The 57,671-nt window shown below is 38.5% G+C and carries 52 protein-coding genes and 1 other RNA gene (2 of these 53 running past the window's edge); 34 read left to right on the top strand and 19 right to left on the bottom strand.

What is annotated here, in order from left to right; genetic code table 11:
• Positions 1-136, top strand: the end of a protein-coding gene (hfq, locus tag AC07WY_RS15050; protein WP_262085433.1) for an RNA chaperone Hfq. Its footprint begins 242 nt before the window's first position; only the last 136 of its 378 coding nucleotides appear in the window; its start codon lies beyond the left edge, outside the window; its stop codon occupies positions 134-136.
• A gap of 693 nt (positions 137-829) precedes the next feature.
• On the opposite strand, the gene AC07WY_RS15045 is transcribed toward hfq, so the two are convergent.
• On the bottom strand, positions 830-1,630 hold the full coding sequence (locus tag AC07WY_RS15045) for an undecaprenyl-diphosphate phosphatase (protein WP_056516247.1): 801 nt from the start codon (positions 1,628-1,630) through the stop codon (positions 830-832).
• Positions 1,631-1,936: 306 nt separating this feature from the next.
• Here AC07WY_RS15045 and kdpA point away from each other — a divergent pair, with 306 nt between their 5' ends.
• From kdpA to AC07WY_RS15020, 5 genes are all read left to right on the top strand, one after another.
• A complete protein-coding gene (gene kdpA / locus AC07WY_RS15040; protein WP_419334562.1) occupies positions 1,937-3,661 on the top strand; it encodes a potassium-transporting ATPase subunit KdpA in 1,725 nt (574 codons plus the stop codon).
• A gap of 10 nt (positions 3,662-3,671) precedes the next feature.
• Positions 3,672-5,702 carry a potassium-transporting ATPase subunit KdpB gene (gene kdpB, locus AC07WY_RS15035; RefSeq protein ID WP_494736625.1) on the top strand — a complete coding sequence of 677 codons (2,031 nt, stop codon included), beginning with the start codon at positions 3,672-3,674 and terminating at the stop codon, positions 5,700-5,702.
• A 20-nt stretch (positions 5,703-5,722) separates the two neighbouring features.
• Entirely contained in the window at positions 5,723-6,328 is a 606-nt protein-coding gene (kdpC, locus tag AC07WY_RS15030) for a potassium-transporting ATPase subunit KdpC (RefSeq protein WP_419334558.1), read from the top strand.
• Between the two features lie 219 nt (positions 6,329-6,547).
• Positions 6,548-9,187 carry an ATP-binding protein gene (locus tag AC07WY_RS15025; RefSeq protein ID WP_494736624.1) on the top strand — a complete coding sequence of 880 codons (2,640 nt, stop codon included), beginning with the start codon at positions 6,548-6,550 and terminating at the stop codon, positions 9,185-9,187.
• 27 nt (positions 9,188-9,214) lie between these two features.
• Positions 9,215-9,922: a response regulator gene (locus AC07WY_RS15020; RefSeq protein WP_034618127.1), complete on the top strand. Its 708-nt coding sequence runs from the start codon at positions 9,215-9,217 to the stop codon at positions 9,920-9,922.
• A gap of 912 nt (positions 9,923-10,834) precedes the next feature.
• On the opposite strand, the gene AC07WY_RS15015 is transcribed toward AC07WY_RS15020, so the two are convergent.
• Positions 10,835-11,005, bottom strand: coding sequence for a hypothetical protein (locus AC07WY_RS15015; RefSeq protein WP_494736623.1), 171 nt, complete (start codon positions 11,003-11,005; stop codon positions 10,835-10,837).
• A gap of 505 nt (positions 11,006-11,510) precedes the next feature.
• On the opposite strand from AC07WY_RS15015, the gene AC07WY_RS15010 reads away from it, so the two are divergent.
• Positions 11,511-11,732, top strand: a complete 222-nt coding sequence (locus AC07WY_RS15010; RefSeq protein ID WP_004722098.1) for a hypothetical protein — start codon at positions 11,511-11,513, stop codon at positions 11,730-11,732.
• A gap of 365 nt (positions 11,733-12,097) precedes the next feature.
• Positions 12,098-12,250, top strand: coding sequence for a hypothetical protein (locus AC07WY_RS15005; RefSeq protein WP_004819938.1), 153 nt, complete (start codon positions 12,098-12,100; stop codon positions 12,248-12,250).
• Between the two features lie 59 nt (positions 12,251-12,309).
• Here AC07WY_RS15005 and AC07WY_RS15000 read toward each other — a convergent pair whose 3' ends face one another.
• Positions 12,310-13,080, bottom strand: a complete 771-nt coding sequence (locus AC07WY_RS15000) for an AraC family transcriptional regulator (RefSeq protein ID WP_494736631.1) — start codon at positions 13,078-13,080, stop codon at positions 12,310-12,312.
• A gap of 138 nt (positions 13,081-13,218) precedes the next feature.
• Between AC07WY_RS15000 and AC07WY_RS14995 the strand changes: the two genes are divergently transcribed.
• The 4 genes from AC07WY_RS14995 to AC07WY_RS14980 all read left to right on the top strand — a co-directional run bounded on the left by AC07WY_RS14995 (position 13,219) and on the right by AC07WY_RS14980 (position 16,642).
• Positions 13,219-14,409 carry an MFS transporter gene (locus AC07WY_RS14995; protein WP_494736622.1) on the top strand — a complete coding sequence of 397 codons (1,191 nt, stop codon included), beginning with the start codon at positions 13,219-13,221 and terminating at the stop codon, positions 14,407-14,409.
• Positions 14,410-14,865: 456 nt separating this feature from the next.
• Positions 14,866-15,081, top strand: coding sequence for a hypothetical protein (locus tag AC07WY_RS14990; protein WP_419308907.1), 216 nt, complete (start codon positions 14,866-14,868; stop codon positions 15,079-15,081).
• Positions 15,082-15,310: 229 nt separating this feature from the next.
• On the top strand, positions 15,311-15,775 hold the full coding sequence (locus AC07WY_RS14985) for a hypothetical protein (protein ID WP_494736621.1): 465 nt from the start codon (positions 15,311-15,313) through the stop codon (positions 15,773-15,775).
• Between the two features lie 540 nt (positions 15,776-16,315).
• Complete coding sequence (locus AC07WY_RS14980; protein ID WP_494736620.1) at positions 16,316-16,642, top strand: hypothetical protein; 327 nt, start codon at positions 16,316-16,318, stop codon at positions 16,640-16,642.
• Between the two features lie 128 nt (positions 16,643-16,770).
• Here the strand turns inward: AC07WY_RS14980 and ssrS are convergent.
• The 3 genes from ssrS to AC07WY_RS14965 form a co-directional block, all read right to left on the bottom strand.
• Positions 16,771-16,952: non-coding RNA, 6S RNA (gene ssrS / locus AC07WY_RS14975), on the bottom strand.
• Positions 16,953-17,052: 100 nt separating this feature from the next.
• The gene (locus AC07WY_RS14970; protein WP_004819948.1) at positions 17,053-17,337 is read right to left on the bottom strand and encodes a cell division protein ZapA; all 285 of its coding nucleotides are present in this window, start codon (positions 17,335-17,337) and stop codon (positions 17,053-17,055) included.
• Positions 17,338-17,339: 2 nt separating this feature from the next.
• Positions 17,340-17,891 carry a hypothetical protein gene (locus AC07WY_RS14965; protein WP_004722081.1) on the bottom strand — a complete coding sequence of 184 codons (552 nt, stop codon included), beginning with the start codon at positions 17,889-17,891 and terminating at the stop codon, positions 17,340-17,342.
• 64 nt (positions 17,892-17,955) lie between these two features.
• Here AC07WY_RS14965 and AC07WY_RS14960 point away from each other — a divergent pair, with 64 nt between their 5' ends.
• From AC07WY_RS14960 to AC07WY_RS14935, 6 genes are all read left to right on the top strand, one after another.
• Positions 17,956-18,588: a UPF0149 family protein gene (locus AC07WY_RS14960; protein ID WP_004819950.1), complete on the top strand. Its 633-nt coding sequence runs from the start codon at positions 17,956-17,958 to the stop codon at positions 18,586-18,588.
• A gap of 323 nt (positions 18,589-18,911) precedes the next feature.
• Positions 18,912-20,234, top strand: coding sequence for a Xaa-Pro aminopeptidase (gene pepP / locus AC07WY_RS14955; RefSeq protein WP_262085447.1), 1,323 nt, complete (start codon positions 18,912-18,914; stop codon positions 20,232-20,234).
• 27 nt (positions 20,235-20,261) lie between these two features.
• Entirely contained in the window at positions 20,262-20,816 is a 555-nt protein-coding gene (locus AC07WY_RS14950; RefSeq protein ID WP_419334550.1) for a GNAT family N-acetyltransferase, read from the top strand.
• Between the two features lie 308 nt (positions 20,817-21,124).
• The gene (gene ubiH, locus AC07WY_RS14945) at positions 21,125-22,336 is read left to right on the top strand and encodes a 2-octaprenyl-6-methoxyphenyl hydroxylase (protein ID WP_034614245.1); all 1,212 of its coding nucleotides are present in this window, start codon (positions 21,125-21,127) and stop codon (positions 22,334-22,336) included.
• Positions 22,333-23,571, top strand: a complete 1,239-nt coding sequence (locus AC07WY_RS14940) for an FAD-dependent monooxygenase (protein WP_494736619.1) — start codon at positions 22,333-22,335, stop codon at positions 23,569-23,571. Before ubiH ends, AC07WY_RS14940 begins: the two co-directional genes overlap by 4 nt.
• Positions 23,572-23,746: 175 nt before the next feature.
• Positions 23,747-23,998 (top strand): hypothetical protein, encoded by a 252-nt coding sequence (locus AC07WY_RS14935; RefSeq protein WP_004722066.1) that lies wholly within the window; start codon positions 23,747-23,749, stop codon positions 23,996-23,998.
• A gap of 374 nt (positions 23,999-24,372) precedes the next feature.
• Here the strand turns inward: AC07WY_RS14935 and rsmI are convergent, their stop codons facing one another.
• On the bottom strand, positions 24,373-25,218 hold the full coding sequence (rsmI, locus tag AC07WY_RS14930) for a 16S rRNA (cytidine(1402)-2'-O)-methyltransferase (RefSeq protein ID WP_494736618.1): 846 nt from the start codon (positions 25,216-25,218) through the stop codon (positions 24,373-24,375).
• Positions 25,219-25,228: 10 nt separating this feature from the next.
• Here rsmI and AC07WY_RS14925 point away from each other — a divergent pair, with 10 nt between their 5' ends.
• The 4 genes from AC07WY_RS14925 to AC07WY_RS14910 all read left to right on the top strand — a co-directional run bounded on the left by AC07WY_RS14925 (position 25,229) and on the right by AC07WY_RS14910 (position 28,308).
• The gene (locus tag AC07WY_RS14925; protein ID WP_096733564.1) at positions 25,229-26,179 is read left to right on the top strand and encodes a penicillin-binding protein activator; all 951 of its coding nucleotides are present in this window, start codon (positions 25,229-25,231) and stop codon (positions 26,177-26,179) included.
• A 13-nt stretch (positions 26,180-26,192) separates the two neighbouring features.
• Positions 26,193-26,609, top strand: coding sequence for a YraN family protein (locus AC07WY_RS14920; protein ID WP_494736617.1), 417 nt, complete (start codon positions 26,193-26,195; stop codon positions 26,607-26,609).
• Positions 26,610-26,714: 105 nt separating this feature from the next.
• Entirely contained in the window at positions 26,715-27,422 is a 708-nt protein-coding gene (locus tag AC07WY_RS14915; RefSeq protein WP_004819975.1) for a BON domain-containing protein, read from the top strand.
• Positions 27,406-28,308: an alpha/beta hydrolase gene (locus AC07WY_RS14910; protein ID WP_034614258.1), complete on the top strand. Its 903-nt coding sequence runs from the start codon at positions 27,406-27,408 to the stop codon at positions 28,306-28,308. The genes AC07WY_RS14915 and AC07WY_RS14910 overlap by 17 nt, the downstream gene beginning before the upstream one ends.
• Positions 28,309-28,350: 42 nt before the next feature.
• Here the strand turns inward: AC07WY_RS14910 and nudC are convergent, their stop codons facing one another.
• The 3 genes from nudC to dnaQ form a co-directional block, all read right to left on the bottom strand.
• Positions 28,351-29,109: an NAD(+) diphosphatase gene (nudC, locus tag AC07WY_RS14905; RefSeq protein WP_434277902.1), complete on the bottom strand. Its 759-nt coding sequence runs from the start codon at positions 29,107-29,109 to the stop codon at positions 28,351-28,353.
• Positions 29,109-30,752: a chemotaxis protein gene (locus AC07WY_RS14900; RefSeq protein WP_494736616.1), complete on the bottom strand. Its 1,644-nt coding sequence runs from the start codon at positions 30,750-30,752 to the stop codon at positions 29,109-29,111. The genes nudC and AC07WY_RS14900 overlap by 1 nt, the downstream gene beginning before the upstream one ends.
• A gap of 127 nt (positions 30,753-30,879) precedes the next feature.
• The gene (dnaQ, locus tag AC07WY_RS14895; RefSeq protein ID WP_494736615.1) at positions 30,880-32,301 is read right to left on the bottom strand and encodes a DNA polymerase III subunit epsilon; all 1,422 of its coding nucleotides are present in this window, start codon (positions 32,299-32,301) and stop codon (positions 30,880-30,882) included.
• A 215-nt stretch (positions 32,302-32,516) separates the two neighbouring features.
• Between dnaQ and AC07WY_RS14890 the strand changes: the two genes are divergently transcribed.
• The 6 genes from AC07WY_RS14890 to AC07WY_RS14865 all read left to right on the top strand — a co-directional run bounded on the left by AC07WY_RS14890 (position 32,517) and on the right by AC07WY_RS14865 (position 42,853).
• A complete protein-coding gene (locus tag AC07WY_RS14890; protein ID WP_494736614.1) occupies positions 32,517-35,795 on the top strand; it encodes a LysM peptidoglycan-binding domain-containing protein in 3,279 nt (1,092 codons plus the stop codon).
• 72 nt (positions 35,796-35,867) lie between these two features.
• On the top strand, positions 35,868-37,709 hold the full coding sequence (locus tag AC07WY_RS14885) for an extracellular solute-binding protein (RefSeq protein WP_494736613.1): 1,842 nt from the start codon (positions 35,868-35,870) through the stop codon (positions 37,707-37,709).
• 113 nt (positions 37,710-37,822) lie between these two features.
• The gene (locus tag AC07WY_RS14880) at positions 37,823-38,893 is read left to right on the top strand and encodes a microcin C ABC transporter permease YejB (RefSeq protein ID WP_494736612.1); all 1,071 of its coding nucleotides are present in this window, start codon (positions 37,823-37,825) and stop codon (positions 38,891-38,893) included.
• Entirely contained in the window at positions 38,893-39,909 is a 1,017-nt protein-coding gene (locus AC07WY_RS14875) for an ABC transporter permease (protein WP_494736611.1), read from the top strand. Before AC07WY_RS14880 ends, AC07WY_RS14875 begins: the two co-directional genes overlap by 1 nt.
• On the top strand, positions 39,881-41,476 hold the full coding sequence (locus AC07WY_RS14870) for a dipeptide ABC transporter ATP-binding protein (RefSeq protein WP_494736610.1): 1,596 nt from the start codon (positions 39,881-39,883) through the stop codon (positions 41,474-41,476). The genes AC07WY_RS14875 and AC07WY_RS14870 overlap by 29 nt, the downstream gene beginning before the upstream one ends.
• Before the next feature lie 132 nt (positions 41,477-41,608).
• Positions 41,609-42,853 carry an NADH:flavin oxidoreductase/NADH oxidase family protein gene (locus AC07WY_RS14865; RefSeq protein WP_494736609.1) on the top strand — a complete coding sequence of 415 codons (1,245 nt, stop codon included), beginning with the start codon at positions 41,609-41,611 and terminating at the stop codon, positions 42,851-42,853.
• Between the two features lie 332 nt (positions 42,854-43,185).
• Here the strand turns inward: AC07WY_RS14865 and AC07WY_RS14860 are convergent, their stop codons facing one another.
• The 3 genes from AC07WY_RS14860 to map all read right to left on the bottom strand — a co-directional run bounded on the left by AC07WY_RS14860 (position 43,186) and on the right by map (position 46,835).
• Positions 43,186-44,412, bottom strand: coding sequence for an MFS transporter (locus tag AC07WY_RS14860; RefSeq protein WP_034614286.1), 1,227 nt, complete (start codon positions 44,410-44,412; stop codon positions 43,186-43,188).
• A 129-nt stretch (positions 44,413-44,541) separates the two neighbouring features.
• Positions 44,542-45,678 carry an OmpW family outer membrane protein gene (locus AC07WY_RS14855; protein WP_004820002.1) on the bottom strand — a complete coding sequence of 379 codons (1,137 nt, stop codon included), beginning with the start codon at positions 45,676-45,678 and terminating at the stop codon, positions 44,542-44,544.
• A gap of 329 nt (positions 45,679-46,007) precedes the next feature.
• Positions 46,008-46,835, bottom strand: a complete 828-nt coding sequence (gene map / locus AC07WY_RS14850; protein ID WP_004722029.1) for a type I methionyl aminopeptidase — start codon at positions 46,833-46,835, stop codon at positions 46,008-46,010.
• A gap of 219 nt (positions 46,836-47,054) precedes the next feature.
• Between map and rpsB the strand changes: the two genes are divergently transcribed.
• The 6 genes from rpsB (at position 47,055) to AC07WY_RS14820 (ending at position 51,670) form a co-directional block, all read left to right on the top strand.
• The gene (gene rpsB, locus AC07WY_RS14845; RefSeq protein ID WP_004722027.1) at positions 47,055-47,807 is read left to right on the top strand and encodes a 30S ribosomal protein S2; all 753 of its coding nucleotides are present in this window, start codon (positions 47,055-47,057) and stop codon (positions 47,805-47,807) included.
• Positions 47,808-47,946: 139 nt separating this feature from the next.
• Positions 47,947-48,822, top strand: coding sequence for a translation elongation factor Ts (gene tsf, locus AC07WY_RS14840; RefSeq protein ID WP_494736608.1), 876 nt, complete (start codon positions 47,947-47,949; stop codon positions 48,820-48,822).
• A gap of 157 nt (positions 48,823-48,979) precedes the next feature.
• On the top strand, positions 48,980-49,540 hold the full coding sequence (locus AC07WY_RS14835) for a DUF3465 domain-containing protein (RefSeq protein WP_494736607.1): 561 nt from the start codon (positions 48,980-48,982) through the stop codon (positions 49,538-49,540).
• 129 nt (positions 49,541-49,669) lie between these two features.
• Positions 49,670-50,491: an AraC family transcriptional regulator gene (locus AC07WY_RS14830; protein WP_494736606.1), complete on the top strand. Its 822-nt coding sequence runs from the start codon at positions 49,670-49,672 to the stop codon at positions 50,489-50,491.
• A 121-nt stretch (positions 50,492-50,612) separates the two neighbouring features.
• Entirely contained in the window at positions 50,613-51,359 is a 747-nt protein-coding gene (locus AC07WY_RS14825) for an AzlC family ABC transporter permease (RefSeq protein WP_494736605.1), read from the top strand.
• Positions 51,356-51,670, top strand: a complete 315-nt coding sequence (locus tag AC07WY_RS14820) for an AzlD domain-containing protein (RefSeq protein WP_239046120.1) — start codon at positions 51,356-51,358, stop codon at positions 51,668-51,670. The genes AC07WY_RS14825 and AC07WY_RS14820 overlap by 4 nt, the downstream gene beginning before the upstream one ends.
• A gap of 50 nt (positions 51,671-51,720) precedes the next feature.
• On the opposite strand, the gene AC07WY_RS14815 is transcribed toward AC07WY_RS14820, so the two are convergent.
• The 6 genes from AC07WY_RS14815 to mltB form a co-directional block, all read right to left on the bottom strand.
• Positions 51,721-52,167 carry an Mpo1 family 2-hydroxy fatty acid dioxygenase gene (locus AC07WY_RS14815; protein WP_004722016.1) on the bottom strand — a complete coding sequence of 149 codons (447 nt, stop codon included), beginning with the start codon at positions 52,165-52,167 and terminating at the stop codon, positions 51,721-51,723.
• Positions 52,168-52,285: 118 nt separating this feature from the next.
• Positions 52,286-53,056 (bottom strand): DUF4850 domain-containing protein, encoded by a 771-nt coding sequence (locus AC07WY_RS14810; protein WP_419334518.1) that lies wholly within the window; start codon positions 53,054-53,056, stop codon positions 52,286-52,288.
• Between the two features lie 29 nt (positions 53,057-53,085).
• Positions 53,086-54,873, bottom strand: coding sequence for an amidohydrolase (locus AC07WY_RS14805; RefSeq protein WP_494736604.1), 1,788 nt, complete (start codon positions 54,871-54,873; stop codon positions 53,086-53,088).
• 163 nt (positions 54,874-55,036) lie between these two features.
• The gene (locus AC07WY_RS14800; RefSeq protein ID WP_494736603.1) at positions 55,037-56,200 is read right to left on the bottom strand and encodes an MFS transporter; all 1,164 of its coding nucleotides are present in this window, start codon (positions 56,198-56,200) and stop codon (positions 55,037-55,039) included.
• A 218-nt stretch (positions 56,201-56,418) separates the two neighbouring features.
• Positions 56,419-57,030, bottom strand: coding sequence for a septal ring lytic transglycosylase RlpA family protein (locus AC07WY_RS14795; RefSeq protein WP_004722011.1), 612 nt, complete (start codon positions 57,028-57,030; stop codon positions 56,419-56,421).
• A 285-nt stretch (positions 57,031-57,315) separates the two neighbouring features.
• A protein-coding gene (gene mltB, locus AC07WY_RS14790; protein ID WP_004820018.1) for a lytic murein transglycosylase B crosses the window boundary here: on the bottom strand, positions 57,316-57,671 show its final stretch. Its footprint extends 646 nt past the window's final position; the window shows 356 of its 1,002 coding nt (coding positions 647-1,002); its start codon lies off the right edge, out of view; its stop codon occupies positions 57,316-57,318.

The raw sequence follows: 57,671 nt of genomic DNA, 5'->3' as shown, positions 1-57,671 counted from the left end.
TGATCAGCAAAGTTATAACAACACCTATGATGATAGTGGTCAATATGGTTTGAATAACCAAAATGATTTTGGTTATCAAGTTGGCCCTAATGATGAAATACAATTTGACGATATTCCCGAAGATGAAAGTATCTAAAAACTAGGTCGTTATTGGTTCAGTCAAAAATATGCAGAATTTAGTGGTTTTAGCTCAGTGATCCTTTGTCTATATAGACAGTATGAGGATTTTAGTCTGGTTTTTCAGTCTTTAACATTTCCTGTTAAATATTAGGCTTCTTTATATAAGGCCTTTTAAAATCCATAGAGCAAGATGAAATCGCCCTCATCTTATAGTCAAACCACTTAATTATTCATACAAGTGATTTATATCAAATCACTGATCATAAATGAAGCTCATGTTTTTGTATGAATTTTTAGAAACTATTGATTATTCCTTCGGTTTTTGTACTTTTGAATCCTAGATGGTTATCCTATCGTGGGGCGACAGGGATGTTGCCGTTAGGCGGGGGTACAGGACGTACCCCTCGCCTAACAGAAGATTTTTGTCACTTTTCATCTCTGAAAAATGAGGCATCGCCTACGCAAAGCTATTTAAACTTTGAACGTAATGTGTGGCATTGCAAGCTTTTTTATAATTAAATAATTTAATTTTCTATGTAATTAATTTAATTGAAAAATATTGATTAAGAGAAATTATATTCTTGTTTTTGAGTTTTTTGATAGGTTGACTATATTTAAGAGATAAAAAAAGACCCACAAGATAAGTGGGTCAATACGATAAAACGAACAAAGAGCAAACTTAAAATTTATCTTCCATCAATTCACATGATTATAAAAACACAAACAGTAAAATTATACCCAATACCACGCGGTACCAAGCAAACACTCTCAATGTATGTTTTTCAACAAATTTTACCAAAGCTTTGACCACCAATAGCGCAGCAATAAATGCAGCCACAAAACCCACTGAAATATTAATCAGGTTATCTGAGGTCAAAACATCTGCATTTCGAATTAAATCATAAGTTGCTGCGCCTAACATGGTTGGCATTGCAAGGAAAAAAGAGAATTCGGTTGCCGCTTTACGTGATAAACCAGACAACATCCCGCCAATAATGGTGGCGCCTGAACGTGATGTTCCTGGAATCATGGCAAGACATTGGGCAAATCCAACCAGAATTGCCTGCTTTAAGGTAATGTCAGTTGCCTCAATGGTTTTAGGTTCAAACTTTCTGGCTTCTACTGCAAAAATAATGAAACCTCCGATGATTAAAGCAAAAGCCACAACCAAAGGACTAAACAGCACTTGTTTAATAAAATCTACTGCTAAGACACCGATCACCACCGCAGGAATAAATGCAACTAAAACATTAATCGCAAAACGTCTGGCTGCAACATCGCCTGAGAAAAAGCCGCGAATTAATTCGATGATTTTTTGTCGATACAGCCAACATACGGCCAAGATTGCACCCAATTGGATCACGACTTCAAATACACGTCCCGAATCTGAGTGAAAATCAATGAGATGGCCAAATAAGATCAAATGTCCTGTACTTGAAATGGGTAAAAATTCAGTTAAACCTTCGATTAACCCCAAAAACAATGCTTTAAGCAGTTCAAAATTTTCCATAAATAAAATAAACAAGCGTTCTAAAATTTGAACCTTTGTAATGTATTTAACGCTGTTTATAAATCAAAAAAGACAAAATTTTACGAAATTTTTACGCGGCTGATCTGACTGTAAATAGAGAGTTTACGGGATATTTTCGGATACTGAGTTGTGGAATATCCCAGCGTTTAGGATGAAAAAGATGAGTGCTAAATATATAGCGCATCAACAAGTACAGCATCCAAAATTATGCGTACTTCAAAAACATATAAATCATTGCAATATCGACATTTTTAATTTGAGCCAATCAAGTTGGGGGGGAATGTCATGTTAGAGTTTATCTTAGTCTTGGTGATTGTGGTGCTTTTGGCTTTTCCTTTAGGGAAGTATCTTGCCTGTATTATGCAAAACCGAGAAATGAAAATTGATCCAATTTTTAACTGGATTGAAAAACCGATTTATCGTGTTTTGGGTACACATCCTGATCAAGGGATGAATGCAAAAACCTATTCACTCAGCTTTGTCGCGAGTTGTATCGTCATTGGATTGGTCACTTGGCTGTTGTTTATGTGCCAAGCAAGTTTGCCACTCAATCCAAATAATGCACCGAATATGTCATGGGATTTAGCCCTGCATACTATGATTTCATTTCTGACCAATACCAACCAACAGCACTATTCAGGTCAAGCGCAACTGTCATATTTATCACAGATGGTTGGTATTGTTGGATTGCAAATCATTACGCCAATGATGGGATTGGCAATGGTGGTCGCAACCGTACGTGCATTGTTTTATCCGCAATCGAATGCTTTGTCAGAAGCAGACCAAAACCTAAGCTTTCAAAATAAAGTTGAAAAAATCAATGTAGGCAACTATTGGGCCGATGTGATTCGTCCAACCTTTCGGTTTTTAATTCCGTTATGCATGATTTGGTCATTATTACTCAATAGCCAAGGTGTGCCATCAACCTTTCAAGGTGGCCCCGAAGTTCAGGTCGTTGACCAAACTGCTGAATTAAAAACTCAAAAAATTCCACTCGGTCCTGTTGCACCCATGGTTGCGATTAAGCAATTGGGTAGTAATGGTGGGGGGTGGTATGGACCTAACAGTAGTGTGCCATTGGAAAATCCAACCCCATTTTCAAATTTCTTAGAAATGATCGCGATTCTACTTATCCCTGTCGCAGTGATTTTTATGTTGGGTTTTTTAACTAAACGCGCAAAATTTGCTGGTTTTGTTTTTGGCTCAATGTTGCTGATGTCAATTGTTTCAGCTACGGCAGCAATTTGGTCTGAAAGTCTGTCATCTACAGCGATGCAAATTTATGCCATGGAAGGAAAGGAAGTGCGTTTTGGTGAGGCATCTTCTGCACTTTGGGCCGCCATAACCACACAGGTCAACAATGGTTCCGTCAATATGATGCATGATTCCGCATCGCCATTAACCGGCTTGGTGGCGCTGGCGAATATGCTGATTAACGCGATTTGGGGCGGGATTGGCTGTGGCTTACAACAATTTATGATCTATTTGTTTTTGGCTGTATTTATTGCTGGTCTGATGACAGGGCGTACACCTGAATTATTTGGCCGCAAAATCGAAGCAGGGGAAATCAAATTACTTGCTGTGGTGATTTTGATTCAGCCGATTACGATTCTCGGTTTAAGCTCAATTGCTTTATTTTTCCCAGAACTTACAGGCAATAGCAATCCGCAATACCATGCTATTTCGCAAGTGTTGTATGAGTATGTTTCGGCCTTTGCCAATAATGGTTCTGGTTTTGAAGGTTTAGCAGACAATACCGTGTGGTGGAACGTGAGCTGTGTCATCGCTTTACTGCTTGGGCGTTTTCCAACATTGATCATTCCTTTAATGATTGCTGCGCGTTTAGCTGCAAAGCGTCAAGCTCCTGAAAGCAGTGGTAGTTTAAAAGTGGAAACACCAACCTTTGCTTTCACCTTGATTGCTATTGTGGTGATGTTGACCTTATTACAATTTATGCCAGTCCTTGTTTTAGGACCGATCGCTGATCAGCTGTTATTGGTACAAGGCTAGGGTGAATAACATGAATCATTCAAAACAATCTACTCAAAATAAATCATCAACTTTATTCCAAGGTGAAGCTTGGAAAAATGCCTTGATTAAGTTGTTACCGCAACATGCGATTAAAAATCCAGTGATGGCGATCGTATGGCTGGGTACCAATATCACATTGGTCAGTACTTTAACGGGCCAAGCCGATACTGTATTTGGTTTAGCGGTGACCTTGATTTTATTCATCACCGTATTATTTGCCAATTATGCTGAAGCCATTGCCGAAGCTAAAGGTCGAGGTCAAGCCTCCTCCTTAAGACAAGCACGTCAAAACTTAATCGCACGTCGACTCAGTTCTAAGGATGATCTAGAGGGTGTGCAAGTCGCTGCAACTTTATTAAAAATGAATGATCTGATTGAAGTCCGTGCAGGGGAACTTGTTCCTGCGGATGGTGAGATTATTTATGGTTTTGCGACCATTAATGAAGCTGCGGTAACAGGTGAGTCAGCGCCAGTTTTACGTGAAGCAGGTACCGATAAGTCTGGTGTGATTGGGGGAACGAAGGTTTTAACGGATCGTATCGTGGTACAGGTGACTGCTGAAGCGGGGAACAGCTTTCTTGACCGAATGATTGCTTTGGTTGAGGGCTCCAACCGTCAAAAAACACCAAACGAAATTGCACTGGGGATTTTACTGACTGTGATGACCGTGACTTTTATCGCGGTAGTGGTGAGTTTACCTTTTATTGGGCATTTCTTAAAAATTGAAATTAACCCGATTTTATTGGTGGCTTTGTTGGTGTGTTTGATTCCAACCACCATTGGTGGCTTGTTGCCTGCAATCGGTATCGCGGGGATGAATCGGGCATTAAAAGCCAATGTGATTGCCAAATCAGGTAAAGCCGTCGAAGTGGCGGGTGATGTAGATGTATTGTTACTCGATAAAACAGGAACCATCACCTATGGTGATCGTCAGGCAACAGCATTTTTCCCACTGACGGGTGTGACTGAGTCGGAACTGCGTCAAGCTGCGATTTTGACTTCACTTGCTGACCCAACGCCAGAAGGTAAATCCATTGTGGTTTTGGCAAAAGAGCAGGGTGAACATATTGTTGAACCTGAACAGGCCGAGTTTATAGCCTTTAATGCCGCAACTCGGATCTCTGGTATAAATTTATCAAATGGACAGCAAATTCGTAAAGGGGCGCTGGATGCGATTGTTAAATTCGCTTCACAGAATATTGAACATCATAGTGAGCTTAAAACGCGGGTAGAACAAGTTGCTTCAAAAGGTGCAACACCGTTAGTGGTGGCAAAAGATCAAAATATTCTGGGGGTGATTGAACTTTCAGATGTGATCAAACAAGGCATCAAGGAAAAATTTGCCCGTTTACGTGAAATGGGCATTAAAACAGTCATGGTCACAGGGGATAACCCACTGACTGCTGCTGCCATAGCTGCTGAAGCAGGTGTTGATGACTACATCGCTGAAGCGAAACCTGAAGATAAGTTAAATTGTATTCGTCTAGAACAGAATAAAGGTCATTTGGTTGCCATGGTTGGCGATGGAACCAATGATGCACCTGCTTTGGCACAAGCAGATATTGGTTTGGCAATGAACTCAGGGACACAGGCTGCAAAAGAAGCGGGCAATATGGTGGACTTGGATTCAGATCCAACCAAATTATTGTCTGTCGTTGAGATTGGTAAACAACAGTTAATTACCCGTGGTGCATTGACCACCTTTTCATTGGCCAATGACGTTTCCAAATACTTTGCAATTTTACCTGCTTTATTTGTCGCAGCCATTCCTCAAATGCAAGCTTTAAATGTGATGCGCTTGGGAAGTTCAGAAAGTGCAATTCTCTCAGCATTGATTTTCAATGCCATCATTATTCCATTATTGATTCCAATTGCTTTACGTGGGGTGAAGTTTAAGCCTTCAACATCAACGCAATTGTTACGTCGAAATATGCTGATTTACGGTGTAGGTGGTGTGTTGTTGCCATTTATTGCGATCAAGCTGATTGATCTGATGATCAGCCCTTTATTGGCGCTTTAGAAATTTTGAGGATGATTAAAATGAATACTGAAAATAATCGATTGGTTGAGTCATCATTCGTTGGACTAACACGAGCATCGCTTGGATTAACCATTGTCGCATTGGGTCTCTGTGGCTTTGTCTACAGTGCTGCGGCAACAGGGCTGGGACAAGTTTTTTTTGATCAACAAGCTAATGGCAGTTTGATCGTAGAAAATGACCGAGTTGTCGGTTCTAAACTGGTTGCACAGCCTTTTGTACAAGCGCAATATTTCCATCCACGACCTTCTGCTGCCAATTATGATCCAATGGCCATGGCGGGAAGTAATATGGCACGAACCAATCCTGATTTACATAAAGCAGTAGAGGAGCGTTTAAACAAAATTGCGATACAGGATCACATTGAAAAAAGCGCGATTCCTGCGGATTTGGTCACAGCTTCAGGCAGCGGAATTGATCCTGAAATCAGTGTGCAATCTGCAATGATTCAAGTAAAACGCATTGCCAAAGCAAGACATTTGCCAGAACAGGATGTGCTAAGGTTGCTGCAAGAAAATAGTATACAACCGACATTTGGAATTTTAGGGCAAGCCAGAGTCAATGTACTTGAATTAAATTTGGCTTTGGATCAAATTGGAACTCAATAAGTTGATGTAATTGATTCTCTCTGATTGTTGAAAAGCGGGCATTATTGGGATTTTATTTTGGTATAAATTTACAATATTCCCTCTTTTCGATTGTAGATGATTCAAGCTGAATCAAACGACGGGTTTTTCTGTGTTTCTTTGTTGGCCTGTGTTTTTTGCTGTATTGAATGGTCGCAAAGAAACACCACAGTGATGTAATTTTTAAACAAGCAGACGGCGATGAGCGATTATAGAAATAATAAAGCAGATGTTTTACTGCAACACACTCAGCGTTATCAATCTGGGCGCCTCACTATATTTTTAGGTGCTGCACCTGGTGTGGGGAAGACTTTTGCAATGTTAGTGCGTGCGCATGAACTGGCCTTGCAAGGGATCAATATTGTGATTGGCTATGTTGAAACCCATGGCCGCATTGAAACTGAAAACCTCATCTCAGGTTTGGTGATTATTCCAAGAAAGACGATTGAGTATCAAGGGCATTCGCTTGAAGAAATGGATCTTGATGCTGTGCTGGCAAGCAAACCCAGTATTGTTTTAGTGGATGAATTTGCGCATAGCAATATGCCAAATAGTCGTCATGAAAAACGCTGGCAAGATATTAATGAATTGTTGGATGCGGGTATTGATGTATTTACCACGATGAATATTCAGCATCTCGAAAGTTTAAATGATGTGGTCTATCAAATTACGGGTATTCGGGTGACTGAAACTGTACCTGATCGGGTCTTTGAGCGGATCCGTGATATTCGATTAATTGATTTACCAGTCAATGAATTACTTGAACGTTTAAATCAGGGCAAAGTCTATGTACCTGAGCAAGCTGAACAGGCATTACAACGATTCTTTAATAGTTCAAATCTGACCGCATTACGTGAATTGGCAATGCAAACGGTTGCCAGTCATGTCGATACCGATGTTCGAGAAAATTTTGCTATACAAGGACTTGCCCCCATTCCTTTAAAAAATCATATTTTAATTATGATTGAGGGCAATGGGCAGGCAGAGGCTTTGGTCCGCGCAGGTTGTCGTATTGCCGAAAATCGGCAGGCAAATTGGACGGTGGTGGTCTTTTCTAAAGATTCAAAAATAACCGAAAAACAAGACAATTTATCCAGTCGAGAAATTGAAAGCGCTTTAAACCTCACCCGTCAATTGGGCGGAATGACGGAAATCCTTTATGGTCAACAACATGCAAAAACGTTGTTTGATTATGTGATGGATCGAGGGATTTCAACCTTGGTGTTGACACAATCGCATCGTAAAGCCTTGGTATGGGGGGAAAATTTTGCCGATCAATTACTTAAGTACCAGCCAAGTTTTGAATTGAGTATCGTCCCGATTCTTGCAGAACATCGTCAGCAATCTTTTTTTCAGGATACGCATTCATTTCTAAATCTTAGAGAAATATTATTCGTTATATCGACCACGGTGGTCAGTATTGTGATTGCCAGCTTAGGTGAAAAGTATTTAGGAATCGAAGAGCTTTCGGTAATTTTTATCACCGCTGTGGTTTTTGTGGCATCTAAGACACGGATGCTGGCTGCGGTATTTTCGGCACTGTTGTTCTTTTTGGCTTATAACTTTTTCTTTATTTCACCCAAATTCACTTTGCAAATTTCTGCACATCAAGGCGTGATAACCGTGGTTGCCTTTTTAGGCGCAGCGTTGATTTCAAGCCGTTTGGCATCAAGACTGAGAGAACAAGTAACAGCTTTAAAGGCTGCCAATAGCTATAACAGTATTATGCAGGATTTAGGTCAAAAGCTGTCTATCGCAATTGATTTAAAGCAAGTGCAGGAGATTGCAGAAAACAGTTTAAGTAAAAACTTAAATGCCGAAATCTGGTTTTATTTCCCAGAATCGTCAACGTCATCACTTGAGGTGATTAACAGTAAAGAAAAAATTTCAGCAGATTGGACATTTAAGAACCATCAACCATCGGGACGGTTTACTCAAACCTTGACTGAAAATGATTGGTGGTTTTTACCATTATTGGCGTCTAAACAGTGTTTTGGGGTGGTCGGGGTTAAGTTTATTAAAAGCGTATCAGTTTTAAACACAGAACAGAAACAACTGACTGAAACCATGGTCGAATATATTGCTCAAGCGATTTCTCGAACCCAACTTACTAAAGCACTGGAAATCGCCAATGTCAGTTCAGAAACCGAGAGATTACGTTCGGCCTTGTTATCCTCCGTTTCTCATGATTTACGTTCACCTTTAGCTTCTATGATTGGAGCAGCTGATACTTTGAGCAATTATCGGCATTCTATGGATGAACAAGATCAAGACAGTTTGTTGGAGGCGATTCATTTAGAAGGCGAACGACTGGATCGCTATATTCAGAATTTATTGGATATGACGCGTTTAGGCCATGAAGGTTTAAGTCTTAAACGAGATTGGATTGGTGTCGATGAGTTGATTGGTTCAGCGGTACGCCGTTTAAAACGTTATATGCCGCAAAGTCTTGTTGAGGTTGATTTACCTGAGCAAACTTTGAGCCTATTTGTGCATGCAGCTTTGATCGAACAAGCGATTTTTAATGTATTGGAAAATGCAGCCAAGTTTTCTCCAGAAAATAAAGCGGTAACGATTAAAGTTTTACAACTCAATGAAAATGAACTTGAAATCTCAATTAGCGATCAAGGTTTAGGCATTCCAGAAGATGAGCGAGAGCGAATTTTTGATATGTTCTATACTATGGAACGTGGTGATCGCGGGCAGTATGGTACGGGATTGGGCTTAACCATTGTTAAAGCCATTATTGGTGCACATATGGGTAAAATTTCGGCATCATCAGCCAAGAATAATCAAGGCACCTGCATCCGTATGCAATTGCCGATTCAGCAGATTGGATAAGCGCACATATTGATTTTAGGAAATAGCATGCCAGAACATAATGTATCGACAAGTTCCATGACCAATGTATTGATTATTGATGACGAAACTCAAATTCGTAAGTTTCTTGATATTGCGCTTAGAGCACAAGGGTATAAAACCCTACTGGCTGAAAATGGTCAAAAGGGCTTAGAGCTTTTGGCTTTGCAAGGTGCTGATTTAATTATTTTAGATTTAGGGCTACCTGATTTAGATGGTTTAGAAGTTTTGTCTGAATTGCGAGCGTGGTCACATGTCCCTGTAATTGTTTTGTCGGTTCGTTCTAATGAGGAGGAAAAAGTTAAATTACTGGATGCTGGCGCCAATGATTATGTGACGAAACCTTTTAGTGTTCAGGAGCTTATGGCACGGATCCGTGTATTGCTCAGACAATTTCAAAATATCGCTGTAGAGTCCGCTTTTTTTGATGATGGATTTTTAAAAATTGATTTTGCCCAAAGACAGGTATTTCTTAACCAACAACTGATTTCATTGACACGTAAGGAATATCAATTGCTGACTTTATTGGCGCAACATAAAGGGCAGTTGATTACTCAACCACAAATTCTCAGTGATTTATGGGGGCCTACTCATCAGGAAGATACCCACTATTTAAGAATTTTAGTGGCCAAATTGCGTGGAAAACTGAATGATAATGCGGTACAACCCAAATATATTGTGACTGAACCGGGTGTGGGCTTACGCTTTGTAGGCTAAGCATCTAAATCTTTTTTGAGATCATTGGTCTCTTACCGTATTTACAGTAGATGGTTAAAATTAAACTAAACGATTCTTTGTAAAGTGCAGAGTAAGGGGCTTTTTATAGTCAACCTGTCAAAAAACTCAGACACAATAATATAATTATCATTAATCAATATTTTTAATTAAATCAATAGTATGTAAAAGTTATTTGATTAAAAAGTTAGCAATGCCACACTTTACATTTAAAGTTTAAATACCTTTGCGTAGGCGATACCTTACTTTTGAAAGATCAAAAGTAACAAAAATCTTTCGTTTAACAGGGCTCTTGCGCTGCAAACAAAGCAGTGCTTTATTTTTGCTCATATACCCCCCGCCCAACGGCGACATCCATGTCGCCCCACGGTAGGATACCCATCTATGATTCAAAAGCACAAAAAACGAAATACTGACAATAAATATAGTTTATTTATTAAATCAAACAATTAAGTGGTTTATTCAGACTTGAACGAGTACCTGTATTTTAAATTTCACTAAGAATTTTGGCCTTATATGGATAAGACTTTATGATTTGAATTTAGAATTATGAGGATTGAATAAATAAAGCGTAATCAAATATATTTTATCCGCTTTCATCTGTTGATCTGTGTTAACTTAGCTTTGATCGAATCCGTAAGCGAAACGGAAGTGTTTAGGTTGTTACAGGAATTGCGTATTCCCTCTAAATAGATTTAAAACCTAAGCAGTTAACGCTGAGCATGAGATCGCAGCATGCCGATCTAAAAAGCCCGCACTATTGTGGGCTTTTTTACATCATTAAAAACTGAGTATTTTAGTAGATAACATCTAAATTTATATGACACACAATAAAAAACTTACCAAGTAGCGGTAAGTTTTTTTAGATAAAGCTGTATAAATCAAACTTTAATATTATTTAGCTTTATTTTCTTCAGCTGGTTTAACTTCATTATTGTCCTGATTTGGATTCGGCGGTGTCGCACCAGGAGTTGCTTGTGGCGCATCTTTAGCAGGAGTTTGCTCAGCATTTTTAGTATCAGAATTTGCTTGAGTTGAATTTTGCGAAAAACTTTTAAATGACATTATAATCTTCTTAACTGTGAAGTGAGTCTGGATAATAGCCTTTTAATCCACTTACACTAAGGTAGTTGTGAGAGCCATATGTGGAGATATGTTGGCTAAACTGAGTTTATATCGACAAAATATATTTATAAAAATATCAAATATTTGTATGGTATTGTTTTAAATGGTGATATAGGAAATCTTTAAATCTAGGCCTGTACATAAACATCACAAAGCCATTATATAAAGAAGAACTTTTAATTTAAAATAATCAAATGTTATTTAAGTTGCATAATCTGCTGAATGAGCGTATTATGAAAAATACTAAAGCAGATGTGCTTAATATATAAGCAAGACTTGAAGGTTGGCTTCAACTCTGACTTCTGCAATATCAAGCTGATGTAAATATCAAAAGTTTAAATTAAGGTTAGATGCCTTCTTATCGTTAGTTCCAAAAATATATCTGTTGGTCTTAATAGTTAAATACTTCTCTGTTTGCAAAAGCTCAAAACAATTGAGTGAAAAAATGAATATTTTAAATGGCTGGACAATAGCCTCTGCAGTAAATGGCGATGAAATTCGCGTAAAGATCGTTCCTTTAAAAAGACAACAAAGCAACCGTACTGGTATGAGTTGGGTCGAAGTAGGGAAAAAGATTGAATTAGAATCTGGTGACGATCGTCAATTTAATATTGATGGTTCATCTTTCTATCTTAATCAAAATCAACTTTATCGTATTGCGATATAAATCGTAATCAATGTTTTAGAAAAGCTCATCGTAAGATGGGCTTTTTATATGGGTGAACGAATATAAAAGGTATCGAAAGTTAAAGAATGATTTCTGATCTGTGTTGATTGATCAATACTCGATAATTTAAAATGATTAAATGGAATTAAAATCTCATAATAAAAACTTACCATGTGACTGTTTGGTTAAATAGCGAAATAGATTAAATCAGCCATAAGACTGAAATTTCGATGATTTATCTGAATCTTTGAAATCAAATGTAATAAAGTTTCACATAAACTTGCATAACTCACATATCGAAATACTTTATTAGAAATTTGATGTTATTCCTAATAGACGTTATTCAATTCAGTATGAGGTATATCATGTTAAAGACCGTAGCATTATTAGGGACTGGGATCGCAATTGCTTGCTACTATCAGTCACATAAAAATAATCCTCAGAAAACCAAGGGTAAAAATTTAGCCAAAACCAAAGATGATGATCATAAAGAGTCCTCAGCAGAAGCAGTACATTAAATTTTAATGAAAAACCACCGATTCGGTGGTTTTTTAATATGAATAGAACAATAAAAAAATTATTTAAAACTTTGAGGTGAATGCCCTAAGTGCCGTTTAAACATCGCACTAAATGCACTCTGGCTGGTATAACCTAATGAAGCAGATATATGAGATATACTTTTGCCTTGAGCCAGTTGGCTTAAGGCCAAGACAATGTGCATTTGTTGAATCCACCCACGATAGGACAAACCTGTTTCTTTTTTAAATAATCGAATTAAGGTTCTTGGGCTTGTACCAATTTCATCAGCCCAGATATTTAATTCCTTAGCGTTGTTCGGATTATTAATTAAATAGTCACAAATTAAGATAAGACGTTTATCTTTAGGTTTGGGAATTTCTATTGGACATGTAGGTGCCTTTTTTATTTCATCAAAAATTAGCAGTTGTAAGGATCTCTCTAAATCTTCGCTGTATGGCGTTTCGTGATCTTTCATTGTATCTAGTTGATTAAGCCTAAGAACTAATTCACGTAAAAGGCTGCTCATTCTCACTAAAAAACATTTTTCTCCTAAAATATCTGCAGCATTTTTTTCAACTAAAGCCGTACTTAATCTGACCTCGCTTAATGAAATCACACTGTGTTCAACAAATGCAGGGATCCACAGCGCACATTGCGGAGGGATAAGCCAGATATGATCAGCCGTTTGAACACGTATTGCACCTTGAGACGCATAGAGCAACTGCGCACGGCTATGCATATGTGGTGCGATAACACTTCCATATTTATGCTTGGAGCCTTTAGAAATAACCAATGTGGTTACCGAGTCTGAGTTTACTGGCATCGATATACACTCTTAAAACTTGTCACTTAGGCGATAATTTTTGGAATATACAAGTCAATATGACAATTTATACTAAACTATAAAGTTTCATGTAATAAAGGTTTGTTTATGCAATCTACTTCACCAACACATCTAGATCATCGGATGGATGCTCCAAACGTTCCTAAGATGGTACATCACATTATTTTCGCAGTTGCTTTCGCTCACTTATTAAATGATTTAATTCAAGCGTCACTTCCCGCAATTTACCCATTACTTAAAGATAGTTTTTCATTAAATTTCACTCAAATCGGAATAATTTCACTTGTTTATCAAGTTACCGCTTCATTATTACAACCATGGATTGGATTGCATACCGATAAATATCCTAAACCTTATCTTTTGCCATTGGGGATGGTAATTACACTGATTGGCATATTCATGCTGGCTTTTTCTAATAGTTTCTATATGTTGCTGTTATCAGCATCTTTAATTGGAGTTGGATCTTCAACATTTCATCCTGAAGCCTCACGTGTTGCGAGAATGGCCTCTGGAGGAAAGTTTGGTACAGCTCAGTCAACTTTTCAAGTGGGTGGAAATACAGGATCAGCGATAGGTCCTTTACTTGCTGCAATCATTATTGTTCCAAATGGTCAGGCTTCAACAGCATGGCTGATGTTATTTGCCTTAATCGCAATTTGGATTTTATTTAAAGTAAGTAAATGGACAATAAATAATGCACAAAAACAACTCAGCAAAAGTATAGCTTTACCAAGTTTTAAATTACATGGGCGTACTTTATTTCGCGCACTTAGTATTATTGCTATATTGATGTTTGCTAAGTTTACTTATATTGCAAGCATAAGTAATTATTATACTTTTTACTTAATTGAAAAGTTCCATCTTTCCATTCAAAGTGCTCAGTTATATCTCTTTGCTTTTTTAGCTACTGTTGCAATAGGAACTTATTTTGGTGGGCCTATTGGCGATCGAATTGGGCGTAGAGCAGTGATTTGGATATCTTTCTTGGGAATGATACCGTTTGCACTGGCTTTACCTTATGTAAATTTATTCTGGACTTGTACTTTCGCAATGATAGCTGGATTAATTATGTCGTCAGCATTTTCTGCGATGGTTGTTTATGCACAAGAAGCTGTGCCTGGTCGTGTAGGAATGATTGCGGGACTGATGTTTGGTCTCATGTTTGGAGTAAGTGGTATAGCAGCAGCGGGGTTAGGCTATCTCGCAGATAAAAATAGCATAGATTGGGTATTTCAATTATGTTCATTTTTACCACTTTTAGGTTTTGTGACCTTGTTCCTACCAAATACTCAAGTTAAACATCAATCAAGCTAAAAAGTAATTATGTTTTTTAAGAATATCAAATGTTTAAAGCATACGTTCGATATTAAATTTCATGCTCACAACTGATTTTAGTGAACTGAGTGTGTTGTCTAAATTTTTAAACCAAAGTGACGGTGGATGAAGTTGGTGAATCTGTGGATTGCGTAAATCTCACCGACTTTGGTTTTAAATGATGGATAAAGCGCGGAGATGAGCAAATGTGAAATATGTTTGATCTGTCTCACATTTTAGATATGGCTTTATTGGGTTTTAGGCATAAGAATAAAGTTAAAAAATTAAATAAAAATGTCAGCTTTTATAGAAATCCATATATTTTTTAAGGTTTTTGTAAATATACCTCAAAATAGAGGCTGTTTTACCTCAAAGTGCTTTGCTTAATTTCTAAAAATAGGACATAACTATGAGAGTAAATACAGTAAAAATTTTTAATTACAAGGGGAATAAAAAATGCTTTTAAAATTTGCCACTCGATTCGCAAGTATTTTGTTTGGAATATTGGCTTTAATCGCGATCGTGATTCATTTTGTTTTTTCCAATAAGCTATCCATTGATCTATGGATTGTGTTTTTCCCAGTGATTTTAGCGGTTCCAATTTTAACAGCAGTTTTGATCACTGGTGATGATGAGTTAGGTGTTCAATCTGGTGAGTGGAACAACTCATAACTTTAAATCTAAGCTCATCGAAAGATGGGCTTTTTAGTATATGAAAGAATTAATTTTGAACCTATGTCATTATCTCACTTTTTCTTTTAATGGATAAAGGAGAGATATAGGCAGTAAGTACCGACAAATTTGTGGTTATATAGCGAGTCTAGTTATCGTTATGCCTCGCTTAAACTTGTATTTGCAGTGTTTTGTTTCAACAGCTGGATCGTTGATGAGGAGAACCAAGTTGCGATATTTATTTTTTATACTCAGTTTTTTACTATGTGCTGAATTGAAAGCGCAAAGCCCATTAGACGAACCTTTTTTGCAAGTTGGTGCGGTTGATGATCAATTCAATATCATTAATCTCGAATTGTACAATGGCTTAGTTAAAGTGATTAATCACAACTTTTCGAACATTAAGCCGAATCAATCAGATGACTTAACAAACATTTCTAGAATTAGATTGACCAGCAATGGATTGTTGCTTGTATCTGATTTAAAGGGGATTGAGTCTGCAGAAGATCTAAGAGAAAGATTTGATGAAAACAAATATAAAAATCTGACCAAAAACAACATCTGTAGTAAAAGTGATTTGTTTGAGTCTGAAGTATTTAAAAAAACAACACGAGGCAATATTGTTTATCAATTAAATAACGCTAAAGGTGAGTTTTTGAAAAGCTTTACAATGAACTATAAAGAATGTCTATAGATATTAGGTGTTTAAATGAATATCTTGGGATAATTACTATATATTTAAATACTTGTTGTACAGTCAAATTTTTTGTAGCTCAGACTAATTTATAATTTTTAAATTAAACTCAAAAAAGTAGAATTCCTTAGCCATTTCTAAGGGATAGCAAAATGTGGAATTTCATCAAAAGCTTTAATTGTATAAATGTATGGCTAATCATATCTTTGATTACGCTTGGATTGGTATTGTTTCTATATTTTTCTTAGGCTTAGATGATTTATAGCAATTCAGAGGTAGTAACATAAGTTTGAAGTATCGAGCTTGTATAGGGCATAGCGATATTTTAGCTCTAGTGGACGGGAAATTGGATGATGCAGATTTATGGGGTTTAATAGAATAATGAAAAGAAATTATGCTCTTCAATAAAAATAAATATCTAATTCATATCGTGCATAAACGATGATGTTTGTGATTTTAGTAGATCGTTTGGAAGCATGGCACTAGATGATCTCTATGCATATAATCAATGTAATTAGAAAAATTCTAAGGACTATAAAAATGAAATTGAGAATTTTATTGCTTTTATCATTTAGCCCGAAAATTTATGCAAATCAAATAGATCACTGCAAAATTATTGCAGAAAATGCTGGAATGATCATGCAGTTAAGACAGTTTGGTGTTGATTTAAATACAGCATTTAATTTAAAAGGCGAACTAAGTAATAATGCAAAAAATTTAGAAGTCATCATTGCTGATGCAGAATCAAAACCCGTGTACGACACAAATTTAGGTAAACAAAAAGCGGAACAAGAATTTGCAGCTGAATGGAAAAAATTGTGTTTGGAATCAGTTCAGTTTTTGAATGATGGTGCAGGTCCGACTTAATCAGTTTATCGCGTGGATCAAAGAGAATAATATTGTTGTTTCGCTATAACCTATAGGGCTATATTTTTGAAAATGGAATTAAAGGTATATTCAACATATATTTATAATTTTATAAGAATTTGAAAATAAAACACTCCAGAGATGCCGCTGCATGGTCGTTACCCTGAACCCGATGAGTTCAAGGTGGACGCGACGTACACTTAATGGGTTTCCCACTCAAGGTGGGCATACACTCAAAATATACAGAACACATCCATAAGTTTAAGTATCGGCAGGGGAATAGACGTACTGGCGAACACCCTAGAGTTGTATTAAGTATACATAATTTGGAGATTGTGGCAAATCACCAACGCTCATAATTTATAAATACAGCATAAAAAAACCAATCAATTGCACGAAAAAAAAGCGGTTTATCCCGCTTTTTCAACATCTTCTAACATGGTCGCTAATAAACGTTCGCATTGTGCATATTCTTGTAACGATTTATTCATGCCTAAAACTTCTTGCATCAGTTCTAAAGCCACCATGATCACCAATTTATTGTGTTCAACATTGGGGGCTTTACGGCGGAATTCTTGAAACTTTTCATTTAAGAGTCGACCAGCACGTTCGAGTTCTGGTTGCTTATCTGTTGTGGTGCCTAAACGAAAACTTTGCTCGATTAAGCGTAATTCTACAGTCACATGTTCAGTCATACTCATACTTCCTCATTCGACTCTGATGGATGAGCAAGCTGTTGGATTTCTTGCGCATGATGATCTTGTTCAGTCCCTAAAATCGAAAGGCGTTGAATAATGGCTTCCACTTTTGTTTTGGCATGTTCATTTTTTTGAATTAAACGTTCACGCTCATCTTGAAGACCTTTGATGTCTTGTAAGTGATGGCGCTGTTCATTTGCCATTTTTTCTTTAACCACACGCAATTCATTACGTTCAGCCAAAATTTCCTGAAAACGATTTTTTAAATCGGTACAGCTTTTTTCCAAACGCCCATAACGCTCTGCTAAAGATGTGGCATCTGTATTGAGCTGTTGAAACTGATTTTGTAACTGAGAGAGTTGCTCAGTGAGCGTATCAATTTCATCTTGTTTTTGGGTGATAATGCTATTTTTATGGCTAATTTGAGCATGAGATTGCTCTTCGCTGTTATCCTTTTCTTTTAACAGCGATGCATTTTCTTTCTCAACAGTTTCAATTCGTGTTTTTAAAACACCAATATGCGTCTGTAGACGCTGTAATTGTTCTAACATAACGGGTCGCACAGATTTGCAATCAAAGGTAATATATACAGAAGTATAGAGATTGGATAAACGAATGCAAGACGATATTTCAGGTTGGTCAGATTGGAATCAAAATTTTGAGGGGATTGAGGAAATTTCAAGCCCGAGTGAGTTACATGGCTTACTGACAGGTATAGTTTGTGTTACTGAAGTTCCAACTCGAGACGAATGGTTACAAATTTTATCTACACTTGATGTGCCAAAATTAGACGATGAAGCGCTTGCACTATTGTCTGATGAAGCCGAGGACGTATCACATGCACTTTCAGACGATGATTTAGACTATCTTCCAATGCTTCCAGATGATGAGCATACATTGGCTGAGCGTGTGCAATCACTGGCAGATTGGTGTGCAGGGGTTGTGCTTGGCTTTGGTTTGGCTTCTGGGCATATTCGCGCAGATGAGCAAGAACTCATTGAAAGTTTACAAGATGTCGCGTCTGTTGAGTTTGATGAATCAGATGACGATGATGAGGGTGAAGCAAGCTATCTTGAGTTGTATGAATTTGTACGCTTGATCCCTGTGTCATTATCAATGGGACGGAAAAAAGTTCCAGTATCTGAAAGCCCTTTATTGCAAAATTTTCATAGCAAAATGAAACAAGCAATTGATGCTTCTGAAAGTAACAATGTTGTAGAGATGTTTACTCCACATCGCCCAAGCTAAAACTAAGAAAAAAAGCTAAGAAACTTAAACTTTAAGAACATCTATGTTTGATGAGCAGCCAGTTTTACAGCGCCCTTTACCGTGCTTTTTATTCACTTTAAAAACATCGAAGTTGAATAAAGTCGTGATGTAAAGGGTTAAATTTTTTTAATTTGGAGTAATTTGCTTGTTCTGTTGTCGCAACTGAGCGCAGAACGAGAGAAATAATAAAATTATTTTAAAATATGCAAATATTGAGTCATCAGTATTTGCATTCATCTAAGCGTAATTGTAAGTTAAAGCTTCTTCCAAATTAATCATCTGAAATACAAGCTGAATAGAGAATGAAATTAACTCAAGCAGATTTTCAGGAACGTCGTGACCGCCTCGCTGAACAAATGGGTCCCAATAGCATTGCAATTATCTCAACCAGTCCAGAAGTCATGCGTAACCGAGATGCTGATTATAAGTTTCGTGCAGATAGTAGCTTTTTCTATTTAACCGGTTTCGCAGAGCCACAAGCAATTGCAGTCATAGAGACAGATGAAACTGGTGAGGAATATATCTATAGCTTGTTCTGTCGTGAACGTAATCGTGAAATGGAAATCTGGAATGGTTACCGCGCTGGAATTGATGGTGCGGTTGATGATTATGAAGCAGATGAAGCTTATGCGATTGATCTGCTTGACGAAGAAATTATTGCTAAAATTTTAAATAAAGAAAAATTATTCTATCGTATTGGTCAACGTGCAGATTTTGATGCCAAGGTCAGTACTTGGATCACCAAAGCCAATGAATCTGGACGTGGTTTTGGCGTTCCAGCGCAGTTGATTCAACTTGATCAAATTTTAGATGAAATGCGTTTGCATAAGTCCGATCAAGAAATTGAATTGATGCAAATCGCCTCAAATATCAGTGCAGATGCGCATACGCGTGCCATGCAAAAAGTTCATCCTGACATGATGGAGTATGCTTTAGAAGCTGAGTTGAATTATATCTTTGGTCAGAGTGGTTGTGTTCCTGCCTATAACAGCATTGTGGGTGGTGGGAAAAATGGCTGTATTTTACATTATGTTGAGAACAACCAACCGTTAAAAGATGGTGATTTGGTGTTGATTGATGCGGCTGCTGAGTATGAATGCTATGCCTCAGACATCACCCGTACTTTTCCTGTAAATGGTAAGTTTAGCCCTGAACAAAAAGCGCTATATCAAATTATTTTAGATGCACAAATTGCTGCGATAGATGCAATTCAAATCGGTCATTCTTATAAAGAACCGCATAATGTTGCAGTACGGATCATGGTGGAAGGTTTGGTCAATCTTGGTATTATGCAAGGTGATGTTGATCAAATTATTGAATCTGAACGCTATCGTCAGTTTTATATGCATGGTACAGGGCATTGGCTTGGTATGGATGTGCATGATGTTGGCGCATATAAAGATGAAAATGGTCAATGGCGTAGCTATGAGCAGGGTATGGTTGTTACTGTAGAACCAGGTTTATATATCGCACCTGATGATGAAACAGTGGATGCAAAATGGCGTGGTATTGGTATCCGGATTGAAGATGATGTGGTTGCAACTGAACAGGGGCCATTGGTCTTGACCAAAAATGTGGTGAAGTCGATTGAAGATATTGAAGCATTGATGGCAAAGTCAGTATAAGTTTTTAATTTGAAAAGGTGAGTATGTATGGATACTTACACCGTTTTAGCTAAGCCAGTAGAAACAAGTCGTTTGATTCTACGCAAGTTTGTTGAAGGTGATGAAATTCCACTTTTTCATGAGTATTGCGGAGACAGGGAGTCTTCGAAATACTTACAAAGGCGACCACATGTCAATATTGAGCAAACCAAGTGTATGTTTGAAAATTGGAGTGGTACAAAATGGGAAAATAATGATAAAGATTTTGCTTGGATTATTGGTGAGCGCAAAACCAATTTAGCCATGGGGCTTGTGATGTTTATTCATAAAGGAGATCATGGCGAAATTCATTTTGGGCTTGGAGGTAAATTTCAAGGGCAGGGCTTTATGAGAGAGGCAATCACTGCTGTCATTGCTTATTTAAAAAATAACAGTAGGCTTAAACGAATTGAGACTTTTTGTGATGCAGAAAATGTGAAATCACGAAACGTTCTGATTGAAACAGGATTTACTGAAACAACCTTATTAAAGCATTGGGCTATATTTCCAGCTTTGGGAGATAATAAGAGAGATTGTGTGGGTTTTATGATTGAAATAAATTAAAAAAATAGATGTTAGTCAAGTAAGTTCACAAATAACAATACTCTAGTAATGAGTCAGTACTTTTATTGATGCTGCATATTTAAACAATACCTTTAAGGTGCCATATCGGTCGAGCTAAATAACATGCTTAATTCTTGGCTAGAATTTTTAATTTTCATACTTATGTTAAAAATAGCGTATTGATTCAGTACAAATACAGCCAACAATTTCCTATTTCAATATAAAAATAACTTTGCTTGATGTAATATGAAATCAATCAAGATTATAAGTATTCAGTACGCTGAATCACATATAGAAAGGATAAAAGCATGCAACAAGAAGTCATCATCGTCGGCGGTGGAATGGTTGGGTTGAGCTTGGCTCTGATGTTGGCAAAAGCCAATATTGCGGTAAAGCTTTTAGAGGCTGTGAAATATCCAAATTATGATGATGCCAATCTTGCACCCTATCATTCCAGTTTTGATGCACGAAATACCGCGCTATCACGTCGTACCGTGCAAATTTATCAAAAACTCGGTCTTTGGGATGCTTTGCAAGAACATGCGACTCCTATTTTAGAAGTACATATCACTGAACAAGGCAGTTTTGGTAAAGCACGTTTAGTTGCAGATCAAGAAAAAGTCGAAAGTTTTGGGCAAGTGATTGAAAATGCATGGCTAGGCCGTGTACTACTGACTCAAGTTCGCCAGCAAGCTTTAATTGAATTGATTGACGGTGTACAAGTCACCTCACTAAAACAAGAGGGTGACTATGTATATGTTGAAGCCAATCGTGGTGAAGAATATACCCATTCACTTAAAGCCAAACTGTTGATTGCTGCAGACGGTCGTGATTCTTTCTGCCGCCAAGCTTTAGGTGTTGGTGTGGATGTACATGATTATGATCAGGTGGCAATTGTCACAACAGTACAAACCTCTAAACCACATCATCAAGTGGGCTTTGAACGTTTTAGCCATTTAGGTCCATTGGCATTGCTTCCATTGCCGGGGGAATGTCGCCGTTCAGTGGTTTGGCCAGTGAAAAAAGGCACAGAAGATGAATGGTTAGGTGATGAAAATGACCAACATTTCCTCGATGCTTTACAGCAAACTTATGGTGATCGTGCAGGTAAATTCCAAAAAACAGGTAAACGTTTTAGCTTCCCATTGGCACAAGTGCTTGCTGAAAAACAAGCGGTGGGTCGGGTAATTTTGATGGGTAATGCTGCACATACGATTCATCCTGTCGCTGGACAAGGTTTTAACTTGTGTATGCGTGATGCAGATGTGCTGATGCGTTATATCACAACCCAAATTGCGCAATCTGATGATATTGGACAACCTGAGATGTTAAAGGCCTATGAACAATCTCGCTTAACTGATCAGCAACGTGTGATTAAATTCTGTGATTCTGTAGTACGTGGATTTAGTAATCAAAATCCAGTTTTAAAATTATTGCGTAATACTGGCTTGGTGGCTTTTGATGTGATTCCGGGGATTAAGCCTTTGGTTGCCAATTATGCGATGGGATTAAAAGCATGACACAGCAAGATATGTTAGATGTGGTGATTGTGGGTGGTGGTTTGGTGGGTGGCTTAACCGCATTACTTTTAGCAAAAGGTGGTGTACAAGCCACTGTTTTAGATGCAGCCCCTATTTTAGATGCAGAAAAGACTTTAGCTGTTGCTAATCCGCGGGTTTTAGCGCTGAGCCAAGCCACGATTCACTTGTTAAAAACGGTGAATGTGTGGGAAAAAATCGCTCGCCAAATGCCTTATACAGGCATGCAAGTCTGGAATAAAAATGGCTATGGTGAAATTAACTTTGGGCAAGCCTCAGAAAACTTTCCCACAGCTGAGCAAAGCTTAGGTTCAATGGTTGAACCAAGTTTATTAAACCTTGCCATCCAACAGGAAATGTTGGAGCAACTGCAAGATTATCGTACTCAAGTTAAAGTTGTGCGAGTAGAACATGGTGTAGGTTGTTGGATCATTAAACTTGCAGATGGGGCTGAGCTAAAGACCAAGTTAGTGATTGGTGCAGATGGTGCAAACTCATTTGTTCGTGATCAAGCATTTATCGATCTTGATGTTTTAGACTATCAACAGGCAGGTTTGACCTGTGCGATTCGTACCACACAACCGCACCAATATGTGGCTCGTCAGATTTTTCATCCGACTGGTCCATTGGCTTTTTTACCGATGGCGAGTTTAAAGCCTGAGCAAGCTGAACACTGGATTTCAATCGTTTGGACCTTACCTGATGATTATGCAGAAGAATATGCGCGCTTAGATGATGCTGATTTTTGTGAATTACTGACACGTGAAAGTCATCATATGTTGGGCAAGATCATTGAAGCGACACCGCGGGCTCAATTTCCACTTAAGGCACGTGCAGCACAACGTTATGTAAAAGATGGGCTAGCCTTGATTGGCGATGCAGCGCATGTAATTCATCCTTTAGCTGGGCAAGGCGTAAATATCGGGTGTTTAGATGCTGCTATTCTGTGTGATGTCTTACTTAAAGATAAACAGCGTGGTGTATGGGCACATGAACAAACCTTAAAGCGTTACGAACACCAACGCAAAGGGCAAAATGATGCCATGATGCATAGTATGTCGATGATTGGTTTTTTAGAAACTGCGGAAATATTTCCATTGGTTTGGGCGCGTAACTTTGGCTTAAAACAAGTTGAAAATATGCCATTTTTAAAAGATCAATTTATGGCACAAGCCAATGGTTTGGCAACTTTAAAAAGCACGCAATATGCCATTTAATTGGATTTCTGATATTTTTTAACCAATCATTTAAACAACATTACGAATTTGATGAAAAAAAACACGATTTTGTGTATCTAGAGACTAGTCGAATGGCGAAGAGCTTGATACATTTCTCTGTAAAACATCACCATTTTTCGGATGGTACATTGACGTCATTGATGGGGAGTTAAAGATGACAGATACAAATGATTATGATGATAATTCAGAAGATCATGCAGTAGACGATGATGAAGCTAAAGCGGCTGAAAAAGGTGCTGCGGCAAGTGATTCGACAGTTTCAGATACAGATTTAGCTGAAGCTGAAACACTCACTGTGACAGCGAAAAAAAGACAGCGTGAAGCGTTGGAAGATGAAGTCGCTGCATTTTTAGCGCGTGGTGGGAGAATTACCGAAGTTCCTCCAGATGAATCTGCTAAAGATTGATTTTAAAAGCACCGAAAGGTGCTTTTTTAAATTTGGTTGGAATGCTGTCTATTTTTAGATGTTTAAATCTCAATCTTAAAAAGTTTTAGTGTTTATGACTTTTTACTTGAACTTTTAATGAACTATTTTATTTTTATGGATCCTTGCTGATTGCTTTAAGTGTATGACTGATTAAATTATTAGGAATGTTGTACTTTTGATTATTTGTTTTTCTATGTCAGCTTTTATACGTGTCAGATTGATCAGTGTATGGTTAAAATTTAATGTGTTTTAAAAGATTAAGGTAGTTAAAAAGCGACCAGAACAATCAGTCACTTGTAGAAAAGCAGATTGAGAAATGCGTTTATAAGCATTTCTCAACTCAAGAAATAAAATTATTGTTGATTAGTCAGTTCTAAAGCACGTTGATAGGCGATTTTCTTTTTGATGCCAGTTAGATCCGCAGCAAGTTGTGATGCCGCTTTGACCGATAAATCTTGTAATAAGCGATTTAAAAGTTGATCTAATTTCTCTTGTTCAACATCTTGATCTTTGGCATCTGGTGCACCACCAATAACTAAAACAATTTCACCTTTTTGCTGATTGCGATCATTTTCAATAAATGTCACCAACTCGCTCAAAGTCATTTTTTTAATCGTTTCAAATGTTTTGGTAATTTCACGTGCAAAACCAACAGGGCGATCTGCGCCAAAAACATCAGCCATATCTTTGACACTATCTAAAATACGATGAGGCGCTTCATAGATAATCATGGTTTGTGATTCATGTTTTAATTTTTCTAATTGAATCAATCGTTGCGATTGTTTTGACGATAAAAAGCCTTCAAAGCTAAAACGATCACTGGGTAGACCCACCGCACTTAGCGCAGCAATAGCAGCACATGCACCTGGCACTGGAATGACGCGAATACCATTCTCCTGAGCAGCACGGACCAATTTAAAACCCGGGTCACTAATCAATGGTGTACCAGCATCACTGACCAGTGCAATATTCTGACCAGTTTTTAATTTTTCAATAAGTATATCAATTTTGTTACTTTCATTGTGATCATGACACGCTGTGAGCGGAGTTGAGATATTATAGTGCTTTAATAATTGAGCAGATTGACGTGTATCTTCTGCCGCAATAACAGAAACAGACTTTAAAACTTCAATAGAACGAAAAGTCATATCATCTAAGTGCCCAATTGGGGTCGCTACGACGAATAATTGAGCACTCATAAAGGTCTCCATGAAGAATAAGTTAGTGTTGAACAGTATTAAAAGAGTGGTTGTGTTGGGAATGGTTGGATTTACAATCCAAGTTCACGCAGAAATTCTGGTTATATTACCTGAAACAGGCCCTATGTCGCGAGCGGGTTTGAGTATTAAACAAGGAATATTAAGTGCCGCGCAGGCCTCAAAGAATGAAATACCCTTAAAATTTGTCGATTCAGATCAAAAGACCATCAAAGCGCTGTTAAAACAGCACGTCAATAAAAAGACTAAAATGATTATTGGGCCTTTGGCTCGGCCTGATGTTGAGGCTTTAATTAATTTAAAGCCTAAAGTACCTGTATTGGCACTTAATGAAGTTTATCCAAGCTATAAAAGTGTTTGGCAATATAGTCTTTCTAAAAATGACGATGCTTTGGCACTGCTTGATTATATCCAGCATGATAAAGTCAGCAAACTCTATGTGGTGCGTGAAAAAGGCACAGAAGCAGAATCTATTAACTTTTTAAATGCATTATTTGCCAATTATATGGGTGAAGTTGATCCTGTAGAGCATATGCCAAAGTCGATTTCGGATCGAGAGGGTATTTTACTGTTAGGTTCAAACCAATGGTTGACCAGTTTTCCCAAATTACAGAAGAAAAAAATTTATACCCAAGCCATTGCTGTTGATGAAAAAAAGGCCTTGCCTAAAGGGATGAAATTCTGTGATGTTCCAGCCTTATACATCGCCGAATGGGATGATGTGGTCAAAGCTTATAAAGATAAACCGACCTCGTTACCGTATCAGCGTTTGTATGCCTTTGGTGGAGATGCTTGGCATATTGCTGAACAATTTGTTTTGGATCCGAATGTAAAAAGCTTAACCTTTAATGGGCGCACTGGAAAAATTAAAATTGATGGCAATCGTGTTGAACGTATTCCGCAATGTTTTGAACGCTCAAAAAATAATTTAGTGCCTTTGTGATGACAGGTTTCTCATGGCAAAAAATAATTTAGGACAATGGGCGGAGCAAGAAGCAGTGAAATTACTGCTTCAACATGGCTACGAGATCGTAAAATTGAATTATTTCTCGCGCTTTGGTGAAATAGATATTATTGCGCAGTCTAAACAAGAGTTAATTTTTGTTGAAGTGAAAGCAAGAACCCCGACACAGATGGGGCATGCTTTTGAAACGGTAAATCAATCAAAACAACAAAAAATGATTAAAACGACGTTTAAGTTTTTACAAGAACATCCACAATATGAACAATATTATTGCCGTTTCGATGTGATTGGTTTTGATTTACATCATAAAATTGCAAAAAACGTACAGCAAGACCTCAGTAAAATCTCTTATGATCAATCTTGGATTGAAAATGCATTTACTTTAGATGCAGACTTGATTAATCTGTGACTGAAATTTATGTACGGTTATTTCAAAAATAAATATATTTTCCAGCATGTTAACGACGTTTAAATGGGTTGTTTAGCAGGCTGAAATTAATAGGAGTCTTGCTGAGTGTTAAAACGTATTGTCATCACCATGATGTGTGTAGCAAGTTTGTCTGGTTGCGCGAGTTTTATCTCAGGTGGTACTGGTTCTTCACCAGTGGGAACAGATAGTGGTGTTCGATCTTTAGGACAAGTGTTTATTGATTCTTCTATTGAGCGAACTGCGAAAATCAACTTGTATAAGTTGGATGCTCGATTTAAGCAATCTCGTGTCAATATTAATAGTTTTCATAGCAATGTGTTACTGACAGGGCAAGTGCCAGATGCACATTTAAAACAGTTGGCAGAAGATAATCTACGAGCAATGAGCGATGTAAAAGCAGTCCATAATTACCTGACTGTAGGCAATCAAATCGGTTATAGCACCATCATGCAAGATGCATCAGTCACTGTGAATACTCGTGGTTTAGTGATGAAAGCGCCTGTGGTTTCAGACAATAAAGTCTTGATTCATACAGAAGACGGCGTGTTGTATGTTTTAGGTCGTTTAAACAATGCTGAAATTGCAGATTTAAATGATGTTTTACAAAAAGTTGGAAATGTGACTAAAATTGTGACCTTGATTGATAACATCGAACAAGCGAATAATTCAGTCCAAACTTCATCTTTCACAGCACCTGTGGTAAATAATGTACAGCAACAACCTGATGTACAGACACCTGTTGCGATTGATCCTAATGCTACAGAGCCAAACAATAATGTTATTCAACAATAGGTTAAAAGTTTTAAAAGTTAGATTTGGAAAGCAGTTTGAACACCTAAAATCTCAATTTAAATCGCACTATCAAGATTTTCGTTTATACGATTTAGGCAGTATTACCATTAATGGCTTGACCCCTAAAAAGGGCTATTCCATTCAGCATAATATTGCCTATGGCTTAAAGGCGAGACAACGTTTAGATCTATATATTTCTAATAAAAAGCAACAAAATGCGCTGATTCTTTTTGTTCATGGTGGGGCATGGAGTCATGGGGATAAAAGTGCTTATAAATTTGTAGGTGAGGCGTTTAGCCGTTTTGGCTATAACGTGGCAGTGCTGAACTATCATTTGGCACCTGAACATAAATTTCCAAGCTATATTGATGATCTTGCTGTTGCATTGAATTATTTGGAGCAACAACAAGCACGTTTTGGTATTTCAATGGATAAAATTGCCTTGATGGGGCATTCAGCAGGCGCATTTAATATTGCGTCTTTGCTTTATCATCCTAAGCACTACCAACTGGCCATCAAACAAAATATTAAAGCTTTGATTGGAATCGCTGGACCTTATCATTTCGATTATAAAGGCGATGCTTTAGCCGAGAATGCGTTTGATCAAAGTATCCCTTATCAACAAGTAATGCCTTATTATTTTGTTGAAAAAAATGAGGTAAAGCATTATTTGTTCTTGGCTGAAAATGATCAAATCGTTAAAGCTAAAAATTCTTTAGATTTTAAACAGCAATTACTTGAACAAGGCAATCATTGTGAAATTTACACGATTCCTAAAACTGGTCATATTTCAATTATGGGCAGTGTTTCAAGTTTATTTAGTCGATTCTATAAAACCCGACCTGAAATTATTAAGGTTTTAAATGAAGCAATGAAAAATGCCTAGCAATCGCTAGGCATTTTTGATTTGAACATGCCTCAATCAAGATCAGTCTTTATGCATTGGTCTATTGTGAATTACATGTTCAATCATGGCATGGGCAATACTGCCACTAAAAGGCGTTTCGGGTAGCTGATCAAACTTAAAGAACTGAGCCTCGCTAATTTCTTCTTCTTGCAAAACGATTTCACCAGATTCATATTCAGCCTTAAAGGCCAGCATAAGATTACTTGGAAAAGGCCAAGGTTGGCTGGATAAATATTGGACATTTTTGACATGTAGGCCAACTTCTTCCAACGTTTCTCTTTTAACCGCTTCTTCCAGTGTTTCACCGACCTCAACAAAACCCGCAATAAGACCATACATCTTGCTTTTATTCTTAGCATTTTTTGCCAATAGAATTTCGTTATCGCCACGAGTAATCACGGTGATAATACATGGTTGTACACGTGGGTATTGATGATAACGACAGCGAGGGCAGACCATAGCATATTCAGTGGGATGAACCTCGGTTTCGTGACCACAGTGGCTACAAAACTTATGGTTTCTTCGCCACTCTAGCAACTGTACTGCACGACTGGCTTGTTCAAACTCAGATTTGGTCCATTGTGAAATCAATTGACGAATCGGGATCAGTTGATATCCCGCTGGAATTTGATCTTCGATAAAAAGATCTCGGGCAATAATCTGATCACCCGAGTTAAAGCTGATATCACTTGCTAACTTTTCAACTTTAGGCAGTTGTAAATTTTCATCCACTAAAAGTTGTTGATGGTGAAAGATATATGCAAGTGATAATTCTGACATTAGGCTACCGATTTTAAATTTTGACTACTTGTTAATGCTACATCAAACATGGCTTGTAAAACAGGTTGTTTATTTTGTAGATTTTCAATCATCATGTCTGCACTGGCTAAAACATCCAGCAGCTTATTGACTTGCGCAAGGTTAAACACATGTTCTTTGTTAAGACCCGTTTGAATAAACTCCGCAGAGAGTAGCAATGCTTTTTGACCATCTTTTGCTGCAAGGAACAATAGCGCACCACCAATTTCACTTAATTGTGATGGAAGTTGGTCTAAACTTGTGCTTTGAGGATCTTGTAAATATTGCACCAATGTTTGTGAGCTTAAATCAACCAGCGCTTTGGTCTCAGTCAATAATGCTGCATGTGCTTCATCTAGACGATCTAATGAAATCTGCAAGTTATTCACTTTTAACTGTAAACGACTCGATGTGTAATTACGCTCTAAGATACCAATCGAATTCATCGCTGATAAAATACTGTTCATCAATTGTTGCGCATAATTTTCATCTTTGAGCATGTTGTCTTGAGACAGTAGGTCAGCCTGTTGTTTCAGTCCGCTATAGGCTTCATTAAGATTCAAGACTTTAAATACATGTGCAAGATCGGTCAGTTTGCTTTTCAATTCTTGCGTTTTTTCATCACTCATATTTTTGTAGTTAAACTCAATATCATTACGGATTTGCGACATTTCGTCCGTAATCAGTTGGCTCACACTATGAATGGTTTCAAAGTCAGGGCCATATAAATGGCGACTAAATATTTGTAGTTGAGTGTCAGTCAGAATATCTTCGCCAACATTGATTTGTTCGCGGATGTGTTGTGATATTTCATCTTCTTGGCTGATACAAATACTTAGGATATTGGCTGTATCTAATAAAGATGGATTGAATCCGCTTAGATCTTTAAAGAATAAAGACATATTGGTTTCAATACTGATTAGCGTTCTGAGGCGTGTGTCATTGAGAATGATGTTTTCAATGTGATTTAAAGCAACTGAAACCAAAGCCCAATATTGCTCACTTGCTTGGCCTTTAGCTGCATTTGCCAAATAAGACCCAACCAGCTTGATGCCCTGTAAATCTAAATCTGTTTCTTGTTGTTTGAGGAGTTTATGTAAGCATAATTTATACAGCTTATGTACATATACTGAATGCTCTAACTCAGGTGATTGCGGCAAGTTAAAATTCGGTGTAACACAGTCAAGCAGTGGAATAATTGCTTGACCTTCTGGTGTCAGCTCTAGACCTAAAGAAAGTTCTAAGCGATTTAAGGTGTCGTGCAAAAATTGTGGCGCTCTGACTTCACGAAGGCAAATAAACTCAATATAGCGTTTGAGCATGGTGGTGCCTTCACTCAAAGCGATAACTTCTTGAGTATTGATCTCATGTGGGTTTTGCATCACTTTACGCATCACCGCTGCTGAGAGTTGCGCAATTTTAGCAACATGCGGCATATCAATCAGCATTAGCACATTTACACATTGTTCAAATTGAAGCAAAGCATCATCAATACCGAAGGGTAAAGTTTGGTCTTCAACTAAACTACTGACAGCAGATTCTACCTGTAAAATTGAATTATCGACTTCTTTTTTAATAATAAGTAATGCTGTCGGATCAAAATGTATAGAGGTTTGGTAAGACATTGATCTGCACCTATCCTGGGTATCTGAATGTTTTATTTCATAGCCTCAAAATGAGGCTAATTTTCTAAGTTTTAATATAGCCGAAGAAGACCATCTTTACAGAAAAAATAGCCATCAATTTCAAATTTTATTTTGCAAAAATGCAGGCTTCCCCATGTTTTTCTTGAAATTGTTTGACCCAGTTCTCATGTGCTTCTAATTCTTCATCTGAAGGCAAAATGATTGGGGCATTGATTTCAATTTTTTTCCGAGTTGTATTTCTTTGCGCCTGATCAGTATGTGCAGAAAGAGCATCCATGTCAAAGGATACTTGGCCGCCTGTCATGGCAAGATAAACATCAGATAAAATTTCAGCATCGAGTAAGGCACCATGGAAAGTACGATCTCGTTGCGGAATTTCATAACGGCGAACTAAGGCATCCAAAGAGTTCTTTTGTCCGGGATGTTTGCTTTTCGCCATCGCCAAGGTATCAGTCACTTCACATACTTCTGAGAGTGCCTGTAGACCACTGCGCTTGAACTCCATATCTAAGAAGTTCATATCGAAGCTTGCATTATGCGCAATAATTTCACTGCCTTTTAAGTAGTCAAATAAAACTTGCGCAATTTCGCTATATTTTGGCTTATCTTTTAAAAACTCATCGGTAATACCATGGATGGCTTCTGAATCGCCAACTGGTTTTTCTGGATTAATATAGATATGAATCGAACTGCCAGTCAGTTTACGATTGACCATTTCAATTGCGCCAACTTCAACAATTCTGTCACTGTCCTGATAATAGAAACCGGTGGTCTCGGTATCCAGAATAAATTGTTTAGGGCCATGTAACTGGACCGTCGCAGGTGTAATCACAATTTGTGGATGAATATCTCGCATTGCGGGTTGGCTCATTGCTGGCTCATCATTTTCATTGATATCTTGGTTAGATGGTTCTTCCATCTCAATTTCATGAGCTGGCATGACATCCTGCTGAGGGCTAATTTCCGATTCTATCATTTCATCTGATTCAATCAGGTCAAATCCAAAGGGATCGTCAAGCAGCCAGTCTTTTTCATGTTTTTTTTTATCATCAGCCACTGCCAAGGGTTCAGTCAATTTGCTTGGCGCAGTGGTGTTTTTTTTTGCGTCGAGTATTTGCTGAGTACCTAAATTCGCCAATTGATCTGCCATTTCATTGCCTGCATGTCCAGCATGACCTTTAATCCAGTTCCATTCAATTTCGCGACCTTGGCAGGTTTGATCGAGTTTTTTCCAAAGATCTGGGTTTTTTACATCTTTCCAGTTTTTCTTTTTCCACCCTTCAATCCATTCGGTAATGCCACGTTTTACATAGTTGGAATCGGTCCAAAGCACTAATTTTGCTTCGGTTGGGCAAAATGCGATCCCTTCAATGGCTGCGGTAAGTTCCATGCGGTTATTGGTTGTATCAAGTTCACCACCACACAACTTATGTTCTTCTGTTTCAGTGATGATATAAGCGCCCCAGCCACCAGGACCTGGGTTGCCTTTACAAGCACCATCGACATAAAGTGTGATTGTTTGTGACATAGTAATAACCAATGAAAGTGAATTAAGAGTTGAACATCGTGGTTTAAGAATTTATTGTATACGCAAATCGGCGTTTTCTACGCATGAACTGAGATTTTTTTAATTTCTTGTAACATTTGTATGCAATTCGCATTCAAAATTTGCCTTGTAAGCGCGTTTAGCTCTACTAAAATGGCAATGATAAAATAATTTACTAAATGTTGTTCGGAACTCTTATGTTTAAACCTACCACAATGGTGTGGCAACCTACTGCGACTGTTTTCTTTAAATTATCCTTATTAACATCTGCATTCGCAGCATTAGGGTTGACTGCAGGGTGTTCTTCGACGTCGACAACATCAAAGGTTCAAACATCAAAGTCAGCAGGCATGTTAGATGCCAGCAGTCTGGATTCTCTAGAAGATCTACTTTCTGCAACTGATATACGCGCGGTAGAGGGCGATCGCCTACTGATTTTAAAACATGGTGACGTATGGAAGCGGATGTCAGTCGGTTTTAAAATGGATGAAAACCATTGGGATCCTCGTATCGATGCGCAACGGAGCTGGTTTGTTTCACGCCAACCTTATATTGACCGTCTAAGTGCACGTGCATCACGCTATCTTTACCATACCGTGAAAGAAGCTGAACGTCGTGGTTTACCTACTGAATTAGCACTGTTGCCGATTATTGAAAGTTCTTATGACCCAGCAGCAACCAGTAGTGCCGCCGCAGCTGGGATGTGGCAATTTATCCCAAGTACAGGGAAAATTTATGGTTTAAGACAAACCAGTTTATACGACGGGCGTCGTGATGTGGTTGAATCAACACGTGCCGCTTATGAGTTTTTAGGTAGTTTATACAATCAATTCGGTTCTTGGGAGTTGGCTTTGGCTGCCTATAACGCAGGCCCAGGGCGTATCCAGCAAGCAATTAATCGTAACCAAGCTGCGGGCTTACCAACAGACTATTGGTCATTGCGTTTACCGCAAGAGACCATGAACTATGTACCACGCTTTTTAGCTGTGGCGCAGATTATTAAAAGCCCATCTAAATATGGGGTGAGCTTACCACCGATTGCCAATCGTCCGCACTTTAGAGAAGTTGCAGTTCCACCAGGCGTACAACTCAATCAAATTGCTTCAATTACCAATTTAAGTCGTGCTGAGCTATATGCTTTAAACCCTGGTCATCGTGGTGAATTTGTTGATCCATCGAGTACCTTACGTATTTTGATTCCTGCGGATCTTAGTCCGACCATCGATGCAAAACTAAGAGCGTTAAAACCGGGTTCTGATAGCGGTTTATGGGCAAGCAATACTGCGCCAACTACAGCTACACGGACTTTAACGCCTACAGCAGTCACCTCGACAGTGACTCAATCGATTACTCCAAGTAAAGCGACGCCACCTGCTTTAACAACAGCAAAAACCACCACGACAACTGCAGGTTCATTGAGCACGCTCAAAAATACACCACAAGGCTCGGATGCATTAGCGCAATTTGCTGCCAATGCTGATATTCCAAGTGCGCCACGTATTCCTGTTGCTGTGACCAATGCAGCCAATGTGAAACCTGTTGCCGCAGAGCCGCCAATTTCTGCACATGAAAAAGCACAAATTCTTGCCGCAGTAAAAGCTGAAGGTGAAAAGGAAACGGTTAAACAAGTTTTAGAACCTCAAGCCACCCAAGCTGAAAAAGAAGAAGTGGTTAAAGAGATTAAGGCGATTGCACCACAAGGGACAGAAGTGCTGGATCCGTATGATGGTAAAATTAAGCTGACTGCAATTCAAACCAGTCAATCGGTTGCAGAGGTTCAAGGTAAAGAAAATACGGTTGGATTCTCATATCCTAAAGGTTTAGCAGACACCACACCTGCAAACTCGGAAGAAGCCAAACTGAATCAAGATAAGAACTTTAAGAAAACCGAAACTGAAGTTGTGGTTGAACCACCAAGAGGTAAACGCAGTACTTATACCGTTTTGGCAGGGGATACTTTAGCAACGATTGCTTTAAAGAATGGCGTAAATTGGCGCGATATTGCCAAATGGAACCAAGTTGATCCAAACGGAACTTTATTTGTTGGGGCGACTTTGTATTTATATGATGCCAAACCACAAATTGATACCCCTGTGGTTTCTCGCAAAACCACGGATTCAGTTCCAGCCAATTATGTGGTTAAACCAAATGACAGTTTAACCAGTGTGGCAAATCAGTTTGATTTATCTGTTTCACAATTGGCAAATTATAATAATCTGAATACCAACAGTAATTTATTTGTCGGTCAGAAATTAAAGCTTAAAGATGCTTCAGATGATAAATTATCTGAAATCAATAAAGCAGTGGTTCGCGCAGATACCTCTAAGCCTGTTGCAAAAATCAAGACCAAGGCTTATGCAGTTAAACGTGGCGAATATCTTAAAGTGATTGCCGATCGTTATGCTTTGTCTGTACATGAACTTGCTGATTTGACTCCAGGACTAGATACTTCAGGTAGCTTATTTGTGGGGCAAAAGATCAATGTGCCTCTCAATGAAGTTAATGAGCCTGAAGCTAAACTTGACTCTAAAGTGATTGATCAAAGTAAGTTTAAGAATGTAAAAGCTGAAACAAACTATAAAACTGAGAACTATAAAGTTCAAAGTGGCGACAGTTTATCCAGTATTGCAGTTCAGTCTAAATTAAGTTTGGCAGAATTAGCCGAGTTAAACAAAATTTCGACATCTAAAAACTTGCTTGTGGGTCAAATCATTAAGATCCCTGCTGGAACAACAACACCAGAAACCTATACTGTGCAATCTGGTGATAGCCTGATTGCGCTGGCAAATAAATATAATTTGCAAGTTAACCAAATTGCCGATTTAAATGGTTTAAAGAGTACATCTGGTTTGTTTGTTGGGCAGAAATTGAAGTTGACTGGCACGCCTGAAACCAGCAGTAAAGAGAAAGCACAAGCGAGAAATGAGTCGAAATCAGAAGGCGCTAGTAAAGATATCCATGTGGTCAAATCAGGTGAAACACTGGCAAGCGTTGCAAAAAAATATAAACTGCAATTGTCTTATTTAAGTGAATTAAATGGTTTGTCGCGTAATCAGGCTTTGGATATTGGACAACGCTTAAAGCTTGATGGGGAATTACCCAGTAAATCCACGCTATCTAAAGAAAAAGAAGACCTAAAGGCGACTGCGAAAGCAACAGCAAAAGCTTCGAGTAAGAATACTGAAAGCTATGCGGTGAAGTCTGGTGAGTCGTTAAATGCGATTGCAAATCGTGTTGGCATGTCAGTTCAAGAACTGGCTGAATTGAATGATCTGAGCCCACGTGCGGGTTTACAACGTGGACAATCTATTCGTATTCCTAAAACAGTGACTGAATACAAAGTGAAAAGCGGTGATTCATTGATTCGTTTAGCCAGCAAGTTTGGGATTGATACCAGTGCACTTGCTGAGATGAATGAATTAAAACCAAACGCGTCATTACGCATTGGCAGCATTATTAAAGTTCCGAATCTTTAAGCGCCATTTTATTGGAGTGACGTTTAAAGCTTAACATTTCAAAAACTTTTTTGAATAAAGGAAAATAGGGGAATGCGCCTAAGTTTTGCATGTGTCAGCCCGATCGGGCTGGCATTGGGATTATGTGTTGCAAGCTTAAATGTTGATGCTGCTCTACAGACAACAGCTTATATTGCTGTACATAATGCTCCACAGTATGACAAAGCTCAGGTGATGCCTTATGCCAATAGCAATGCACCCAAAGGTGGCTATATCAGTACAGCGAGTATAGGCACCTTTGATAATCTCAACAGTATGAATGGCAAAGGCAGTTCAACTGAAGGGATTAATTATCTGTTTGATAGCTTAATGGATAGCTCATTGGATGAACCGGGTGTGTTATATCCGCTTCTCGCTGAAAAAGTCACTTATGATCCTGTTAAAACCAAATTTGTTATTTTCCATTTAAATCCTAAAGCCCGTTTTAGTGATGGTTCACCCGTCACGGCTGAGGATGTTAAATTTAGTTTTGATATCATTCAAAGCAAAGCCAATCTGGGCTTTCAAATGTATTTGTCTGATTTAGCCAAGACTGAGGTATTGTCTAAATACCAAGTGAAAATGACATTTAAATCAGACCACAATGCAGATATGCCCTTTATTTTGGCAAAAATTGCGATTTATTCAAAAGCAGATTGGAAAAATAAAGACTATAGCAAAGTGACCTTGCAGCCGATTTTAGGATCGGGGCCTTATCTGATTGAACGTATTGATTCTGGGCGCAGTATTAGCTATAAGCGCAATCCAAATTATTGGGCAAAGGACTTAGCCATCAATCGTGGTCGTTATAACTTTGATCACATGAAATATGTTTATTATCGAAGCCCTGAAATCGCTTTTGAAGGGTTTAAATCTGGACAATATCGCTTTTATCAAGAAAAAAATGCCCGTAACTGGGTCACCGAATATAATTTTCCTGCGGTAAAACAAGGTTTGGTGAAAAAGTATATTTCTAAGATTGAAACACCAGCACTCACGCAAAGTTTGGTTTTTAATACCCGAAAGGCGCCATTCAATGATCTCAATTTTCGCCAAGCATTAACCTATGCTTATGATTTTGAATGGATCAACAAAGCATTGTTATTTGGTCAAAATATTCGCTTGCAAAGCCACTTTCAAAACAGTGAGCTTGCTGCGACTGGAAAACCAAGCGCGAAAGAACTTGAAATTTTAACGCCTTATTTAAAGCAATTGCCCGCATTACAACGCCAAGGTGTATTGGCAGATTGGAAATACCCAGTTTCAGATGCCAGTGGTTTTAACCGACAGAATTTATTGATTGCACGTTCGATGCTATTAAAGGCGGGTTATCGTTTTCACAATGGACTATTGGTGGATAGACAAGGTCGCCCCATTCAAATTGAATTTCTGATTCATCAAGATGGCGCGCTACGGACTTTGTTGCCATATATTCGTAATTTAAAAAAACTTGGGATTCTGGCAAATATTCGTCAAGTCGATTTACCGCAATATACAGAGCGTATGCGCCGTTTAGATTTTCAGATGACTGCTATCGATATGCCGCAATCATTAACACCAGGTGCTGAACAGGCACAGATGTGGGGCAGTAAAGCTGCCGATGAAGTGGGCAATTACAATTATGCAGGTGTTAAAAGTCCAGTGGTCGATCAGCTGATTCAACAGATTATTTATGCACCGAACCGTGAACAATTGGTGCTTCGTACCCGAGCACTGGATCGGGTATTACGTGCAGGCTATTATCAAATTCTGACTTATGGCAATGATAAAAACTGGTATGCTTATTGGAATATGTATCAGCTACCCAAAGTTAAACCAAAATTATCCCTCGGTTTAGAGTATTGGTGGGCAGATGCAGATCAAGCGAAAAAAGTAGAGCAATATTTAAAAAAATGAGCATTTTAAAAGCATAATTTCAAATCTTCATGGTTAAAACATCAGTGGCTCAACGTAAGTGGTGTTTAAATTGACATATCTACCCTCATGAGGTCATAAGGAACATCGTTTCAATGGGCACATATATACTCAAAAGGCTGTTACTGATCATCCCGACATTGTTCTTTGTTCTCTTGATCAATTTTGTTGTGGTTCAAATTGCACCTGGTGGGCCTGTTGAACAAGCGATTCAACAAGCAGAAAACTTCCAAGGAGTCAATATGACTGCTGGAGGTCTATCATCTTCGGTAAATAACCATGAGTATCGTGGTGCACAGGGCTTAAGCGAAGATATGATCAATAAAATCAAACAGCAATATGGCTTTGATCGACCTGCACATGAACGATTCTGGTTGATGTTAAAAAACTATTTAGCTTTAGATTTTGGCACGAGTTTTTTTAAAGATAAGCCGGTGACTGAGCTGTTATGGGAAAAAATGCCAGTTACCATTTCCTTGGGTGCGTGGAGCACTTTTTTAATTTATTTAATCTCAATTCCTTTAGGGGTTAAAAAAGCCAAGCAGCATGGCTTATTTTGTGATAAATCAACCTCATTACTTTTGGCTGTGGGCTATGCCGTTCCCGCTTTTGTATTTGCAATATTGTTGATCGTATTTTTTGCTGGAGGTTCTTATTTACAATGGTTTCCGTTACAAGGCTTTGTTTCAGACAACTTTCACAGTCTCAATTTATTTGAAAAAATAGCAGATTATTTTTGGCACATGGCTTTACCTTTGCTGGCCATGGTGTTGGGCGGATTTGCAAGTTTAACCTATCTGACTAAATATTCATTTATGGAAGAGCTCAATAAGCAGTATGTGCTTGCAGCACGAGCAAAAGGCTTAACTGAAAATGACGTGTTATATAAACACGTATTTCGCAATGCATTGTTGGTGATTGTTGCCGGTTTGCCTGAAGTATTGGTTGGGGTGTTCTTTGTTGGAAATCTACTGATTGAAATTATTTTTAACTTGGATGGCTTAGGCTTGCTGGGTTTTGAAGCCGTACAACAGCGTGATTATCCAGTGATTTTTGGCGCTTTGTTCTTTCTGACCTTATTTGGGCTGATTTTACGTTTGATCTGTGATGTGGTTTATCGTGTGATTGATCCGCGAATTGATTTTGAATCGAGAGGTGCAAAATAATGTCATCGATCATGCAAGCACGAATACAGAAATTTAAGAAAAATCGCTTAGGTTTTGTCTGTTTCATCGTATTTATTGTTTTATTTATTCTTTCAATTTCTGCCGAATTTATTGCCAATGATAAGCCCTTATTGGTCAAATACGATCAGCATTATTACATGCCAGTTTTAAAGGCTTATCCTGAAACACATTTTGGTGGGGTCTTTGAAACAGAAGCCGATTATCGTGATCCGGTAGTTCAGCAGTTGATTGATGAAAAAGGTTGGTCGATTTGGCCACTGGTTCGTTATTCCTACCAAACTCCCAATTTAGATTTAGCCGTTCCTGTTCCATCGCCACCCACCGCACAAAACTGGTTAGGTACAGATGATCAAGGGCGTGATGTATTTACCCGTATTCTTTATGGTCTACGTATATCACTGTTGTTTGGTTTGGCATTGACACTATTTGCTGCATTTATTGGAATTATTGTTGGGGCGATACAGGGCTATTATGGCGGATGGGTAGATTTAATTGGGCAACGTCTGCTTGAAGTTTGGGGTGGTTTGCCGACTTTATTTATGGTGATCATCTTGGTCAGTCTATTTACCCCGAGTGTCTATTGGCTATTTCTGATTATGTTGATTTTTGGCTGGACAGAGTTGGTCGGTATAGTGCGTGCTGAATTTCTTCGCGCCCGTCATTTAGATTATGTTCAAGCAGCACGTGCCTTAGGGGTGAGTGATTTGATGATTATGTTCCGACATATCTTGCCCAATGTGATCAGTTCAAGTTTATCTCAACTTCCATTTATGCTGACTGCAAATATCACCGCACTTACTGCATTGGATTTTTTAGGTTATGGGCTTCCACCAGATGCAGCCTCCCTCGGTGAATTGTTATTACAAGGTAAAAATAATTTAAATGCGCCGTGGCTGGCTTTGTCAGGATTTTTTACTTTGGCCTTGGTGCTATCTTTATTGGTTTATATTGGGGAGGCGACACGCGATGCATTCGATCCAAGACGTCAAAAATGATCAATCTTTGTTGTTGTCTGTCCAACATCTGCATATTGAAAATCAGCGTAAAGAGGTGCTGGTCAATAATCTTAACTTTGACCTACATGTCGGGGAAACTGTTGCGATTGTCGGGGAGAGTGGTTCAGGCAAATCAATTAGTGGTTTGGCATTACTTGGCTTGCTTCCTGAAAATTTAACTGTGACTGGGCAAGCGTTATATGATGAGCAAAACCTATTGTCTCTTAATCAAAATGCGCAGTTGGCGATCCGTGGTAAAAAAATTGCCATGATTTTTCAAGAACCAATGACTGCACTCAACCCGCTACACAAGGTTGAGCGGATTATTGGTGAGACTTTACTTTTAGACGGGATGTCCAAGGAAAAAGTCAGAAAACGTGTCTATGACTTATTGTGTGATGTCGGAATGGACGAACCTGAGGATAAGTTGAATCGTTATCCACATGAGTTATCGGGTGGTCAGCGACAACGTGTTTTGATTGCATCTGTTTTGGCACAAAAGCCTGAAATTATTATCGCGGATGAGCCGACAACAGCTTTAGATGTCACATTACAATCGCAAGTTTTAAACTTATTACAACTGCTTATTTTAAACCATAAAATGGCCATGATTTTGGTTAGTCATGATTTGAATTTGGTACGTAAATATGCCAATCAAGTGATTGTGATGAATCAGGGGCAGGTTGAAGAAAAAGGCACAGTTCGAAATATTTTTCAAACCCCTAAAGCCAGCTATACCCAATATTTATTGGATCATGATTTTGGTGAAGCCAATGCTTTACCGCATAAACGTAATTTAGTTTTATCTCTACATCGTGTTGGGGTGAAATTTCCAATAAGAAAGGGCATATTTAATCGAGTTAAAGATTATTTTGTTGCCGTTCAACCGCTCAATTTACGTTTAGATCGCGCTGAGTCCATCGGTATTGTCGGAGAAAGCGGTTCAGGTAAAACCTCTTTGGCGCTGGCAATCGCACGACTGATACAGTGCTCGGGTAATGTTTTTCTACTCAATCAAGACTTGAACAGATTGAGTCAGCGTAAGTTACGTCCGCTTCGATCCAATTTTCAAATTGTATTCCAAGATCCGTTAAGCAGTTTAAATCCACGTATGACTGTCGACCAGATTATTCGAGAGGGCTTGGTACTACAACATCTAAAAGAAGCTGAAATGCTGATTCGTATCAATGAAATTTTAGATAAAGTAGAGCTCCCAATAACAGTTAAACAGCGTTATCCGCATGAATTGTCTGGTGGTCAACGGCAACGTGTGGCTTTAGCACGTGCAGTGGTATTGCGCCCTAAATTACTGATTCTCGATGAACCAACTTCAGCTCTTGATCGGACTACACAACGTGCAATTGTAAAATTATTGCGCCAGTTGCAACAGGATTATCAAATGAGTTATTTGTTTATAAGTCATGATTTACAGGTTGTAAAAGCACTTTGTCAGAAAGTTTTGGTATTAAAAGATGCTAAAGTTATCGAGTTTCAAGACACTCAAGCCTTATTTGATAAACCTTTAAATGACTATACCAAGCGATTAATTGCAGCGAGTCAGTATTAACGCTGTATAGATGGTTTTGGTACAAAAAATATTCACATTAACAAAGTTGACAAAACGTATTGTCAGATTTACGCTTGAACTATTATAAATTTAAATTAGAGTAAAAGCTCTAATCACTAAAGAGATTTGACCATGAGCCATCTTGCACAAGCATTAGAAATAAAAACCACGAGATTTAAAAACCGAATCATTAAAGGTGCAATGAGTGAAGCATTGGCCAATCATGCAGGGCAACCGAACCAATTGCATTTAGGTTTATATGATGCTTGGGGGAAAGGCGGCTTGGGTTGTGCCATTACGGGGAATGTAATGGTGGATTTCCGTGCGAAAAATGAGCCGGGTGTTGTTGTCGTTGAAACTGAGCGTGATCTTGCCAAATTGACTGAATGGGCAAATGTGGGTAAAAAGCACGGGATGGTACAACTGATTCAGTTATCACATCCAGGTCGCCAGTGTCCAAAAGGACTCAATAAAGAAACAGTGGCACCTTCAGCAGTGCCTTTTAGTCCAATGTTGGCAACGACATTTGGTACGCCACGTGCACTCAATGAAGCAGAAATTTTAGATATCATTCAACGATTTGCTGAAGCTGCGCGGATCTGTGAAAAAGCAGGTTTTGACGGTGTACAGTTACATGGTGCACATGGTTATTTAATCAGTCAATTTCTTTCACCATTGACCAATAAACGTCAAGATCAATGGGGCGGTTCGATTGAAAACCGTATGCGTTTCTTATTAGAAATTTATGCTGCAGTGCGTGCTAAAACCTCAGAAAACTTTATTATCTCAGTCAAACTGAACTCTGCAGATTTCCAGCGTGGTGGAATCACAGAAGAAGAAGTGGTTCAAGTATTTAAAGCCATTGATACAGCAGGGATCGATTTGATCGAAATTTCTGGTGGTACCTATGAAGCACCAGCAATGGCAGGCGCAAAAGCAGATAAACGTAAGCAAAGTACGATTGCACGTGAAGCATATTTCTTAGATTTTGCAGAAAAAATTCGTAAAGAAGTCAAATGTCATCTTATGGTGACAGGTGGTTTCCGTACAGCACAAGGTATGAATGCGGCTTTAGACAGTGGTGCGTGTGAATTTATTGGGATTGCACGTCCTCTTGCGGTAGAACCTGAAGTCAGCAACAACTTGATTGCAGGTCAGGACGTTCGATATGCAGTAGAGCAGATCAAAACGGGTATTCCTTTTGTTGATAAAATGGCGATCATGGAAATTCTGTGGTATGCCGCTCAGTTTAAAGCAATTGGTGAAGGGAAGAAGCCAAATCCTAAGCTTTCTCCACTCAAGGTTTTCTTTAATTATGCAAAAAATAATATCAAAGCGGTGATTCAAGGACGAGTAAACTCGCGAAAATCAGCTTAAGGTCATCGAGTGTTGATCATTAAAAAGACCATTGTGAAATGGTCTTTTTAATGTGTGAACTTTTTTATTTAAAAAGATAAAGACTAAATAGTGAATTTAAAAAAAGCTGCCATAAGCACGATTGTCTGGCAGCTTTTATTGACCGTTTTGAATCAATAGCACTGAGATTCAGCTCAAACGTTTAGGTCGTGAAATTCAGTTCAAATTAATGCGCACAAAAAGCCATATTAAAATATTCAAATAATTCAGGCGTGTTCAACCACAGCATACTTGACAGCCCGAACAGAACAACAATAACCAACCAGATACTAAGCTTGAACCACGAGAATGAGTTAGTCATTAACCACAGCCTCTTCATTGACAAAGAAATGCACAATAACGCCGACTACACACAAGGCAATTGAGCATCCCCAAATGATGTTGTAGTTACCCGTTATATCATGATTTAAACCGCCTAGCCATCCACCAAAAAATGAACCGATTTGGTGAGTGAAAAACACTAGACCGCTTAGCATGGTTAAGTATTTTACACCAAACATATTGGCTACAATGCCATTGGTTAGAGGTACAGTCGAAAGCCATAAGATCCCCATAACGATACCAAAGGCGTAAACAGTCCAAATACTCAATGGCAGCATCAGAAATGCAACAATCGCAACGCCACGTAAACCATATAAACCCATAAGTAGATGCGGTTTAGAATACTTACCACCAAGCCAACCTGCGGTATAGGTTCCGATAATATTAAATAGACCAACCAATGCGAGAAAGATCGTTCCAGTAGAGGCATCAAAACCATGATCAATCAAATAACCTGGCAGGTGAATGCCTAAAAAAACCACTTGGAACCCACACACTGAAAAACCAAAGGCCAACCATAAAAAAGGTTTATGCTGAAAGGCAATTTTAAGAATCTGTTTAAAGCTTAAATTGGGTTTTATCGCTTGTTTAATTGCATTTGGTGGTACATACATAGGTGCTTTAAGCATCCATGCCAATGGAACAATCAACACGATCAGCATTGCTGTAATGACCAGCGCAGATGACCAGCCGAAATTTTTAATGAGAAGCAGGGTGGTTGGCAACATAATGAATTGCCCAAATGAACCTGCTGCACTGGCAATACCCATTGCCATACTGCGCTTGCTTGGATGCGCTGCTCGTCCTACGGCTGAAAGTAATACCGAGAATGAGGTTGCAGAGAGGGCTAAGCCGATAATTAACCCAACACTGATATCCAATAACAGCACATTTGAACTGATAGACATTAACAATAGGCCAATGGTGTAGAGCACCCCGCCTATCGCAACAATCGTCTTACTCCCATATCTGTCTGCAAGCGCACCAGTAAAAGGTTGTACTGCGCCCCAGAATAGATTTTGTATGGCAATGGCTAAACTAAAAACCTGATGACTCCAACCAAACTCATGGCTCATGGGCACAAGATAAAGCCCAAAACCGTGACGTACACCTAAAGAGAGTGCCAAGATAAAAGCACTTCCAATAAGCATATAAATGAGTGGTTTAGAGAAACGCGTGTCGTCCTGTTGTACTGACATAAGCTATCCATTGAATCATCATATGAGAATTGTAGATGATTCAATGGGACTTAGCGATAGAATAAAAATTTATCAATCGATAAATTTTAGTGATCAATCAACACATTTTAGTGAAAATAAATTTAGCTTTTAGAACCGATAACCCACACCGACATAAGTAATCAGCGGATCAATATCAATTTTGGTTTTAGCGCCGATGAGCGATTTCCCTGTATTGTTGTCAACGACAGTGATTTTGACATCACCACTCATTGGTGCATAAGTGACAGAGCCTACTCCAAACCAACGATCATTAAAATCATAGGTTGCACCCAATGTAGCCATAGGCGCTATGGCATCGTCGGCTTTTACTTTAACGCGAGGATCAGCTGATGATGTTTTTCCTTCTAATGCTGCACCTGCCTGACCATCAAGAACATTTTGAACCATGTGGCCTGCAGCAATTAAATCTTTGTTGATACCAGAGTCAATTTTTACATTGGTAAAATGCGCATACATGACACCGACGCCGACATAAGGTCTAAGTTTATTTACACCAGATTTACCAAATTGATAATGTATTTCTGCGGCAGGTAACCATGCTGTTGCAGATGCTGCTTTTTTCGATTGCTCTAAATTGGTAATCGGGATTTGTGTATCTAAGGGAATACCACCAATGCCGTTAATTAAGCCATTGGCAATTCCGCCAATGATCGGTGTATCCAGCTTACCTTCAGGTGTCGCAATACCAAGTACAGGGGCATTAATCTGGCCTTGTCCTTTAATATCAACTTTAGGGGGAATACCTGCTTTAAATTCTAATGAAATATTATCGGTAAAGAAGTAATTTGCCATGATCCCTAAGGTATCAACATTATCTGCTTTCAGTCCTGCATCTGCATTATTCCAGCTTTCTAAACTGGTAATATTGGCTTTACCACTCATGTTTGAGGTTAATGTTCCATTTTTAATTAAGCCTAAAGTTTCACCAAGTTTTGCCACACCCAATAACTTTTCTTTTTTGGCGGCACCTTCTTCGGTATTGGCAATTGCATTGGTCACAGTGTCAAGTTGCACATCACCAACCGCATAATCGCCTTTCTTAACACTGGTATTGATGTTTACACCATTGGGATTACCTTGCGGCATTGCATGTAGCCAACCTGCTGAAACAGAAAAGCGTTTAAATCCATCACCATCTTTCAGACTAAAATAGGGTGAATCTGCATGGGCCATCATCGGTAAAGTCATGCATGAGGTCATGATGCAAAGTAATGATTTTTTCATAGGTTTGGACTCCATGTCCGTAATTGATACTAATTTTTATGCGTTTTTATTATTAGAAGTTTTTGCTGTTAATTAATGTAGTCTTTACAAAGGCTTTTTTTAAGTGAATGTTCTTTTTTTAATGTTTTATTTATCATAAGTTTATAAATGTAATACAACTGTAATCGTGTTGTCATGATATTACATGCTAAAAATAGGCCATGATCTCGGTTAAAAATAACCATAAAACATTGACTTGGCAGATAAGGAAAAACTCAAGCCATAAAAAAAGGCCATATAAATATGACCTTTTGTTAAGCAGCATAAGTCATTTTAGTCAATGACTTTCGTTATTTTTGAAAACGAGATAGATCTTCTTCAGGGCGCGCAGTTAAAACTTCTACACCGTCTTTGGTCACCAGCAGGGTATGTTCATATTGAGCTGAAAGGCTATGGTCTTTGGTCACCACCGTCCATTTATCACCCATTAAACGTGTTTGCCAAACACCCGCGTTGACCATTGGTTCAATGGTAAAGGTCATACCTTCTTCCAAAACCATGCCTGAATTAGGTTGACCATAGTGAAGGACTTGTGGCTCATCATGGAATACTGTACCAATACCATGACCACAATATTCACGCACCACACTAAAGCGTTCTGATTCAACATATTTTTGAATCGCTGCGCCAATATCACCAATGGTTGAGCCCGGTTTCACCGTTTCCATACCACGGTACATTGCTTCTTGAGCAACTTTACATAAACGTTCAGCAATAATCGATGTTTCACCACCAACCACATACATCATATTGGTATCGCCGTGATAACCATCTTTAATCACAGTGACATCAATATTGAGAATATCGCCTTTCTTTAAAATTTTACTCGCAGATGGAATACCGTGACATACCACATGATTTACAGAGGTACAAATCACATGTTGGAATGCAGGGCGACCAGGTGCAGCGCCATAACCTAAACATGCAGGTATAGCGTCTTGTTTGTTGACAATATAGTCATGACAAATCGTATCCAATTCAAGTGTACTAACACCTGGTTTGATATGCGGTTTGATCATATCCAAAACTTCTGCAGCCAATCGACCTGCAACACGCATCTTTTCAATTTCATCTGCGGTTTTGATTAATCGACGTGGTGCTTCGTAAGTACTGTTCATGATCTTTAAAAACTTTTGGAAATTTGTATGTGACTATGGTATAAATAGCCGCCCAATTTATCAAATGCTTTCTGTGACTTTCTTTGTGAATGGTTTATGGAAATATTGATAAGGGTAATTTAAAAATCCGCACATATGTCGTCACATTACTCTGGGTGCCTGAAAGGGTGGAGAATGCGGACATATGGAGGCCTAACCCAAACTTTTAAGGTAAAGAAAATGGCAGATTACAACGTAAGCATGCGCGACCTTCTTCAAGCTGGCGCGCACTTTGGTCACCAAACTCGCTTCTGGAACCCAAAAATGCGTCAATACATTTTTGGTGCGCGTAACCGTATTCACATCATCAACCTTGAACATACTGTTCCTGCGTTAAATGATGCTTTGAATTTTGTTAACAATCTAGCAAGCAAAAAGAACAAAGTATTGTTCGTTGGTACAAAACGTGCTGCTTCTAACATCATTCGTGAACAAGCTCAACGCGCTGGTCAGCCTTATGTTGATCACCGTTGGTTGGGTGGTATGTTGACTAACTGGAAAACTCTTCGTCAGTCAATCAACCGTTTGAAAGATCTTCAAACTCAATCACAAGATGGTACTTTTGCTAAACTTACTAAACGTGAAGCATTAGAACGCGCTCGTGAAATGGAAAAACTTGAACGCTCTTTAGGCGGTGTTAAGAACATGGGTGGTTTACCTGACGCATTGTTCATCATCGACGTTGATCACGAAGCAATCGCGATTAAAGAAGCTAAAAACCTTGGTATTCCAGTAATCGGTATCGTTGATACAAACTCTAACCCAGATAACGTAGATTTCGTTATTCCGGGTAATGACGATGCGATCCGTGCTGTTACACTTTATGCTTCTGCAATGGCTGATGCAATTCTTGCTGGTAAAGAATACGCTCAAACTCAAGCGAATGCTCAAGCTAAAGGCGAAGAAGCTGCGAAAGAAGCTCCTGAGGCTTAATGCGTTTTGACGCAAGCTTGTCATTTTTGTGATTTAAAATGATGACAAATTGAGCGTCGAGAAAGCAAAACGGCCCAGAGGAACCTTTGGGCCGTTTTTGTTGAACAGATTCATATTCTACCGTATTTAGGAGAACAACATGACTGCAGTTACTGCGAGCATGGTAAAAGAATTACGTGACCGTACTGGTCTTGCAATGATGGAATGCAAAAAAGCATTAACAGAAGCAGACGGTGACATCGAATTAGCGATTGATAATCTTCGTAAATCAGGTCAAGCAAAAGCAGCTAAAAAAGCTGGTAACATTGCTGCTGATGGCGCGATCACAATTGCTCAAGAAGGTAACAAAGCAATTCTTTTAGAAGTAAACTGTCAAACTGACTTCGTTGCTAAAGACGAAAACTTTGCTGGTTTCTCTGCTAAAGTTGCTACTGCTGCACTTGCTGCTGGTGTAACTGATGCTGCTCAAATTGCTGAATTGAAACTTGAAGATGGTTCAACTGTTGAAGAAGCTCGTATTGCGCTTGTTCAAAAAATCGGTGAAAACATTCAAGTTCGTCGTGCTGCAATTGTTGAAGGTGAAAACCTTGCAGTTTACAAACACGGTTTAAAAATCGGTGTTGTTGTTTCTTACACAGGTTCTGCTGAAACTGGTAAAGGTATTGCAATGCACGTTGCTGCGTTCAACCCAGTTGCTGTAACTGCTGAAGATGTTTCTGCTGATCTTATCGCGAAAGAGAAAGAAATTGCAGAAGCTAAAGCGATTGAATCTGGTAAGCCAGCGAACATCGTTGAAAAAATGGTGACTGGTTCAGTTGAAAAATACTTGAACGAAGTTGTTCTTGAGCGTCAACAATACGTAATCGACAACGACAAAAAAGTTGCTGAAGTATTGAAAGCGACTGCAACAACTGTAGCTCAATTCGTTCGCTTCGAAGTAGGTGAAGGTATTGAGAAGAAAGCTGAAATGAGCTTTGCAGAAGAAGTTGCTGCTGCTCAAGCGGCTGCTAAATAATTTTTACTCACTGAGTATAATTATTGAAAACCCCTCTTTTGAGGGGTTTTTTTTGTCTGTAATTTAATTGAAGTAGATTTAGAAGAATTAATTCATACATATCTAAAAGATTATTCTTTTATAATTCCACAATGAACATTGATTAGACTCAAACTTTATGGCAAATAAAACACAACTTGGTATTGGTGCTGTAATTGCAGTGATCGTCGCAGCTTATCTGGGTGTTGATCTCAATCAACAAAAAAATCAAGTAACTGAACCCTCTAAAGTTGAATCGATCGATCAGCAAAACAATCATTTACAAGACAATACACAGCATGTGGATGAGCAGGGTAATGATAACCAATTTAAAGATAAGCCGTCTGCCAATAGTCAAAATCAAAATGGTCTTGAGGTTATTCGAAAAGCCTATGATGCAAAACTCAGTAATGTTCAAGTACAATCCATCGGTCGAGTAAAAGCCGTGTTGCGTGATGATAATGAAGGTTCGCGCCATCAAAAATTTATTCTTGCACTGGATAATGGCTTAACTGTATTGGTTGCACATAATATTGATTTAGCACCACGCATAGATAATTTACGCAAAGGTGATACTGTCGAATTTTTTGGCGAGTATGAATATAGTAATCAAGGTGGTGTAATGCATTGGACACACCATGATCCAAAGCGTCGTCATCAAGATGGTTGGCTAAAACATAATGGAAAAACCTATCAGTAATCTATTGGTTATTTTCTTAGGTGCACAAAAGATTAGGTCTTGTTTAAATGTATAGATAGCAATTTTGTTCTATACGCTTTTTATAAACATGCTATTTTTAAATTATTATCAAAAGTCTGAATAGAAAAAATGCAGGAGTGGGCAAGCTACTTTCACCTAAAAGAATTGGGTGGATTAGAATTGTTAAAAGCACAGTATCACCATAAGCAATTTTCAAAGCATGTGCATGAAGGTTATTGTATTGGTGTGATTGAAGATGGTGCACAGAGTTTTTATCGGACTGGGCAGTTACATACAGCACCGAAGGGTGACATTATATTAGTCAATGCTGATGAAATTCATACAGGTTCATCTGCTGTCGAGTCAGGCTGGAAATATCGTGCAATTTATCCAACGCCAGAAATGTTGTTAGATGCAGGGCAAGATTTTTTTAGTGTTAAAAATAGCGTACCGTGGTTCCCACAAGCAGTTGTGCAAGATGTTGGATTGGCACAGCAACTCTGTTTACTTTTTGATTTATTAGAACAAAAAGAAAATACTTTACTGAAAGAGAGTATGTATTTATCCACTTTAGCCCGCTTAATCAGTCGCTATGGTTGTGCCAAATTAACACCTGCTGAATTACCAGAAGCACAACGGAAAGTTGAAATAGTTAAAGATTTATTAAGCAGCTTCCCTGAGCATGATTATTCGCTCACTGATTTGGCGACATATGTAGGATTAAGCCCTTGGCATTTTTTACGTGAATTTAAAAAATATACGGGCTTACCACCGCATAGTTGGTTGGTTCAGGTCCGTTTACAGAAAGCGCGCCAATTATTAAAACAAGGTCAGAGTATTGCAATGACTGCCCAAAATAGTGGTTTTTCAGATCAAAGTCATTTTAATCGACATTTTAAAAAAGCAGTCGGGGTTACGCCTTCTCAATATTTAAGTACCTTAAATATTTAATAAATGTATTCGGGAATAGCCATTTAAACGTTTACAGTTCCTGACCAAATAGCAATTTCATCCAAGCGATCACTGAGCATTTATAAGATACTGATTAAATTCTTAGATTTGGATTTTGCAAATGAGTGATCAATTTGAATCTTACACTGCCGAGATTGAGCCGAAGTCTAAGCAAAATAAAAAGGCTTTTTTCCAGGGTGTGGTCGATATTTTACCTTTATCTATCGCCGTACTGCCTTGGGGTATTCTGGCTGGCTCAATGGCAATCAATGCTGGATTAAGCTTTGCACAAGCATTCTCAATGTCCGCTGTTGTATTTGCAGGTGCAGCACAGTTGGTGAGTTTAGGTTTAGTCATGTCACATGCATCTGCCTTGACGATTATGATTACGGTATTTTTCTTAACCAGTCAGCATTTAATTTATGCGCTTAATTTTCGTCAAGATGTCAGTCGCTTTCCGTTTAAGCAACGCATATTAATTGGCTTCTTGCTGACAGATGAGCTGTTTGCTGTCGGCATTGGCAAAGATAAACAGCGCAGCTTTGCTTATTTGTTTGGTGCTGGGCTGTGTTTTTATTTGGCTTGGTGCCTATTTAGTGTGTTAGGAATTGTACTGGCTAAATCAATTCCAAATTTAGAAAGCTTACATTTAGATTTTTCAATTGTTGCGGTATTTATTTTGATTATTGTGCCTATGGTGAGAAATAGCGCAACTTTGGTAGGCGTCATGTGTACCTTGCTATCTGCCTGTATTTTTAAATATTTTCAATTTGAAGGGGGCATTGTGCTATCCGGGATTTTGGGGATGTTTAGTGCGATGTGTACGGCAAAGATCGTCGGAGTAAAAAATATAGGTGTAGTAAAATGACATGGACTTTATTGTTAACTTTGGCAGCCATTGTATTGATTAACCGCTACTTTTTCTTGGAACCTAAAATCGCCCTGAAATTACCTCGTGTAATTGGAAATATGTTGCAGTATTCAGCACCATGTTTACTGACTGCAATTTGTGCACCAATTGTATTTTTTAATGGAGACCAATTCCGTGCATTGCCTTTGGATGCCTATTTTTTAACAGCAATGATCTGTGTTGTTTTGGCGCTTATTTCTAAGAAAATTCTAGTCAATTTAGCTTTAAGTTTATTGTGCTTTTACGGGTTATTTTATCTGTTAAATTGAAAAAAATGGAGGGAAAAGCCGAATTGGATTTTCCCTCTGGTTTATTTGCGCTAAAAAGCCAGTTTCTGGCGTGTTTTCCATTTGGGTAGTACTTTACCAAGATAGGCATCCATACACCATACAGGGCCAATGAGGAGGAATTGAAGGTCTTTAAAGAAAGAAGGCTTTTTACCCTCGACTTTGTGACCATAAAATTGACCAATCCAAGCCAAAATAAACACCCCAATATAGAAACCAACACCAACAGGAAGTAAGTAAATGATCCATGCCATGACTGCAATTAATGCGGTCATTGCTACAGCAAGAACAATATCTAAACGGGCATAGAAAACGAGGGTAAGAACCAGAAGTAGTGCCGTAAGCAAAGCACTAAAATGAGCAAGAATCCCAATGATGGCAAATAAAATCGCGGGAACACAAGCCCAATGGATGGCTTTATTGGTTTTGTTTTGATGGCTTTCGCTATATTCATCGAACCATTCGGTGATTGTTTTCATTTGGCGCTCCATGCATGTGGTTGGCTATATTTATTTTTGCTGAAAACAATATAAATCAGAATAATGTTTTGGTCAAAATAGCGGCTTTAAATAAAACTAAGTGCTGGTCAGGGAGATTTCAATGTGTGGCCTGATAGAAATTTAAAATATCACGTGCCCAAGTTTGATGTTCTGGTTTAAGTGTAACTTTGATTTCCTGAAAATTGGTGACATCGTTGCCATCACTTTCATCGGCATAATAGGCGATCCCATGTGTTTTGTTGGGATAGTTGGGAATTTGATAGCTAAAATACACTTTATTTTTATTGGCTTTGACGATTTTTAACAGGTGGTTTTTATCTTCAATGGCACCAAATTCATTGTCTAAACTGAGCTTTTTGACATTGGGGAAATATAAACTTGCGCTATGCATGGCACAGCCAACACACGCGGAAGAATTATAAATGGTGATGGCTTCATCTTTTTTACGGCTTGCCAGCACAGCATATGCAACGCCAGAAGGTCCCATATCCGTGCTGATCACTTGCCATGATAGGGGGACAAGTACAGGACCAATACCCGGCAGTAAAATGATTTTAAAGTTTTTTGCTTGAGTCGCAGATATTTTATAACGGAACTGACATTTTACTTGCTGGGTATTGTTGATCTTACAGACGGCATCATCTTTGTAGAATCCTGTATCGTTAAAAGGATTAGGAATTGCTGCAATATAGGTATCCACTGTTACATTATTGCTGAGTGTGGCTGCGGGAAGTTTTTCAAGTTGGTGTTGTGGGTAAGGTGCTTGGTTGGTTTTTAGATCAGGAAAAGTGGCTTTGAAAATAGCGATATCTCCATAAGCAAAACCACTTAGGCCCAATAGTATGATTAAAAATTTCGAATTAAGCATGTCCTATCCCGACTATTCCCTACTGATCCTTATTGGGGACTTTGATAAATCAATTGACCTTCTTTGTAGGTTGCCAATATTTTGATGTCTTTAATCTTTTGAGTGGGCACTTTTAATGGGTCTTGATCTATTACCACAAGATCCGCCAATTTGCCTTTTTCTAAGGTACCTTTGTCTTTTTCTTCAAAGTATTGGTATGCAGCCCAATCTGTGACTGATTTTAATGCAATATAAGGACTGACTTTTTGATCCTCACCTAATATATCTCCAGAACGGGTGGTACGATTGACGGTTGCATCAATCACCATCATATTTTTAGGAGGGATGACTGGGGCATCATGGTGCTCAGTAAAAATCATATTTTTTCTTAATGCAGAACCTGTTGGAGAAATTCGGTTGGCTCGTTCTGCGCCGAGCGTTTCATGTTTATGCCAATCGCCCCAGTAGTAAGTATGTAATGAGAAGAACGAAGGAATAAGCCCTAATTTCTTGGCTTGATCTAATTGATCCTCACGCATGGTTTGTGCATGAATAATTACATTGCGGCGATCAGCTTGGCCATATTGTGCGTTGGCTGTCTCAATAGTTGCGAGATATTGGTCAATTGCAGCATCACCATTGGCATGTGCAAGAATTTGCCAATGGTTCTTATAAGCTAGATTAATTGCATCTTGAACCATTTTTGTATCTGGATAGGCTGGATAACCACGATAGTCTTTAGGTTTTCCCTCTGGCGGGATGAAGTAAGGCTGCGTTAGCCATGCGGTTTTGCCTTGTGGAGAGCCATCTAGGCTGATTTTAACCCCACCAATTCTAAAATGATTTTGATAATTGAGACTACTGCCATTTTTCAGCATGTATTCTTTTTCATTGATAATATCTGGATAAACCACGACATCAATATTCAATTGATTGATGGCCGCAAAACTTCGCCATAATTCAGTGGTACCATGATCTGCACGACCTTCTTGTACAGTGGTATAGCCATTTTTGATATAGGTATTTAGTGCTGTTTTTGCCATATTTTGCATGATTTCAGGTGGAACTTTACTAAACGCAGTTGTCATTGCTGAAAAAACAGCAGCTTCTTCAAGTACACCATTTGGCTCTTGAGAATTTGCTTTACGACGAATAATCCCGCCAGTTGGATTTGGGGTATTTTTATCGATGTTTAAAAGTTCAAGAGCCTTGTGATTTACAGAGCCTAAGTGTCCAGACTGATGTAAAACAATAATCGGGTGATTGGTGGAAACCAAATCTAAATCATCTGCTGTAGGATGCCGTTTTTCTTTAATTTGGGCATCATCATAACCATTTCCAATAATCCAACCTGAGGTTGCTTTGATAAAGTCAGGATTGTTTTGTTGCCATAATGAAAGTTCACGAATCAATGATGCAATATCTGAAACGTTACCATCGGGCGTAGGGTAGAGATTTGCTACAGTTTGCTGTAGACCTACACTATTTAAATGGCTATGTGCATCAATAAAACCAGGCAGCAGGGTATGACTGTTTAAGTTAACCTCTTGGGTATTTTTTTGTTTTAACTTTTGCGCTTGTTTTAAATCACCTGCAAAGACAATTCTTCCATCCTTGACCAGTAGCGCTTCGACATAATGGGGTGACATGCCTTGCATGGTTAAAATTGAGCCACCGTAAAATAGCGTGTTTGTTTGCGTCAATGTTGCAAGATCAGCGTGGGTATTCGTGTTTGTTGGAGATACTGTGGTACATGCGCTAAGCGAGCCAAGGCCAATTACGCAGATGATGGGTGCAATTGCACGGACAAGTTTTGATGGGCTACTGATTTGAAACATGAATAATCCCCAAATTTGTTTTATTAAATATTGTTTATTTTATTCAAACTAGCAAAGATTTTGATCTGCGTATAGGTTTAATATGTGTTTAAAAAATGATAAGTGTTTTGTATTTGAGCAATGATCTTGATTTATCCTAAACGATTTTTTATTTATATACAGCCTAAATAAATCTTTTTCTAAAATAAATCACAGATAACAGCGCCAGTGCTAAACCAATAAATGAGGGACCATAACCGATAGGAGCAGCAAGTAAGCCAACAATTACAGCTCCTGCTACAGCCCCGCCATAATTAAAAATATTCACCCGTGCGATAATTTCATCACGTCGATTTTCATCTAAACGACCTGCTGCTGAAAATGTCAGTGGGACTAATGCACCTACCGCAACACCAGCCAGTGCAAAACCAGCAATGACAATCGCCAATGAATGCCCTAAGCCAGCTATGGCACAGCCTGTTGCACCAATCAGCGTTGTAATGAAGGCAACCCATGCAGCGCTTTTAAATTTTAAAAGATAATCTAGACTTAAACGGGTGAGTAAAATACCCATTTGGTAAGCAGCATAACCTAATGGGGCGACTGTGGCTGAGCTTACTAAAATATCTTTAAGATAAATTGAACTCCACGTGCTGATTGCTGAGTCGACAGTAAAGGCGATGAGAATGATCACACCAAAAATAAGCAATTGTTTATGCGGAATTGGTGATCGTTGTTGAGGATGTAGGGCAGCATTTTCTTTTTGTTGAAATAACCAACGTTTTGACACTTGCGATGTAATCAAACACATCACGACAGCAATGCACAATGCCGCTGTTGCCCCAAGTGTAGTTGAAACTGTCGCAGACATGATTAACGCGCCAAGGAAAGCAGCAGCGGTATAACAGGCAAAGAAACCGCCCAAGGCACTTTTCCCAAGTTTTTGTTCCATCATGACAGCTTGCATATTCAATGCAGCGTCTAAACATCCGAGTCCAAGCCCATAAAGTAAAAAACTAGCGACCATGATCATGACACTGGGACTAAATGCTGCAATTGCAATACCGATGGCTTCAAATAGCAAGCCAATGACAATTGCAAGCCTTGAACCTAACTTCACAGCAAGTCGATCTGCCAAAATAGAACCCAGTGCTGCTGCAATACAGACGCCAAGGATAATAATCGACAGTTGATCATCTGAAAGTCTGAATCGGCTTTTGATTGTAGGAAGTGCAGTCATGACGCTGGCATAACCCAAGCCTTGCGTGGCAAAACCAAGTGCGATTACTTTTTGGGTTTTGCTGAGGGATGTATGCGCGAAGTTTGGCGTTTTGCTGTTCACGTCCATGCATGGCTCACTTTTTTACTTTTAGAGTTTAAACTTCGGTTTTCGTTTTACTGTCTAGTGATACATCCTGTATCGACTCACATTTTATTTTATCTGGAATACATTGAAAGAAAAGGGGCATAACTGGAAAGTTAAGGGGGTAATTCGGACATCTGTATTTTTATTTTTGCAATAAAAAAGCCACTGGAAAGTGGCTTTTGTTAAATGCATGCAGTGATTTACGAGTTTGGACCATCTACGCGTTCAATATTAACGCGTGCTGTTCCTGAATTTGTAATACCTAAACGCTTAGCAGCGCCGTAAGAGAGGTCAAGTACACGGTTACCATGGAAAGGACCACGATCGTTGACTTTAACCACTACGCTTTTACCATTGTCTTTATTGGTTACACGAATAAAGCAGTTTAATGGCAAGCTACGGTGTGCAGCAGTCAAATCATTCATATCGAATGTATCACCGCTTGCGGTTTTACGGCCGTGGAACTGACGACCGTACCAAGATGCAACACCAGTTTGGCTAAATTTGCGAACTGTGTTTGAAGCAACTTCATTAAGTTTATCAATTACTGAAGGCTCATCTTCAGGAACTTGAATCTTTGCTGCAATAGTTTGACGACGGACTTGATCGCCAGAACGTTCAGTAATTGACAAACTGTTTAGGTTTGAAAAATGAGAGTTGAAATTTGTTGAATCTTTGCTAATCACACGAGAAGCTAGACTCGAACTATCCGAATCATTGTTTAAGTATGATGACTGAACCATTTCTGAGTTGACCTGCGTCATACTCAGACCCATGGTCAGGGCCATCATATATTTTAGTGAAGCATGCATCGTTTAACTCCTTGGAACCTCAATTTTAACTTTCTAAGTCGCTGAAAATTAACCATAGAGGTCTGTAAATTCACTTGTGCAACTGCATTTAACGGAAAGGATAATATTCAAGCTGGAATAAATGTGTCTAGCATTATTTAAGAAACAGTTACAAAAAGGACAAATTCTTACAGGTTTTGATTAAAAAATAATCAATATTGTAACAAGGTATGAAAAAAGTATTAAATGTGATCAAATTAACATAAAAAAATCTTGACTTATTTATTGTTTAGGAAATTGCAAGTCTTAACGACTTACAATTTCGGTGCCTAAAAGCCATAAAGCGGTGGCATACATACGGCTTCTATTATATGTCGTAATCACTTGAAAATTAGGATAAGTAATATAATAAATAGGGCCATTGCTGTCCTGTAATTGAATCACATTAACCAAATCTAAGTCATCAATTTTGACGATTGGATTTAATGGAGAAATCCCTAAATTTTTAAGTGATCCATAGGGAACAGGCTGAGTTAAATCTTTTGCAATAACTGCTTCAGGATTGTTCCCTGTATAACGCGCTAAAAATGCAATAGGGCGATCACGCTGCCAGCCATGTTGAGCCAGATAGTTGGCAATTGAACCAATCGCATCGACCGCAG

This window comes from Acinetobacter sp. GW821-FHT01C12, from assembly GCF_059422625.1.
Note: the sequence above shows the minus strand (reverse complement) of the source record. Positions and strands in the feature narration are given on the sequence as shown.

Bases quoted from the DNA above. Each gene is read 5' to 3' on its own strand.
- AC07WY_RS15045 (WP_056516247.1), bottom strand. From the start codon at position 1,630: ATGGAAAATTTTGAACTGCTTAAAGCATTGTTTTTGGGGTTAATCGAA.
- kdpA (WP_419334562.1), top strand. From the start codon at position 1,937: ATGTTAGAGTTTATCTTAGTCTTGGTGATTGTGGTGCTTTTGGCTTTT.
- kdpB (WP_494736625.1), top strand. From the start codon at position 3,672: ATGAATCATTCAAAACAATCTACTCAAAATAAATCATCAACTTTATTC.
- kdpC (WP_419334558.1), top strand. From the start codon at position 5,723: ATGAATACTGAAAATAATCGATTGGTTGAGTCATCATTCGTTGGACTA.
- AC07WY_RS15025 (WP_494736624.1), top strand. From the start codon at position 6,548: ATGAGCGATTATAGAAATAATAAAGCAGATGTTTTACTGCAACACACT.
- AC07WY_RS15020 (WP_034618127.1), top strand. From the start codon at position 9,215: ATGCCAGAACATAATGTATCGACAAGTTCCATGACCAATGTATTGATT.
- AC07WY_RS15015 (WP_494736623.1), bottom strand. From the start codon at position 11,005: ATGTCATTTAAAAGTTTTTCGCAAAATTCAACTCAAGCAAATTCTGAT.
- AC07WY_RS15010 (WP_004722098.1), top strand. From the start codon at position 11,511: ATGAATATTTTAAATGGCTGGACAATAGCCTCTGCAGTAAATGGCGAT.
- AC07WY_RS15005 (WP_004819938.1), top strand. From the start codon at position 12,098: ATGTTAAAGACCGTAGCATTATTAGGGACTGGGATCGCAATTGCTTGC.
- AC07WY_RS14995 (WP_494736622.1), top strand. From the start codon at position 13,219: ATGGATGCTCCAAACGTTCCTAAGATGGTACATCACATTATTTTCGCA.
- AC07WY_RS14990 (WP_419308907.1), top strand. From the start codon at position 14,866: ATGCTTTTAAAATTTGCCACTCGATTCGCAAGTATTTTGTTTGGAATA.
- AC07WY_RS14980 (WP_494736620.1), top strand. From the start codon at position 16,316: ATGAAATTGAGAATTTTATTGCTTTTATCATTTAGCCCGAAAATTTAT.
- AC07WY_RS14970 (WP_004819948.1), bottom strand. From the start codon at position 17,337: ATGACTGAACATGTGACTGTAGAATTACGCTTAATCGAGCAAAGTTTT.
- AC07WY_RS14965 (WP_004722081.1), bottom strand. From the start codon at position 17,891: ATGTTAGAACAATTACAGCGTCTACAGACGCATATTGGTGTTTTAAAA.
- AC07WY_RS14960 (WP_004819950.1), top strand. From the start codon at position 17,956: ATGCAAGACGATATTTCAGGTTGGTCAGATTGGAATCAAAATTTTGAG.
- pepP (WP_262085447.1), top strand. From the start codon at position 18,912: ATGAAATTAACTCAAGCAGATTTTCAGGAACGTCGTGACCGCCTCGCT.
- AC07WY_RS14950 (WP_419334550.1), top strand. From the start codon at position 20,262: ATGGATACTTACACCGTTTTAGCTAAGCCAGTAGAAACAAGTCGTTTG.
- ubiH (WP_034614245.1), top strand. From the start codon at position 21,125: ATGCAACAAGAAGTCATCATCGTCGGCGGTGGAATGGTTGGGTTGAGC.
- AC07WY_RS14940 (WP_494736619.1), top strand. From the start codon at position 22,333: ATGACACAGCAAGATATGTTAGATGTGGTGATTGTGGGTGGTGGTTTG.
- AC07WY_RS14935 (WP_004722066.1), top strand. From the start codon at position 23,747: ATGACAGATACAAATGATTATGATGATAATTCAGAAGATCATGCAGTA.
- rsmI (WP_494736618.1), bottom strand. From the start codon at position 25,218: ATGAGTGCTCAATTATTCGTCGTAGCGACCCCAATTGGGCACTTAGAT.
- AC07WY_RS14925 (WP_096733564.1), top strand. From the start codon at position 25,229: ATGAAGAATAAGTTAGTGTTGAACAGTATTAAAAGAGTGGTTGTGTTG.
- AC07WY_RS14920 (WP_494736617.1), top strand. From the start codon at position 26,193: ATGGCAAAAAATAATTTAGGACAATGGGCGGAGCAAGAAGCAGTGAAA.
- AC07WY_RS14910 (WP_034614258.1), top strand. From the start codon at position 27,406: ATGTTATTCAACAATAGGTTAAAAGTTTTAAAAGTTAGATTTGGAAAG.
- nudC (WP_434277902.1), bottom strand. From the start codon at position 29,109: ATGTCAGAATTATCACTTGCATATATCTTTCACCATCAACAACTTTTA.
- AC07WY_RS14900 (WP_494736616.1), bottom strand. From the start codon at position 30,752: ATGTCTTACCAAACCTCTATACATTTTGATCCGACAGCATTACTTATT.
- dnaQ (WP_494736615.1), bottom strand. From the start codon at position 32,301: ATGTCACAAACAATCACACTTTATGTCGATGGTGCTTGTAAAGGCAAC.
- AC07WY_RS14890 (WP_494736614.1), top strand. From the start codon at position 32,517: ATGTTTAAACCTACCACAATGGTGTGGCAACCTACTGCGACTGTTTTC.
- AC07WY_RS14885 (WP_494736613.1), top strand. From the start codon at position 35,868: ATGCGCCTAAGTTTTGCATGTGTCAGCCCGATCGGGCTGGCATTGGGA.
- AC07WY_RS14880 (WP_494736612.1), top strand. From the start codon at position 37,823: ATGGGCACATATATACTCAAAAGGCTGTTACTGATCATCCCGACATTG.
- AC07WY_RS14875 (WP_494736611.1), top strand. From the start codon at position 38,893: ATGTCATCGATCATGCAAGCACGAATACAGAAATTTAAGAAAAATCGC.
- AC07WY_RS14870 (WP_494736610.1), top strand. From the start codon at position 39,881: ATGCATTCGATCCAAGACGTCAAAAATGATCAATCTTTGTTGTTGTCT.
- AC07WY_RS14865 (WP_494736609.1), top strand. From the start codon at position 41,609: ATGAGCCATCTTGCACAAGCATTAGAAATAAAAACCACGAGATTTAAA.
- AC07WY_RS14860 (WP_034614286.1), bottom strand. From the start codon at position 44,412: ATGTCAGTACAACAGGACGACACGCGTTTCTCTAAACCACTCATTTAT.
- AC07WY_RS14855 (WP_004820002.1), bottom strand. From the start codon at position 45,678: ATGAAAAAATCATTACTTTGCATCATGACCTCATGCATGACTTTACCG.
- map (WP_004722029.1), bottom strand. From the start codon at position 46,835: ATGAACAGTACTTACGAAGCACCACGTCGATTAATCAAAACCGCAGAT.
- rpsB (WP_004722027.1), top strand. From the start codon at position 47,055: ATGGCAGATTACAACGTAAGCATGCGCGACCTTCTTCAAGCTGGCGCG.
- tsf (WP_494736608.1), top strand. From the start codon at position 47,947: ATGACTGCAGTTACTGCGAGCATGGTAAAAGAATTACGTGACCGTACT.
- AC07WY_RS14835 (WP_494736607.1), top strand. From the start codon at position 48,980: ATGGCAAATAAAACACAACTTGGTATTGGTGCTGTAATTGCAGTGATC.
- AC07WY_RS14830 (WP_494736606.1), top strand. From the start codon at position 49,670: ATGCAGGAGTGGGCAAGCTACTTTCACCTAAAAGAATTGGGTGGATTA.
- AC07WY_RS14825 (WP_494736605.1), top strand. From the start codon at position 50,613: ATGAGTGATCAATTTGAATCTTACACTGCCGAGATTGAGCCGAAGTCT.
- AC07WY_RS14820 (WP_239046120.1), top strand. From the start codon at position 51,356: ATGACATGGACTTTATTGTTAACTTTGGCAGCCATTGTATTGATTAAC.
- AC07WY_RS14815 (WP_004722016.1), bottom strand. From the start codon at position 52,167: ATGAAAACAATCACCGAATGGTTCGATGAATATAGCGAAAGCCATCAA.
- AC07WY_RS14810 (WP_419334518.1), bottom strand. From the start codon at position 53,056: ATGCTTAATTCGAAATTTTTAATCATACTATTGGGCCTAAGTGGTTTT.
- AC07WY_RS14805 (WP_494736604.1), bottom strand. From the start codon at position 54,873: ATGTTTCAAATCAGTAGCCCATCAAAACTTGTCCGTGCAATTGCACCC.
- AC07WY_RS14800 (WP_494736603.1), bottom strand. From the start codon at position 56,200: ATGGACGTGAACAGCAAAACGCCAAACTTCGCGCATACATCCCTCAGC.
- AC07WY_RS14795 (WP_004722011.1), bottom strand. From the start codon at position 57,030: ATGCATGCTTCACTAAAATATATGATGGCCCTGACCATGGGTCTGAGT.